General features: G+C 67.6%; 52 protein-coding genes (2 of these 52 cut by a window edge). 27 read left to right on the top strand and 25 right to left on the bottom strand.

All coding sequences use genetic code 11. The features are described from left to right. From CLV77_RS02610 to coxB, 3 genes are all read right to left on the bottom strand, one after another. Positions 1-115: the 5' portion of a hypothetical protein gene (locus CLV77_RS02610; RefSeq protein ID WP_076979387.1), read on the bottom strand. 71 nt of this gene lie to the left of the window's left edge; only the first 115 of its 186 coding nucleotides appear in the window; it begins with the start codon at positions 113-115; its stop codon lies off the left edge, out of view. Position 116: 1 nt separating this feature from the next. Next, positions 117-1,052, bottom strand: coding sequence for a heme o synthase (gene cyoE, locus CLV77_RS02605; protein ID WP_076979388.1), 936 nt, complete (start codon positions 1,050-1,052; stop codon positions 117-119). A 61-nt stretch (positions 1,053-1,113) separates the two neighbouring features. After that, positions 1,114-1,986, bottom strand: coding sequence for a cytochrome c oxidase subunit II (coxB, locus tag CLV77_RS02600; RefSeq protein ID WP_416171596.1), 873 nt, complete (start codon positions 1,984-1,986; stop codon positions 1,114-1,116). 165 nt (positions 1,987-2,151) lie between these two features. On the opposite strand from coxB, the gene tldD reads away from it, so the two are divergent. From tldD to CLV77_RS02565, 7 genes are all read left to right on the top strand, one after another. After that, positions 2,152-3,576, top strand: a complete 1,425-nt coding sequence (gene tldD / locus CLV77_RS02595; RefSeq protein WP_076979389.1) for a metalloprotease TldD — start codon at positions 2,152-2,154, stop codon at positions 3,574-3,576. 365 nt (positions 3,577-3,941) lie between these two features. Beyond that, on the top strand, positions 3,942-5,123 hold the full coding sequence (dprA, locus tag CLV77_RS02590) for a DNA-processing protein DprA (protein ID WP_076981021.1): 1,182 nt from the start codon (positions 3,942-3,944) through the stop codon (positions 5,121-5,123). Between the two features lie 244 nt (positions 5,124-5,367). After that, a complete protein-coding gene (gene topA, locus CLV77_RS02585; RefSeq protein WP_076979390.1) occupies positions 5,368-7,977 on the top strand; it encodes a type I DNA topoisomerase in 2,610 nt (869 codons plus the stop codon). Between the two features lie 305 nt (positions 7,978-8,282). Beyond that, the gene (locus CLV77_RS02580) at positions 8,283-9,302 is read left to right on the top strand and encodes a PAS domain-containing protein (RefSeq protein ID WP_083707715.1); all 1,020 of its coding nucleotides are present in this window, start codon (positions 8,283-8,285) and stop codon (positions 9,300-9,302) included. A gap of 118 nt (positions 9,303-9,420) precedes the next feature. Next, positions 9,421-10,434: a lysylphosphatidylglycerol synthase transmembrane domain-containing protein gene (locus CLV77_RS02575; protein ID WP_083707905.1), complete on the top strand. Its 1,014-nt coding sequence runs from the start codon at positions 9,421-9,423 to the stop codon at positions 10,432-10,434. Continuing rightward, positions 10,424-11,737, top strand: a complete 1,314-nt coding sequence (locus CLV77_RS02570; RefSeq protein WP_076979391.1) for an FAD-binding protein — start codon at positions 10,424-10,426, stop codon at positions 11,735-11,737. Before CLV77_RS02575 ends, CLV77_RS02570 begins: the two co-directional genes overlap by 11 nt. Then, on the top strand, positions 11,734-12,474 hold the full coding sequence (locus CLV77_RS02565; RefSeq protein ID WP_076979392.1) for an SDR family oxidoreductase: 741 nt from the start codon (positions 11,734-11,736) through the stop codon (positions 12,472-12,474). Before CLV77_RS02570 ends, CLV77_RS02565 begins: the two co-directional genes overlap by 4 nt. Before the next feature lie 3 nt (positions 12,475-12,477). Here CLV77_RS02565 and CLV77_RS02560 read toward each other — a convergent pair whose 3' ends face one another. Both CLV77_RS02560 and CLV77_RS02555 read right to left on the bottom strand, forming a co-directional pair. Further along, entirely contained in the window at positions 12,478-13,755 is a 1,278-nt protein-coding gene (locus tag CLV77_RS02560; RefSeq protein WP_076979393.1) for a UbiA family prenyltransferase, read from the bottom strand. Beyond that, the gene (locus CLV77_RS02555) at positions 13,752-14,780 is read right to left on the bottom strand and encodes a lytic transglycosylase domain-containing protein (protein ID WP_083707716.1); all 1,029 of its coding nucleotides are present in this window, start codon (positions 14,778-14,780) and stop codon (positions 13,752-13,754) included. Before CLV77_RS02555 ends, CLV77_RS02560 begins: the two co-directional genes overlap by 4 nt. 434 nt (positions 14,781-15,214) lie before the next feature. On the opposite strand from CLV77_RS02555, the gene CLV77_RS16495 reads away from it, so the two are divergent. The 11 genes from CLV77_RS16495 (at position 15,215) to CLV77_RS02505 (ending at position 25,882) form a co-directional block, all read left to right on the top strand. Then, the gene (locus CLV77_RS16495) at positions 15,215-15,391 is read left to right on the top strand and encodes a Flp family type IVb pilin (protein ID WP_170043942.1); all 177 of its coding nucleotides are present in this window, start codon (positions 15,215-15,217) and stop codon (positions 15,389-15,391) included. Positions 15,392-15,691: 300 nt separating this feature from the next. Beyond that, complete coding sequence (gene cpaB / locus CLV77_RS02550) at positions 15,692-16,531, top strand: Flp pilus assembly protein CpaB (protein WP_076979394.1); 840 nt, start codon at positions 15,692-15,694, stop codon at positions 16,529-16,531. Between the two features lie 315 nt (positions 16,532-16,846). After that, positions 16,847-18,274 (top strand): type II and III secretion system protein family protein, encoded by a 1,428-nt coding sequence (locus CLV77_RS02545; protein WP_076979395.1) that lies wholly within the window; start codon positions 16,847-16,849, stop codon positions 18,272-18,274. A gap of 8 nt (positions 18,275-18,282) precedes the next feature. Next, positions 18,283-18,975: an OmpA family protein gene (locus tag CLV77_RS02540; RefSeq protein WP_076979396.1), complete on the top strand. Its 693-nt coding sequence runs from the start codon at positions 18,283-18,285 to the stop codon at positions 18,973-18,975. 286 nt (positions 18,976-19,261) lie between these two features. Next, positions 19,262-20,515 (top strand): CpaE/TadZ family protein, encoded by a 1,254-nt coding sequence (locus CLV77_RS02535; RefSeq protein ID WP_076979397.1) that lies wholly within the window; start codon positions 19,262-19,264, stop codon positions 20,513-20,515. 13 nt (positions 20,516-20,528) lie between these two features. Then, the gene (locus CLV77_RS02530; RefSeq protein WP_076979398.1) at positions 20,529-21,962 is read left to right on the top strand and encodes a TadA family conjugal transfer-associated ATPase; all 1,434 of its coding nucleotides are present in this window, start codon (positions 20,529-20,531) and stop codon (positions 21,960-21,962) included. A gap of 5 nt (positions 21,963-21,967) precedes the next feature. After that, positions 21,968-22,936 carry a type II secretion system F family protein gene (locus CLV77_RS02525; RefSeq protein ID WP_076979399.1) on the top strand — a complete coding sequence of 323 codons (969 nt, stop codon included), beginning with the start codon at positions 21,968-21,970 and terminating at the stop codon, positions 22,934-22,936. Between the two features lie 7 nt (positions 22,937-22,943). Then, positions 22,944-23,945: a type II secretion system F family protein gene (locus CLV77_RS02520; protein ID WP_076979400.1), complete on the top strand. Its 1,002-nt coding sequence runs from the start codon at positions 22,944-22,946 to the stop codon at positions 23,943-23,945. Between the two features lie 4 nt (positions 23,946-23,949). Continuing rightward, on the top strand, positions 23,950-24,513 hold the full coding sequence (locus CLV77_RS02515) for a tetratricopeptide repeat protein (RefSeq protein ID WP_076979401.1): 564 nt from the start codon (positions 23,950-23,952) through the stop codon (positions 24,511-24,513). A 26-nt stretch (positions 24,514-24,539) separates the two neighbouring features. Next, positions 24,540-25,388, top strand: a complete 849-nt coding sequence (locus CLV77_RS02510) for a tetratricopeptide repeat protein (RefSeq protein WP_076979402.1) — start codon at positions 24,540-24,542, stop codon at positions 25,386-25,388. Continuing rightward, positions 25,385-25,882 (top strand): prepilin peptidase, encoded by a 498-nt coding sequence (locus tag CLV77_RS02505; protein ID WP_083707717.1) that lies wholly within the window; start codon positions 25,385-25,387, stop codon positions 25,880-25,882. Before CLV77_RS02510 ends, CLV77_RS02505 begins: the two co-directional genes overlap by 4 nt. A 16-nt stretch (positions 25,883-25,898) precedes the next feature. Here CLV77_RS02505 and CLV77_RS02500 read toward each other — a convergent pair whose 3' ends face one another. Together CLV77_RS02500 and CLV77_RS16265 are read right to left on the bottom strand one after the other, a co-directional pair. Continuing rightward, positions 25,899-27,536 (bottom strand): hypothetical protein, encoded by a 1,638-nt coding sequence (locus CLV77_RS02500; RefSeq protein ID WP_076979403.1) that lies wholly within the window; start codon positions 27,534-27,536, stop codon positions 25,899-25,901. A 109-nt stretch (positions 27,537-27,645) separates the two neighbouring features. Beyond that, positions 27,646-29,343: a hypothetical protein gene (locus CLV77_RS16265; RefSeq protein ID WP_076979404.1), complete on the bottom strand. Its 1,698-nt coding sequence runs from the start codon at positions 29,341-29,343 to the stop codon at positions 27,646-27,648. 185 nt (positions 29,344-29,528) lie between these two features. Here CLV77_RS16265 and CLV77_RS02490 point away from each other — a divergent pair, with 185 nt between their 5' ends. From CLV77_RS02490 to CLV77_RS16260, 5 genes are all read left to right on the top strand, one after another. After that, positions 29,529-30,863 carry an ATPase gene (locus CLV77_RS02490; protein ID WP_076979405.1) on the top strand — a complete coding sequence of 445 codons (1,335 nt, stop codon included), beginning with the start codon at positions 29,529-29,531 and terminating at the stop codon, positions 30,861-30,863. 72 nt (positions 30,864-30,935) lie between these two features. Continuing rightward, positions 30,936-33,338: a ligase-associated DNA damage response DEXH box helicase gene (locus CLV77_RS02485; RefSeq protein ID WP_076979406.1), complete on the top strand. Its 2,403-nt coding sequence runs from the start codon at positions 30,936-30,938 to the stop codon at positions 33,336-33,338. Between the two features lie 49 nt (positions 33,339-33,387). Continuing rightward, positions 33,388-34,086 carry a ligase-associated DNA damage response endonuclease PdeM gene (pdeM, locus tag CLV77_RS02480; RefSeq protein ID WP_076979407.1) on the top strand — a complete coding sequence of 233 codons (699 nt, stop codon included), beginning with the start codon at positions 33,388-33,390 and terminating at the stop codon, positions 34,084-34,086. Between the two features lie 232 nt (positions 34,087-34,318). Then, complete coding sequence (locus CLV77_RS02475; RefSeq protein ID WP_076979408.1) at positions 34,319-34,759, top strand: PaaI family thioesterase; 441 nt, start codon at positions 34,319-34,321, stop codon at positions 34,757-34,759. 63 nt (positions 34,760-34,822) lie between these two features. Continuing rightward, positions 34,823-34,960, top strand: coding sequence for a hypothetical protein (locus CLV77_RS16260; protein ID WP_157801995.1), 138 nt, complete (start codon positions 34,823-34,825; stop codon positions 34,958-34,960). Positions 34,961-35,165: 205 nt separating this feature from the next. Here CLV77_RS16260 and ftsH read toward each other — a convergent pair whose 3' ends face one another. The 13 genes from ftsH to ruvC form a co-directional block, all read right to left on the bottom strand. Beyond that, complete coding sequence (gene ftsH, locus CLV77_RS02470) at positions 35,166-37,079, bottom strand: ATP-dependent zinc metalloprotease FtsH (RefSeq protein WP_076979409.1); 1,914 nt, start codon at positions 37,077-37,079, stop codon at positions 35,166-35,168. A 77-nt stretch (positions 37,080-37,156) separates the two neighbouring features. Then, complete coding sequence (tilS, locus tag CLV77_RS02465) at positions 37,157-38,446, bottom strand: tRNA lysidine(34) synthetase TilS (protein ID WP_143815115.1); 1,290 nt, start codon at positions 38,444-38,446, stop codon at positions 37,157-37,159. Continuing rightward, positions 38,443-39,405 (bottom strand): tol-pal system protein YbgF, encoded by a 963-nt coding sequence (ybgF, locus tag CLV77_RS02460; RefSeq protein WP_233128075.1) that lies wholly within the window; start codon positions 39,403-39,405, stop codon positions 38,443-38,445. The genes tilS and ybgF overlap by 4 nt, the downstream gene beginning before the upstream one ends. Positions 39,406-39,499: 94 nt before the next feature. Next, positions 39,500-40,018, bottom strand: a complete 519-nt coding sequence (pal, locus tag CLV77_RS02455) for a peptidoglycan-associated lipoprotein Pal (protein ID WP_076979410.1) — start codon at positions 40,016-40,018, stop codon at positions 39,500-39,502. 136 nt (positions 40,019-40,154) lie between these two features. Next, entirely contained in the window at positions 40,155-41,471 is a 1,317-nt protein-coding gene (gene tolB / locus CLV77_RS02450; protein WP_416171613.1) for a Tol-Pal system beta propeller repeat protein TolB, read from the bottom strand. Between the two features lie 29 nt (positions 41,472-41,500). Beyond that, positions 41,501-42,751 (bottom strand): hypothetical protein, encoded by a 1,251-nt coding sequence (locus CLV77_RS02445; protein WP_100053103.1) that lies wholly within the window; start codon positions 42,749-42,751, stop codon positions 41,501-41,503. A 9-nt stretch (positions 42,752-42,760) separates the two neighbouring features. Continuing rightward, positions 42,761-43,255: a protein TolR gene (gene tolR, locus CLV77_RS02440; RefSeq protein ID WP_076979413.1), complete on the bottom strand. Its 495-nt coding sequence runs from the start codon at positions 43,253-43,255 to the stop codon at positions 42,761-42,763. A 3-nt stretch (positions 43,256-43,258) separates the two neighbouring features. Continuing rightward, entirely contained in the window at positions 43,259-43,954 is a 696-nt protein-coding gene (tolQ, locus tag CLV77_RS02435; RefSeq protein WP_076979414.1) for a protein TolQ, read from the bottom strand. 115 nt (positions 43,955-44,069) lie between these two features. Further along, entirely contained in the window at positions 44,070-44,468 is a 399-nt protein-coding gene (ybgC, locus tag CLV77_RS02430; protein ID WP_076979415.1) for a tol-pal system-associated acyl-CoA thioesterase, read from the bottom strand. A gap of 2 nt (positions 44,469-44,470) precedes the next feature. Next, positions 44,471-45,109, bottom strand: coding sequence for a hypothetical protein (locus CLV77_RS02425; protein ID WP_076981028.1), 639 nt, complete (start codon positions 45,107-45,109; stop codon positions 44,471-44,473). A gap of 49 nt (positions 45,110-45,158) precedes the next feature. Further along, positions 45,159-46,199 carry a Holliday junction branch migration DNA helicase RuvB gene (gene ruvB, locus CLV77_RS02420; RefSeq protein WP_076979416.1) on the bottom strand — a complete coding sequence of 347 codons (1,041 nt, stop codon included), beginning with the start codon at positions 46,197-46,199 and terminating at the stop codon, positions 45,159-45,161. A gap of 78 nt (positions 46,200-46,277) precedes the next feature. Then, entirely contained in the window at positions 46,278-46,982 is a 705-nt protein-coding gene (ruvA, locus tag CLV77_RS02415; protein WP_076979417.1) for a Holliday junction branch migration protein RuvA, read from the bottom strand. Then, on the bottom strand, positions 46,979-47,530 hold the full coding sequence (ruvC, locus tag CLV77_RS02410) for a crossover junction endodeoxyribonuclease RuvC (RefSeq protein ID WP_076979418.1): 552 nt from the start codon (positions 47,528-47,530) through the stop codon (positions 46,979-46,981). Before ruvC ends, ruvA begins: the two co-directional genes overlap by 4 nt. A gap of 375 nt (positions 47,531-47,905) precedes the next feature. On the opposite strand from ruvC, the gene CLV77_RS02405 reads away from it, so the two are divergent. Beyond that, positions 47,906-48,103: a DUF1127 domain-containing protein gene (locus tag CLV77_RS02405; RefSeq protein ID WP_076979419.1), complete on the top strand. Its 198-nt coding sequence runs from the start codon at positions 47,906-47,908 to the stop codon at positions 48,101-48,103. A gap of 173 nt (positions 48,104-48,276) precedes the next feature. Here CLV77_RS02405 and CLV77_RS02400 read toward each other — a convergent pair whose 3' ends face one another. The 5 genes from CLV77_RS02400 to CLV77_RS02380 all read right to left on the bottom strand — a co-directional run bounded on the left by CLV77_RS02400 (position 48,277) and on the right by CLV77_RS02380 (position 54,801). After that, positions 48,277-49,152, bottom strand: coding sequence for a 50S ribosomal protein L11 methyltransferase (locus CLV77_RS02400; protein WP_076979420.1), 876 nt, complete (start codon positions 49,150-49,152; stop codon positions 48,277-48,279). A gap of 110 nt (positions 49,153-49,262) precedes the next feature. Then, positions 49,263-49,916, bottom strand: coding sequence for a peptide-methionine (S)-S-oxide reductase MsrA (gene msrA, locus CLV77_RS02395; RefSeq protein ID WP_076979421.1), 654 nt, complete (start codon positions 49,914-49,916; stop codon positions 49,263-49,265). A 106-nt stretch (positions 49,917-50,022) separates the two neighbouring features. Next, positions 50,023-51,258, bottom strand: a complete 1,236-nt coding sequence (locus CLV77_RS02390) for an MFS transporter (RefSeq protein ID WP_076979422.1) — start codon at positions 51,256-51,258, stop codon at positions 50,023-50,025. Between the two features lie 90 nt (positions 51,259-51,348). After that, a complete protein-coding gene (locus CLV77_RS02385; protein WP_076979423.1) occupies positions 51,349-52,224 on the bottom strand; it encodes a LysR family transcriptional regulator in 876 nt (291 codons plus the stop codon). A gap of 366 nt (positions 52,225-52,590) precedes the next feature. After that, positions 52,591-54,801: a primosomal protein N' gene (locus CLV77_RS02380; RefSeq protein ID WP_076979424.1), complete on the bottom strand. Its 2,211-nt coding sequence runs from the start codon at positions 54,799-54,801 to the stop codon at positions 52,591-52,593. An 81-nt stretch (positions 54,802-54,882) separates the two neighbouring features. Between CLV77_RS02380 and fsa the strand changes: the two genes are divergently transcribed. From fsa to CLV77_RS02365, 3 genes are all read left to right on the top strand, one after another. Further along, positions 54,883-55,536, top strand: coding sequence for a fructose-6-phosphate aldolase (gene fsa / locus CLV77_RS02375; RefSeq protein WP_076979425.1), 654 nt, complete (start codon positions 54,883-54,885; stop codon positions 55,534-55,536). Positions 55,537-55,597: 61 nt separating this feature from the next. Next, the gene (locus CLV77_RS02370) at positions 55,598-56,311 is read left to right on the top strand and encodes a DUF484 family protein (protein ID WP_076979426.1); all 714 of its coding nucleotides are present in this window, start codon (positions 55,598-55,600) and stop codon (positions 56,309-56,311) included. Then, on the top strand, positions 56,311-56,765 hold the 5' end (the start) of the coding sequence (locus tag CLV77_RS02365; protein ID WP_076979427.1) for a tyrosine recombinase XerC. The gene runs 511 nt beyond the window's last position; 455 of the gene's 966 nt are visible here — the first part of the coding sequence; it begins with the start codon at positions 56,311-56,313; its stop codon lies off the right edge, out of view. The genes CLV77_RS02370 and CLV77_RS02365 overlap by 1 nt, the downstream gene beginning before the upstream one ends.

Below are 56,765 nucleotides of genomic sequence, written 5' to 3'. Positions count from 1 at the left end.
CCTTGACCACGGTCAGGCCGAAGACGATGGCGACGAAGCCCAGCAGGCAGGCGCCGACCCAGAGGTTGCGCCCGAAGCGTCGCTGGTGAAGTTCGTGATCCTTGCCGAATGCCATCTTACCAGCCCCCGATGCCATAGACGCGCAGGACGGCCTGGGCCAGCAGCGCACCGAAATGCAGGAAAAGATAGTAGAGCGACAGGCGGAAGACCTTCTTCTCGACGGCATAGCCGTCGGCCTCGGCCTCCTCTTCCTTGCGGCGCCAGATGTCGACGGCGCCCTTCAGGAAGGCAAGGTTCAGCACCAGCGCCACCGCCATGTAGAGCGGCCCGCCGATCGAGGTCAGCCCCGTGCCCAGCGCCACGGGCACCAGGATGAGGGTGTAGATCAGGATCTGGCGGCGGGTTTCGCGCCGGCCGTGGGTCACGGTCAGCATTGGCACGCCGGCGTCGGCATAGTCGCTCTTCATGAACAGGGCCAGGGCCCAGAAATGCGGCGGGGTCCACATGAAGATCAGCGCGAACATCAGCACGCTTTCCACCGAGACGCCGCCGGTGGCGACGGCCCAGCCAATCATCGGGGGGAAGGCACCGGCGGCGCCGCCGATGACGATGTTCTGGGGCGTCCAGCGCTTGAGCCACATGGTGTAGACCACGGCATAGAAAAAGATGGTGAAGGCCAGCAGGCCCGCCGCCACCGGGTTGGCCGACAGCAGCAGCATGACCACGGCAAAGCATGACAGCCACATGCCGATCTGCAGCGCCTCGCCGGGGGTGACCCGGCCCGAGGGCACCGGGCGGCCCTTGGTACGCTTCATGATCTGGTCGATGTCGGCATCCCACCACATGTTCAGCGCGCCCGAGGCGCCCGCGCCGATGGCGATGAACAGCACCGAGGCAAAGGCCACCATGGGATGCACCGGAACCGGCGCGACCAGAAGGCCGACCAGCGCGGTGAAGACCACCAGCGACATGACCCGCGGCTTGAGCAGCGCGAAATAGTCGCCGAACCCGGCCTCGCCGCTCTGCGGGGGGAGGATCGATGTGTCTGTCATTGCCTTCTCCCTTTCAGGGTGGCGTCTGGCGGGGCCGGTTGCCCGGACCCGCCCGCAGCACTCAGTTCAGCGCGACCTGCACGCCCGACTTGGGCAGCGGCGTACCGGCAAACTCGGCGATCGCACCTTCCAGCCACTGGTCATAGGCCTCCTGGCTTACGACCTTGACGGTGATCGGCATGTAGGCGTGGTCCTTGCCGCACAGCTCGGAGCACTGGCCGAAGTAGATGCCTTCGCGCTCGGGCTTGAACCACAGCTGGGCCAGGCGGCCGGGGACGCCGTCCTGCTTCACGCCGAAGGCGGGGATGGTCCAGGAGTGGATCACGTCGGCACCAGTGACCTGCATCACGACGGTCTTGCCGACGGGCACGACGACGGCGGTGTCGGTGGCCAGCAGGTACTCGTCAGGCTCGTAGCCGTAGTCGGCCAGCTCGTCCTTGCCCAGCAGGAAGCTGTCGAAGGCGAAGTCGTGGTCGCTGTACTCATAGCCCCAGTACCACTGATAGCCGGTGACCTTGATGTTGATGTCGCCCTCGGGGATTTCCTGCTGGTCGAACAGGACCGGCAGGGAGAAGGCGCCGATGACAACCAGGATGACGATCGGAACGATGGTCCAGGCAACCTCGAGCGAGGAATTGTGGGTGAAGGTCGCGGCAACCGGGTTCTTGCGACGGTTGTAGCGCACGACCACGTAGCCCAGCAGGAAGGTCACGAAGATGCTGATCGCGGTGATGATGACCAGCAGGAAGCCGTCCAGCCACTGGACGTCCCGGGCAAGCGAGGTCGCCGCCGGCTGGAAACCGATGCCGTTGGCGTGCGGCTTGCCGATCACCTCGAGGCCCTCGATGGCGTCTTGAGCCCTCGCGGCAGTCGCCGTGATGAGGCCGGTCAGTGCCGCGGCGAAGAGGCCGCGCATATGGGTCAGAGCTTTCATATCGTATCCTGTTATCGGCGCGGCCCGGGCCGCCTCGCGTCGGGGAATCGCCGTTGCCGACGGAATCCCCGTTGTTCCCTGGCGGCGAAAAACCATATTAGAGCCAACGGAACAAGAGTCCGGCTTGCGGCATTGCGCCGCTTTTCCCGCCACAAGGAGCCGCCAATGCCCGATCAAACCCCATTTCGCCCTTTTGAAACAGTGCTCGACGAGGCCCGGGCGCTTGAAACGCTGCGTCAGGCGACCAATGGGGCGGATGATGGCGAACTGTTCCTCGAACGCCGCAGGTCCGAGGTTCTGAGCTTTGACGACGGTCGGCTGCGCACGGCAAGCTACGACGCCTCCGAGGGGTTCGGCCTGCGGGCGGTGCGCGGTGAGACGGCCGGATACTCCCATTCCACCGAGATCAGCGAGGCTGCCCTGACCCGCGCCGCCGAAACCGCGCGGCTTGCGGTGGGCGATGGCGGCGGCACCCTGGCCGAGGGGCCGCGCCCCACCAACGTTCGTCTTTATGGCGACTTCGACCCCCTGTCGGGCGCCCCCTTCCCCGTGAAGGTGGATCTGCTGCGCGAGATCGACGATTTCGCCCGCGGCCTCGACCGGCGTGTGGTGCAGGTATCGGCGACGCTGGCGGCCTCCCTCCAGGAGGTCGAGATCCTGCGCCCCGAGGGCACCCGTGTCCGCGACGTGCGCCCGATGGCGCGGCTGAACGTGTCGGTGATCGTCGAGCAGGACGGCCGGCGCGAGGGCGGCGGCACCGGCGGCGGCGGGCGCATCGAGCTCTCGGGCCTGATGGAACCCGACCACTGGAAGGGCGTCACCCGCGAGGCGCTGCGCATCGCGCTGGTCAACCTCGAGGCCGAGCCCGCCCCAGCCGGGGTGATGGACGTGGTGCTTGGGGCCGGCTGGCCCGGCATCCTGCTGCACGAGGCCGTGGGCCATGGGCTGGAGGGTGATTTCAACCGCAAGAAGACCTCGGCCTTCGCCGGGCTGATGGGCCAGCGGGTCGCGGCCCCCGGCGTGACGGTGCTGGACGACGGCACGATCCCGGACCGGCGCGGCTCGATCTCGGTCGATGACGAGGGCACGCCCTCGGGCAAGAACGTCCTGATCGAGGATGGCATCCTTGTCGGCTACATGCAGGACCGGCAGAACGCCCGCCTGATGGGGGTCGAGCCCACCGGCAACGGGCGGCGCGAAAGCCACGCCCACACGCCGATGCCGCGCATGACCAACACCTACATGCTGGGCGGCCAGGCCGACCCGGCCGAGATCGTGGCCGACCTGCGCGACGGCATCTATGCCGTCGGCTTCGGCGGCGGTCAGGTCGACATCACCAACGGCAAGTTCGTATTCTCCTGCACCGAGGCCTACCGCGTTCGCGACGGCAAGATCGGCGCGCCGGTGAAGGGCGCCACGCTGATCGGCGACGGCGCCACTGCCATGCAGAAGATCCGCGCCATCGGCAATGACATGGCCCTGGACCCGGGTATCGGCAATTGCGGCAAGGCGGGCCAGTGGGTGCCGGTGGGCGTGGGCCAGCCGACCCTGATGATCGGCGGGCTGACGGTGGGCGGAAGCGCCACCTGAGGGGGATTCATCCCCCCTTAACAATCCCCGTGCCAGCCTGTGGGCGGCCGCATCTGCCGGCGGCCGCCGCCCGGTGCCGCCGACCGCTGAAAACGCCTCTTTCGTGGTCACTCGTTGCGGCGCCGATCACCGCCTGCCGACCGGGGATCGTCATGCCACAGGATCCAGCCAGGGACATCGCGCCCGCTGCCGCCATGCCCGCGCCCTCGGTCGGGGGCCCGCCGTCCGCGTGCGGGGATCTGCGGGGCGCTGGTGCACGTGGCGGGCGGTGCACGGCCAGCGGCGCCGTAGACGGGCGCGCCCATCATCCCGACGACAGCGCCAGTGATTGCCACCGCGACCCACCCGGCCCGGCGACGAGTGATCTGTTCGGCGCGCTCCCCCCGGCCCCTCCCCGCTCGGAACAGGAGGGGCTGCGCTGGTTGCAGCTTATCCGTTCCCACAAGGTCGGCCCTGCGACCTTCCTGCGGCTGATGGCGGCCCACGGGGATGCGGGTCAGGCGCTGCTGGCGCTGCCCGATGTCGCGCGGGCGGCTGGCCTGCGCGATTACCGCCCGCTGGATCCGTTGATGGCCGAGCGTGAATATGCCGCCGGGCGCCGGATCGGTGCGCGGCTGCTTTTCCTGGGGGGGCCGGGCTATCCCCCGGAGCTGGCCGGTATCGCCGACCCTCCGCCCGTGCTTTGGGCGCGGGGCCGGGCCGCACTTGCCGGTCGCCCGGCGGTGGCGCTGGTGGGGGCGCGCAACGCCTCCTCGCTGGGACTGCGCATGGCCCGCGCCATGGCGGGCGACCTGGGCCGGGCGGGGCACGCGGTTGTCTCGGGCCTGGCGCGGGGCATCGACGCCGCCGCCCACGAGGCCGCGCTGGAACATGGCACCATCGCGGTGTTGGCTGGCGGGATCGACGTCTTCTACCCGTCCGAGAACGCGGCCCTTGCCGGGCGCATCGCCACTGACGGCCTTCTGCTGTCCGAACAACCCGTCGGCACCCAGCCCCGCGCGCGCCATTTCCCCCGGCGCAATCGCATCGTCTCGGGCCTCGCCCGCGCCGTCGTGGTGATCGAGGCCGCCGCCCGTTCGGGCAGCCTGATCACCGCGCGCAACGCCCTCGACCAGGGGCGCGAGGTGCTGGCGGTGCCCGGCCACCCGTTCGAGCCGCGCAGCGGCGGATGCAACATGCTGCTGCGCGACGGGGCCACATTGGTGCGCGACTCCCGCGACGTGCTGGAGGGGCTGCCCCCCCTTCAAGCCGCGACGCGCGGCGAAGGGACCTATACCGGCCAGTCGGTCCGTCCCCTGCCCCAAGCCGATCGCCCGGTTACCCCTCGACCGGACGACCCTCCCCGCACGGGCGCGCCGCCCCCTCCCGAGGCCGGGGAGCTTTCGCGCCGCATCCTCGACCGGCTGGGCGTCACCCCCATGGCCGAGGATGACCTGGTGCGCGAGCTGCGTCTGCCGACCGAAAGGGTGTTGGCCGGCGTGCTGGACCTGGAACTGTCGGGCATGGTGCAGCGCCACTCCGGCGGGCGATTGTCCAAGCCGGGCTGACGCGCCGCCCGGGACCCGACAACGGGTTCCAATGGCATCGATGGAGGAAACCGCGCGCCAGACGCCGGACGAAACCCCGACGCGGGACACGTGCCAGGCCCCGGTTGGACATCTACGCCGGCCCCTCTCACCGACCGGTCCCGGACCGCCCAAGCCGGCCCCCGGCCCGGCGGCCATTGACATTCCCGACCACCCCAACACATCTTGCGCCGCTATTGCCCCCCGCGAGTCACGAGGAATTTCCATGCCCGTCGTTGTCGTCGAGTCCCCCGCCAAAGCCAAGACAATCAACAAGTATCTGGGGGACAACTACACGGTTCTCGCGTCCTACGGCCACGTCCGCGACCTGCCGCCCAAGGACGGCTCGGTCGATCCCGAGCAGAACTTCGAGATGAAATGGGAGGTCGGGACCGACTCGCGCAAGCATGTGAAGGCGATCGCCGACGCGCTGGCCGACGACAACAACCTGATCCTCGCAACCGACCCCGACCGCGAGGGGGAGGCAATCAGCTGGCATCTGGAAGAGGCCCTGCGCAAGCGCAAGGCGATCAAGAAGGACACGCCCGTCAGCCGCGTCGTCTTCAACGCCATCACCAAATCCGCCGTGACCGAGGCGATGAAGAACCCGCGTCAGGTCGACATGGAACTGGTCGAGGCCTATCTGGCCCGCCGCGCGCTGGATTACCTTGTGGGCTTCAACCTCAGCCCGGTGCTGTGGCGCAAACTGCCCGGCGCCAAGTCCGCCGGCCGGGTGCAATCGGTCTGCCTGCGCCTGATCGTCGAGCGTGAGATGGAAATCGAGGCCTTCGATCCCCGCGAATACTGGAGCGTGAAGGCCCTGCTTGCGACGCCGCGCGGGCAGGAGTTCGAGGCCCGGCTGACCGTCATGGGCGGCAAGAAGCTGGACAAGTTCGATCTGGCCAACGAGACCGCCGCCGAGATGGCCGTGCAGGCGATCAACAGCCGCGACCTCAGCGTCGTCTCGGTCGAGGCCAAGCCCGCCAGCCGCAACCCCTCGGCGCCGTTCATGACCTCGACCCTGCAACAGGAAGCCAGCCGCAAGTTCGGCATGGGCGCCCGCCAGACCATGAGCGCGGCCCAGCGTCTTTATGAGGCCGGGCACATCACCTACATGCGGACCGACGGCATCGACATGGCCCCCGAGGCGGTGATGGCCGCGCGCGACGCGATCAAGGACCGCTACGGCGCGGATTACCTGCCCAAAAGCCCGCGGATGTACAAGAACAAGGCCAAGAACGCCCAGGAAGCGCACGAGTGTATCCGCCCCACCGACATGACCCGCGACGCGGCCTCGCTGCGCCTGTCCGAACCTGACCAGCGCAAGCTTTACGACCTGATCTGGAAGCGCACCCTCGCCAGCCAGATGGAGGCCGCCCGGATGGAGCGGACCACCGTCGACGTGGGTTCGCGCGATGAGCAGGTCGTGCTGCGCGCCACGGGTCAGGTCATGCTGTTTGATGGTTTCATCCGGGTCTACGAGGAGGGGCGCGACGACACCGGCGACGACGAGGACGGCAACCGCCTGCCCCAGATCGCCGAGGGCGAGCCCGCCGAGAAGCGCGGCGTCACCCCCGAGCAGCATTTCACCCAGCCGCCCCCCCGCTACACCGAGGCCACGCTGGTCAAGCGCATGGAAGAGCTGGGCATCGGCCGTCCCTCGACCTACGCGTCGGTCGTCACCACGATTCAGGACCGTGAGTATGTCCGCAAGGAGAAGAACCGCCTGATCCCCGAGGACAAGGGCCGGCTGGTGACAGTCTTCCTGTTGAATTACTTCCGCAAATACGTGGGCTACGAGTTCACCGCCAACCTCGAGGACGAGCTGGACGACATCACTGCCGGCAACCGCGACTGGCAGGATGTGCTGGCGCGCTTCTGGCGCGAGTTCTCGGCCGCCATCGCCGAGACCAGCGAGCTGCGCATCACCGAGGTGCTGGAAAAGATTAACGAGGTGCTGGAGCCGCATCTTTTCCCCGCCAAGGAGGACGGCAGCGACCCGCGCCTATGCCCCAATTGCGGTCAGGGGCGGCTGTCGATGCGCACGGCCCGGTCGGGCGGCGCCTTCATCGGCTGCTCCAACTATCCCGAATGCCGCTTCACCCGGCCCTTCGGCCCCCCGGGTGTCGAGGGTGACGAGATCGGCCCCGACGGCAAGCTGCTGGGCGAGGATCAGGGCGATGCGATCACCCTGCGCAAGGGCCGTTTCGGCCCCTATGTCCAGCGTGGCGAGGCGACCGAGGAACAGCCCAAGCCGCCGCGCGCCTCGTTGCCCAAGGGTTGGGCGCAGGACGATATCGACCTTGAAAAGGCGCTGCTGCTGCTGAACCTGCCGCGCGAGATCGGGCATCACCCCGAAGATGGCGAGCTGGTCGAGGCCGGGATCGGGCGTTACGGCCCCTACGTCAAGCACGGCCGCGTTTACGCCAACCTGCCCGAGGTCGACGAGGTCTTCACCATCGGCATGAACCGCGCGGTCGAGGTCCTGGCACAGAAGGCCACCCGCGGACGCGGCCGCGCCGCCCCCGCCAAGCCCCTGAAAGAGCTTGGCGAACATCCGGAGAGCGGCGGCGCGATCAACGTCCTCGACGGCCGCTACGGACCTTACGTGAAGTGGGAGAAGGTCAACGCGACCCTGCCCAAGGGCACCGAGCCGGGCGATGTGACCCTCGAGATGGCGGTACAGCTGATCGAGGAGAAGGCAGCCAAGGGCGGCAAGAAGAAAGCGGCGGCAAAGAAGCCGGCCGCAAAGAAGACCGCCGCCAAGAAGCCTGCCGCGAAGAAGGCAACCACCAAGAAAGCCGCGCCCAAGAAGGCGGCAAAGACCGAGGAATAGGCGCCCCGGCCCCGGCAGCACGCTGCCCGGGGCCGGCCCCTCCCCTGGTAAGGGCCAGCGCAGCCCGCCTGCACCCCGAAATGGTGCCGGAATGCGCGCTGGAACGGGCGCCGCGGCGTGCCCTGTGTGTCACAGAAATGACATCATCCCCCTCCCCGACCGGAACCAAAACCGCCTTACGTGATTTTTCATAAAACGTCCGGGCAAAACCCGGCCCCGCCCCCGGCGGCAGGCCGCAACGCCTTGACAAGGAATGGTATGGAAAAGGAGCTGCATCCCCACGGATGCCTGCAAACGTGTAGAAAATGGACCATCGGAGCAAGGATCAGACTGCCCTCAGCCAGACCGACGCGATGAACAGCCTTGCGGGATCGTCGATCGCGATCGTGCTGACCAATCCCAAGCTGGACGACAACCCCATCGTCTACGTCAACGACGCCTTCGAGCGGCTGACCGGTTATTCGCGTGGGGTCGCAATCGGGCAGAATTGCCGCTTCCTGCAAGGGCCGGAAACCGACCCGCAGGACACTAAGCGGATCCGCACCGCCCTTGAGCGGGGCGAGGAGGTCGCCATCGACATCCTCAACTACCGCTCCAACGGCGAGAAATTCACCAACCGCCTGCTGGTGACGCCCGTGCGCGACGACCACGGCAAGGTCAATTTCTTCGTCGGTGTCCAGAAGGCCCTGCCGGCCGAGGCGACCGAGCCCACCGGCGCCGATGCCGCCATGCGCGAGATCCAGCACCGGGTGAAGAACCACCTGGCGATGATCGTCAGCCTGATCCGCATCCAGTCGCGCGAAGCCGTGACGCCCGAGGCGCTGGCAAACATCGCCCGCCGGGTCCAGAGCCTTCAGCTGCTGTATGAGGAGCTTGCCGCGCCCTCCTACAACTCGAACCGCGAGGAGATCGAGATGGGCGCCTACCTGACGCGGGTCGCCAACACCATCGCCCATATCGACGGGCGCACCGGGGTGCGGGTCAACATCGCCTCGGAATCCGTCCAGGTCCCGGTCGAGGCCGCGACCCGCCTGGGTCTGATCCTGTCGGAGGTGATGACAAACGCCATGCAGCACGCCTTCATCGGTCGCGATACCGGTCTGCTGGAGGTGCGGCTGAGCCGCCTTTCGGGTGGCGGTCTGCGCCTGATGGTCAGCGACGATGGCGTCGGCCTGCCCAAGGATATGCAATGGCCGTCAAGCACCAGCCTTGGGGGGCGCATCGTCAACGGGTTGATCGAAGGATTGTCGGGGTCCCTGTCCATGACGCGCGGCTCCAGCGGCACCATCGTGACGGTCGACATGCCGGGGGCGGCCTCTCACTGAAGATAACCCCCTCGGGGCCGCGTGAATGCGGCAACAATCGGGCGGAATCCGGGGCTTGGTTTCCCTTGCGGAAACATGGATCATAATCTCGCCCCATTTCGTCGATATCCCCGCGCGGATGAATGAAAATGCCCCCCTGCGCCGGTTTCCGGCCATTGCGACCCTGCGCCGCCGGCTTGCCGCGCGGACCGGCATGCTCGTGCCGCTGGGTTTGCTCGCGCTTTTCGTGGTGGGGCTGGCCGGGCTGGCCCTGAGCACCGGGTGGGGCGAAACCTTCGCGCATATTGCTCGCATCGGGCCGGGACAGCTGGCGCTGCTTCTGGCCCTGTCGCTGGTCAATTACCTGGCCCGCGCAATTCGCTGGCACATGATGACCCGCCGCGCCGGCCTGCCGACCCGCCCGGGCCAAAGCCTGAGGCACTTCCTTGGCGGCTTTGCCATGAGCGTCACCCCCGCCCGCCTGGGCGAGCTGGTGCGCATGCGCTGGCTTTACCGCGAGACGGGGCGCCCGATCGAACAGACCGCGCCGCTGGCGCTGCTGGACCGGGCCGCGGATCTTGGCGCGATGGGGCTGCTGCTGGCGCTTGCCGTGGCCTTTACCGCCGGGGGCGGCCAAGTCGCCCTTTGGATTGCCGCGGGCGCGGTCGCGCTGGCCTATGCCGTCACCCGGCCCGCGCTGATGAACCTGCTGGTCACCCGCGCCTGGCGCGGCATCGGCCGCTTCCCCCGGCTTTTTGCCCGGCTGCGCCGGGGTGTGCGGGTGCTTGAACCCTTCGCCGGGGCGGGCATCGCCGCCCCCCTGCTGGCGTTGGGCGCGATTGGTTGGCTGGCCGAGGGTTACGCCTTTCACCTTTTGCTGGCCTGGCTTGGCGCCGACATCGGCGCGGCGGCGGCGGTGGCCATCTTCATGTCCGCGACCCTGGCCGGTGGCCTGACTGGCGCGCCCGGCGGGCTGGGCGGGGCCGAGGCGGCGATGATGGGCTTGCTGGTCCTGCAGGGGGTGCCGGCCGACATGGCCCTGGCCGCGACCGCGATCATCCGCGTCACGACATTCTGGTTCGCGATCCTGACCGGCATCGCGGTCTTTCCCCTGGCCGAGCGGCTGTCATTGAGGGTGGAGCATGCGCGCTAGACATCAGACCTCGCACGGCTGGGGCCGGGTTCTTCATGCCGAGGAGGAGGTCCTCCGCCCCGAACGCCAGGCCATGCTGGAACGGCTGGTCGCAAAGGACCCCGCGCCGGCGGTGGGCAACCGCCGCAGCTATGGTGACGCGGCGCTGAACTCGGGCGGGCGGGTGATCGACATGACCCGCCTGGACCGCTGCCTTTCATTCGATGCCGGGACCGGCGTGCTGGAGGTCGAGGCCGGCACCACCATGGGCGACCTGCTGGCCCTTTGTGCGCCGCTGGGCTGGATGCCCCCTGTCCTGCCGGGCACCGGCGAAGCCACGGTCGGCGGCTGCATCGCGAACGACGTCCACGGCAAGAATCACCACGGCGCAGGCAGCTTTGGCCAGCATGTGCTGAGCCTGACCCTTCTGGGCAAAGATGGCGCGCGCCAGGTCACCCCCGGCGAGACGCCCGATCTTTTCCGCGCGACGCTGGGCGGGCTGGGCCAGACCGGCGTGATCCTGTCTGCGCGCCTGCAACTAGTCCCCTGCAAAGGCGAGATGGTGCGCGTGCGCGAACGGCGGATGGACGGCATCGCCGAATTCCTCTCGGCCTTCGATGCCTCCCGCGCCAGCTACAGCGTCGGCTGGATCGACGCGACGGCCCAGGGTGACGCCCTCGGCCGGGGTATCCTGGAGGAAGGGGAGGTCATCGCGGGCGATGCCCCGCCCCCCGGCCGCACCCGGCGCGTGCCCGTCGCCCTGCCACCGCTGCTGGTCAGCGCCCCCGCCGTCCGGCTTTTCAACGCCCTCTACCTGCGCCGCGTCCCCGAGGCGGGCCGCGACCGTGAGCGTCCGCTGGCGGATTTCTTCTTTCCGCTGGATCGTCTGCACGACTGGAATCTTGTCTACGGCAAGAAGGGGTTCCATCAGTTCCAATGCGTCCTCCCCGAGGGGGAGGAGCAGGCGCTGACGCCGATGCTGGAGCGGATCGCGGAGTCGGGCCTGGCCTCGCCGCTGGCGGTGCTCAAGCGCCTGGGCCCGGGCCGGGCGGGGATGATGTCGTTCCCCATGGCCGGGATGACCCTCGCCGTCGATTTCCCCAATCGCCCGGAGGCCGAGGCGCTGGCGATGGAACTGGAATGGATGGCGGTCGAGGCGGGTGGGCGCATCTACTTGGCCAAGGACACACTGTCGGACCCGGATCTGATGGCCCGCATGTATCCCGAGGCCGGGGAATTCGCCCGCATCGTGACCGAGGCCGACCCCAAGGGCCATTTCCAGACCGACCTGGTGCGCCGCCTGAAGCTGAGGGATCCGCGATGAGCAACGAAAGCTGGCTGATCCTGGGGGCGACCTCGTCCATGGCGCGGGCCTTTGCGCGGGCCGTCGCGGAACGCGGCGCGATGGTGCTGCTGGCCGGGCGCGACATGGCCGATCTGGAACACGTTGCCGCCGACTGCCGCCTGCGCGGTGCGCGCGGCGCCGCGGCGCTGGCCTTCGACGCCCGCAAGCCCAAGGGTTTCGAGGCGCTGATCGACCGACTTTGCGCCGAGGCCGGCACGCTGAACGTCGCCGTCTTCGTCGGCAGCATGCCCGAGCAGTCCGAGATCGACGCCGACCCCGCGCTGCTGGCCCGCACGGTCGAGCAGAATTTCACCGGCCCCGCCACCCTGCTGCACCGTCTGGCGCCGCAGCTGGCCCAACGCGGCAGCGGCACCATCGTCGGCGTGGGATCCGTCGCCGGGGATCGCGGGCGGCTTGGCAACTATGTCTATGGCGCGGCCAAGGCCGGCTTTGCCACCTACCTGTCGGGCCTGCGCAACCGGCTTGGGCGCGAGGGCGTGCATGTGATGACCGTCAAGCCGGGCTTCGTCGACACGGCCATGACCTGGGGGATCGAGGGGATGTTCCTTGTCGCCTCCCCGGACCAGGTGGCGCGCGACATCCACCGGGGCGTGCGCAAGCGGCGCAACGTGCTTTACACGCCCTTCTTCTGGATGGGGATCATGGGCATCATCCGCACCATCCCCGAGGCGTTGTTCAAGCGGCTGAAGATCTAGGCGTCAGGCGATCAGCCCGGCGGCGTAGAACATGATCGTCAGGGTCACGCACAGCAGGCTAAGCCCGTAGCGGTCGCGCATGGCGAAGACGATGGGATCGTAATCCTGCTTGCCAGCATAGCCCAGCCAAACCATGCGGATAAGCCACCCCGCGATCGGTAGCAGTGTCAGCCACATCAGCCATTGCACCGGGTAGAGCGACAGCGCGTGCTCGGTAAAGCTGTAGAGGAAGAAGGACAGCAGCGCGATCACCGTGCCCAGCCCCGCCACGTTCAGCAGATCCCCCCGGTCGGGACGCCCATAACCGCGTCCCGGCAGGCGCACGTCGCTGGTGGCAAGCGTCAGCTCGGTCAGCCGCTTCACGGCACCCAAGGTCAGGAAGACCGGGTAGATGAAGACCAGCAGATAGCCCGTCACCATCACCTGTGCCGCCAGCGCCCCCGCCACGACCCGCAGGGTATAAAGCCCGGCCAGCGTGGCGATGTCGATCCAGCGCATGCGCTTGAGCTTGAAGGAATAGGCCAGCGACAGCGCTACATAGAGGCAGATCAGCCCGGCAAATCCCGGGTTGATCGACAGGGCCACGCCCAGCGCCAGCGCCGCCAGCGTCACGCTTGTCGCCACCCCCACGCCGATGGGCACCCGCCCCGCCGCGAAGGGTCGGCGACACTTGGTCGGGTGCTGGCGGTCGGCGTCCAGATCCAGCAGGTCATTGACGATGTAGATCGACGAGGCCGCCGCCGAGAAGGCCACGATCCCCCAAAGAACCGGGACCAGTGCTGCGGCGTCGAAGCGGTGGGCCGCGATCACCGGCAAGAACAGAAGCACGTTCTTCACCCATTGGTGCGGCCGCATGGCGCGCAGAACGTCGCGAAGGGCAAAGCCGCGTCGCGCCGCCGGGATCGGTGCGGGTGTCGCGGGCCCATCGGGACCCTTGAGCGGGTTGCGCACGACCGCCACCCCGTCGAGGCCCCGCGCCGCCACCAGTTCACCAAGGGCGGCGGGGTGGCTGCGGCTCGACAGGACGACGGGTCGCCCCTCCTCCGCGGCGGCGGCGATCTGGGTCAGCGCCTCCGCCCGCACCGGCAGCAGGTCGCCGCGCAGCCGGGTCAGCGGTAACAGCGCAGCCAGCATCCGCTCCCGCCGAAAGCCACTGGAAAAGACCGCGCGCAGCGTCTGCAACGGGTGGCGGCCGAACGCGTTGAGGAAGATCTCGGCCGGCAGGGAGGTTTTCAGCAGATCCCGCTCGGCATCCATCATCAGGCTGCGGTTGGCCGTCATCTCGCGGCCCTTTCCATGGCAAAGACGCAGCCGTCGCTAACCAGCTCGGGCGGGGTCAGGCACAGGCCCCGCGCCACCCGCCAGGCGGCCAGCACCTTGGGCACGTAGGCCCGTGTTTCGGGGAAGGGCGGCACGCCTTTGTGGCGCGTGACCGCGTTCTCGCCGGCGTTGTAGCCCGCCAGCGCCAACAGCGGATCGCCCTCGAACCGTTTCAGAAGCCAGTCCAGATAGGCGATGCCGCCACGGATATTCTCGGCGCTTATGTCAGGATCGACACCGAAGCGCGCGGCCGTGGCGGGCATAAGCTGCATCACCCCGCGCGCACCGACGGGGCTGACGGCCCCTTGGCGCCCGGCCGATTCGACCGCGATCACCGCCAGCGCGAAGGCGGGCGAAACGCCGGTGCCGATGCTCGACACAAGGATGTCGCGGCCATGGGCGCGGGCGATCGTCTGAAGCTCCTGCAACCTCGGGGCCGCGATGGACCGCCCCGCCGGTGCCTTGTCGAGAACGGCAAGCGCGGATTGGAACCGGTGGGCCGCCGCCTTGTCGAGACTGGGAGAGATCGCGGCCCAGAACCATTCGGCCGGCAGGCGGGGGGCGATGCCGTCACCGGAATCTGCCACTGTGGCCGCCTTGTCGTCAGCACCCTCTTTCGGTGCGGGCGCGGCGGGGCGCGGGGCGATCTGCACCGTGATCCGACGTCCCGTTCCGGTGGCGGGTGGCGCCACCCGCTTGAATGTGAACTCGGGGAAGGGTTGCGGCGCGGCGCGCGTCTTGGCGGGCTTGGGGGCCGCGGTCTTGGTCGCGCCTTCGCGCGTCGGGGCCTCGGCGGAACTGTCGGCGGGGGTTTTGGCGCCGCCCGCAGGCACGCGTACCTGGGTCAGGGGCACGGGCGTGACCGCAGCCCCGGCCAGCGAGGCCGCCGGATCCTCGTCAACAGCTTGCGCGTGGGCGGGTGCGGCCCAGATGCCGGTAAGCACCAGCACCGGCAAAAGGATCGCGGCTGGGGATCTGGTGGTCATCTGCGTGTCGCCCTCGTGCCCTGGCCAGCGCGTTCCGGCGCCCTTCGGGCATCCGGCCAATCTTTCCCGCGTATGCCTGCGCGGGCGCGTGCCGGGATGGCCCGGCCCCGGCTTTCATCCAGACTACCCCATGCGCCCGAGGGGCCGATATAGCCCCCTTGGCGCGTGCCCATTTTGGCCGTCATCCGTGTCAAAAAATCATCTTCGCATCACGGCGAAACCCCGGCGAGGCATTTATACCCTAATGAATTCATGCACATATACCAAATCCCAACCGCCGATCCCAATTCTCCAAATTGCACCGTTGCCGCCCAATTCTCGCCCCAATTGAGCGGCTTATTGAGAGCATACCGTACCGCTGGCGGCCGATTTGAGGCTTGTCCAAATCGTGTCGGTTAGTGGAAAAACGAAACAATCCTCTGGAGGGATATACTATGAAACTGTTCAAGCTTGCGAAGTTCGCAAAAGACGAATCCGGCGCTGTCACCGTTGACTGGGTCGTGCTCACCGCAGCCATCGTCGGCCTCGGCGCCGTCGTGATGAGCACCGTCTCGGGCGGCGTCACCTCGCTGGCCAGCGAGATCGTGACCGAGCTGACCAACACGCTCTAAGCGCGTTCGATCTGCGACGAAGACCGCGCTCCGTCACGGGCGCGGTCTTTTCATGTCCCGTCCCCGGACCGGTTCTCCCGGTCCCCGGAGACAGGCACAGGGGCATCGTCGCGTCATGCCCACGCCTTCCCCGCCGGGCGGGAGGCACAGGCCAGGTGTCGCGGATTCTCCGTCGCGGCACCACGTTTTCGACACAAACCCCCGGCATTTTTGCAAGACGTTTAGGGGCCGGGACGTGTGTTTGTCCCGATCGACATGCCGCGCCAGGGCGCGCGGCCATTATCAGTGAAAGGACAGAATATGCGCTTCGTATTTGGGCTGGTCCTGGTCCTGGGTGTCGGACTGGCGGGTTTCGCCGTCTTCATGGCACAGGACCGTATCGGCCAATATCAGGCAGCGCTGGAAAACCAGCGCAAGGAAATGAAGAACACTGTCCCGGTCGAGCAGATCTACGTCGCCACGCGCAAGCTGGTGCACGGCGAGATCCTGACCGAGAAGGACGTGAAACTGACCCTCTTCCCCAAGACCTCGATCCCCGAGGGCGCCTTCCGCGCCAAGGACGAGCTTTTCCCGGCGAACAACGAACGCCCCCGCTACGTCATCCGCACGATGGAGCCGGCCGAGGCGCTGATGGCCGTCAAGGTGACCGAGCCGGGCCAGGATGCGGGCGTCTCGTCGCGGCTGCGCAAGGGCATGCGTGCCTTCGCCATCCAGGTCGACGTGACCACCGGCGTTTCGGGCTTCCTGCGGCCGGGTGATCACGTGGACATCTACTGGAGCGGCATCGCCGGCGACGCGGGCAACGTGACCCGGCTGATCGAAGCCAACGTGGAGCTGATCGCCATCGACCAGACCGCCGACACCGACCGGTCCAATCCGACGATCGCGCGCACCGTGACCGTCGAGGTGACACCGCAGCAGGTGGCCTCGCTGGCGCAGGCCCGCTCATCCGGGCGCCTCTCGCTGTCGCTGGTCGGCGTCCAGGACGAGACCGTCGCCGAAGTGTCCGAGGTCGACCAGAAGTCGCTTCTGGGCATCGAGGAGGAGAAGATCGTCAAGATCGAGAAGCCCCGGGTCTGCACCATCCGCACCCGCCGCGGCGCCGAGGTGGTCGAGATCCCGATCCCCTGCGCAGACTGACGATCCGGGCCGCCAACGGCCCCGGCCGTCCGGCATCGACACCGAAGGCCGCCGCCCCCCGCCGGGTCGGCGGCCTTTGCATTTTTGCGGCTTTCGGGGCCGCCGGGGCGGCATCTGGTGACGTGCGCCTAGCCCTGGATCGGCGCAGTGCGGGGCCGCCGCCGCCCCTGTCCCGCCCCGGCCGGTGCGACTTATCCACATCGGCGCCGCGCTTAAATCGTTTGAATCTTGCAAAAATCCTGATTTTCACCCATGGTCCGAAAAATACGGGCGCCAAGACCCGCATTGAAGAGTGATCGGAGAGGCAGGATCACAATGTCATTGAGAACCCTTACCAGCGCCGCGATTTTGGGGGCGGCCCTGGCTTTCAGTACGATCCCGCACCCTGCGCAGGCGCAGAACCTGCGCGTGATGTCCGGCGACACCTCGAGCGTTCTCAGGGTTCCGATGAACCGCGCTGTCGTGGTGGAAAGCGATGCGCCCTTCGCCGAGCTTTCGGTCGCAAACCCCGGCATCGCAGATATCGCAACCCTGTCCGACCGCACGATCTATGTCCTGGGCAAGTCCCCGGGCCGCACCACCCTGACCCTGCTGGGCCAGGACGGCCGCCTGCTTGCCAACGTCGAGGTGCGCGTCGCCCCCGACATCGCCGAATTCAAGGAACGCCTGGGCCAGATCCTGCCCGGAGAGCCCATCGAGGTGCGCACCGCCAACGACGGCATCGTGCTGTCGGGCGTGGTCTCGTCGATCGCGCGGCTTGACCGGGCGCTGGAACTGGCCGAGCGCTACGCGCCCGAGCGGGTGTCCAACCTGATGAGCGTGGGCGGCACCCAGCAGGTCATGCTGAAGGTGCGCTTTGCCGAGATGCAGCGCTCGGTCTCGAAGAACCTGACCTCGTCGCTGGCAGCCACCGACTCCAATACCGGCGTCGGCTTCGGCGCCGCCACCCAGACCTACGCCCAGGGCAACAACTTCGCCAACCTCTTCGACAAGAACAACGCGACCAACGTCGCCTCGGCCACGCCGCGTGCGGGATCCTTCGCGGTGGGCTTCACCGCCGGCAGCCTGCAATTCTCGGTGCTGCTCGAGGCGCTTGAGACCAAGGGCATGGTCCGCACCCTGGCAGAGCCGAACTTGACCGCCCTGTCGGGCCAGGCGGCGCGGTTCCTGGCGGGTGGCGAGTATCCCATTCCGGTGGTGGACGACTCGGGGTCGGTCACGATCCTCTACAAGCCCTTCGGCGTCGAGCTGGACTTCGTGCCCCGCGTCGTCGACGGCGACATCATCAACCTTGAGCTCAAGGCGGCCGTCAGCGGCATCGACACCACGGTGACGGTTCAGAACGGCGGCTTTTCGGTCAATGCCTTCTCGCGGCGTGAAACCTCGACCACGGTCGAGATGCGCGACGGCCAGTCCTTCGCCATCGCCGGCCTGCTTCAGGATGATTTCCGCGACCTCAACGGCCAGGTGCCCTGGCTGGGTGACATCCCGATCCTCGGCACCCTGTTCCGCAGCGCCCAATACGCCCGCGAACAGTCCGAGCTGGTCATCATCGTGACCCCGCACTTGGTGACCCCCACCCGGGGCGAGGCGCTGGCCCTGCCCACCGACCGGGTTCAGATCCCCAACGAGAAAGACCTGTTCCTGCTGGGCAAGGTCTCCAAGGACCGCCCGGTGCGCGGTGCCGCCGGAGAAGTCGCACGCCAGGACTTCAACGGCTCCTACGGCTACGTGATGGAATGAGGACCGGCATGCTGCAGCTTCGCCCCGCCCCGCGCCTGTGGCGCGCCGCGCTGAGCCTTGTCGCGGTCGCGGCGCTGGCCTCCTGCGCCGTCTTTACCGACCGCGAGGCCGGCTCCCAGATCGACGACGGCTATTTCGGCAATGCCACGATGAACAACACCCAGGTCCAGTCCGGCCAGCAGTCTGTCATTCTGAACCTCTCGGGCCGTTTCTCGTCCGAGGTGGACCCCACCGTCACCTTCGCCTTCAACAGCGCCGCGCTTGACGCCGCCGCCCAAGCGACGCTGCGGCGGCAGGCCACCTGGATCCGGCAATTCCCCGAGGTGCGGTTCAAGGTCTTCGGCCATACCGATCTTGTGGGCTCGAACGCCTATAACAAGCGGCTTGGCCTGCGCCGGGCACAGACGGTCGTGAACTACCTGGTCAGCCAGGGCGTCAGCCGCTCGCGCCTGCAGGCGGTCGTGTCCTTCGGCGAGCAGCAGCCCCTCATCGTCACCCAAGGCCGGGAGCGCCGCAACCGGCGCACCGTGACCGAGGTGACGGGTTTCGTGAAAAACCACCCGATGCTTCTGAACGGCAAATACGCCGAGGTGATCTTCCGCGAGTATGTCGCCAGCGCCATCCCGCCGGCCAGCGCGGTTACCGCCGGCGGCTCCTCCGAGGGCGGTGCCGAGGGTGGCGCCGGGGGCGGCGGCGGCTGATCCCCATCACGAACGACGGACATTTCAGGACGGCGGCCCGGCGAAAACCCCGGCCGCCGTTTCCGTTTCCGGTGGGCGGGCCCGCTGCGGCACGCCCCTGCCGCCCGTGTGTCCAGATATGGTCATCCGAGGGCAGGTTTCAGCCCTAATCTCGCCCCCTTTGCCTTGCATACAGACGCAAGATTGGACCGATCCATGAGAGGGCATCGGTGAGCTAGGGGAACGACCCGGACAGGCGCAAGAATCCTGCGGCCGGACCCCTGCAGTTATGAGGGTTGGAGGCGTCATGGGCAGCGCGGAAAGTGAAAACAAGTCGAAACCGATCGTCGCGTGCACGCTGGCACGCGACGTTGAGGATTTCGCCCTACTGATCGAGGAAATGGAATCCGAGCTTGGAGAGAGCTGGGGTGATCTGGATTTCGACGACGCCGCCGAGTTCTTCACCCAGCCCGAGGCCGCCGAGCTTGAGTTCATCGCGCTGGCGCTGGACGACGCCGACCGCGCGCGCATGACCGATGTCTGCGACCTGATCCAGATCGCCAAGGACTCGGACATCCGGGTGATCCTGGTGACCAAGGCGCTCAGCCCGGCCGTGCTGCACCAGCTTCTGCGCGCCGGCGCCGACGACTTCCTGCCCTACCCCCTTCCCGAAGGCGCCCTGCGCGAAGCGATCGAGCGGATGCGCGCCCCGGAACCGGCCCCCGCCGCCCCGGCCGTGGCCGATCCCGCCGCGGGCGAAGGCCTGCTGGAACGCTCGGCCCCGCGCAACGGGTCGGTCTTCGTCTCCCACGGGCTGGCCGGCGGCACGGGGGCATCCACCTTCGCCGCCAACCTGGCCTGGGAGCTTTGCAATATCGCAAAGAATGAGGCGCCTCGCGTCTGCATCATAGACCTGGATCTGCAATTCGGGGCGATCTCGACCTATCTCGATCTGCCCCGCCGCGACGGGATCTTCGAGATGTGGGCCGACACCGAGGCCGTCGATTTCGAGGCCTTCCGCCAAGCTCTGCTGACCTTCGAGGACAAGCTGCACGTTCTGACCGCGCCTTCGGACATCCTGCCGCTGGACATGATCGGCCCCGAGGACGTGACCACCATCATCAACCGCGCCAAGGCGCAGTTCGACTATGTCGTGGTCGACATGCCCTCGACGGTGGTGCAGTGGACCGAGACGGTACTGGACCTCGCGGATGTCTATTTCGCGCTGATCGAACTCGACATGCGCTCGGCCCAGAATACCCTTCGCATGGTCCGGGCCCTGAAGTCCGAGGACCTTCCCTATGACAAGCTGCGCTACGTGCTGAACCGCGCACCGGGCTTCACCGACCTGTCGGGCCGCTCGCGGATCAAGCGGATGGCCGAAAGCCTGGACATCGACCTGGAGGTTCAGCTTCCCGATGGCGGCAAGGCCGTCACCCAGGCCTGCGACCACGGCCTGCCTCTGGCGATGACGGCCGGCAAGAACGCGCTGCGCAAGGAAATCCAGAAGCTGGCAAAATCGATCCACGAGGTTGCCGTCGCCGCCAATGTAGCGGCCTGAGGAGAGCTGAGCGATGTTTTCACGCTACAAGAAGGACGCGACCAAGCCGGGAGCAGCCAAGGTGAACTCGGCGCCGGTCGCCGCCGCACCTCGGCCGGCCGCCGCGGCCCCCCGTCCCCAGCCCAAGGCGGTGCCGACCCCGGCCCGCCCGCAGCCCGTCGACAAGGAACAGAAGCGCCGCGAGAAGCTGACCGAGGTCAAGGTCGAGCTGCACAAGCGCCTGCTTGAATCGCTGAACCTCTCGGCGCTGGAACACGCCTCGGAAACCGAGCTGCGCCAGGAGATCGTCTCGATCTCGACCGAGGCACTGACCGAGATGGCGGTGGTGCTGAACAAGGAAGAGCGGATCCTGCTCTACCAGGACCTCTATGACGAGGTGACGGGCCTTGGCCCGCTCGAGCCGCTTCTGAAGGACGACACCGTCAACGACATTCTGGTCAACGGCCCCAAGCGCGTTTTTGTCGAGCGTAACGGCAAGCTGACCCTGTCGGACACCACTTTCCGCGATGAAAAGCACCTGCTGCGGATCATCGACAAGATCGTCTCGGCCGTGGGTCGCCGGGTCGACGAGTCGAACCCCTATGTCGACGCCCGCCTGGCCGATGGCTCGCGTTTCAACGCGATGGTCCCGCCGATCGCGGTGGACGGCAGCCTGGTGTCCATCCGGAAATTCAAGAAGGAAAAGCTGGGCGTTCCCGATCTGGTGAACTTCGGTGCCTTCTCGCCCGAGATGGCGATGTATCTCGAAGCCGCCGTCGCCTGCCGGCTGAACATCATCGTGTCGGGCGGCACCGGCTCGGGTAAGACGACGACGCTGAACGCGCTGTCGTCCTTCATCGACAACTCGGAACGGATCCTGACCATCGAGGACACGGCGGAACTTCAGCTTCAGCAGGTTCACGTGGGCCGCATGGAAAGCCGCCCGGCCAACGTCGAAGGCAAGGGCGCCGTCAGCCAGCGTGACTGTCTGCGCAACGCCCTGCGGATGCGTCCCGACCGCATCATCGTCGGCGAGACCCGCGGCGAGGAAGTCATCGACATGCTTCAGGCCATGAACACCGGCCACGACGGTTCGATGACCACGATCCACGCCAACAGCGCCCGTGACGGCGTCAGCCGCCTTGAGAACATGATCGCCATGACCGGCATCGAGATGCCGACCAAGGCCGTCCGCAGCCAGATCTCGTCGGCTGTGAACCTGATCGTCCAGGCCAGCCGCCTTCAGGACGGCTCCCGCCGGATGGTGTCGATCACCGAGCTGACGGGCATGGAGGGCGAGGTGATCTCGATGCAGGAGGTCTTCCGCTACCAGCGCACGGGCTTGGCGCCCGACGGCAAGATCATCGGCCATTTCACCGCCACCGGCGTGCGCTCCTACTATGCCGACCGCTTCCGTCAGTGGGGCTTTGACCTGCCCTCGAACATCTACGAACCCGTGTCGGAGTAAGCATCATGCAGATCGGAACAGAGCCGCTTATCTACGGGGTGATCTTCATCGCCGTGCTGCTGCTGGTCGAGGGGATCTACCTGACCGTCTTCGGCAAGTCGATCAGCCTCAACAACCGTCTCAACCGCCGGCTGGAGCTGATGGACAAGGGCTCGGCCCGCGAGGAGGTTCTGGAACAGCTTCGCAAGGAGATGAGCCAGCACATCAGGGCCAAGCGCATTCCGCTCTACTCGATCATCGCGACCAAGGCCCAGAAGGCCAACATCGCCTTCACGCCCCAGCAAATCCTGATGATCATGGCGGGGCTGACGCTGTTCTGCTTCTTCGCGCTGACCTTCGGCACCGAGGCCAGCCCCACGGTGCGCTTTGCCGCTTCGCCCGTCATGGGCATCGGCGGCGTCTACATGTGGATCAACAACAAGGCCAAGAAGCGCCTGTCGATGATCGAAGAGCAGCTTCCCGACGCGATCGAACTGATGGTGCGGTCGCTGCGGGTGGGTCACCCGTTCTCCAACGCCATCGCCGCCGTCGCCAAGGAGGTGCCCGATCCGCTGGGATCCGAGTTCGGCGTCATCGCCGACGAGGCCGCCTATGGCCGCGACGTCACCGAAAGCCTGAAGTCGCTGGCCGAACGCATGGACATGCAGGATCTGCGTTTCCTGGCCGTCGCCGTGTCGATCCAGGCCCAGTCGGGCGGCAACCTGGCCGAGATCCTGGCCGGCCTGGCCAAGGTGATCCGGGCGCGCTTCCGCCTTTTCCGCCGGGTCAAGGCGATCACCGCCGAGGCCAAGTGGTCGGGTATGTTCCTGTCGGGCTTTCCCATTCTGGCGCTGCTGATGATCAACGTCATCATGCCGGACTATTACGATGATGTTAAGGAAACCGCCTATTTCATCCCGGCCTGTCTGGTGGTCGGCGTCTTCCTGACGGTCAACGTCATCTTCATGAAGATGATGGTCAACATCAAGGTTTGAGGCAGTCATGGAATTCCTGAACAACATCAACCTTCTCCTTGTCGACCGGTTCGGCGAGCTTGGCCCCCTGATCGCGGTGGGCGGGCTGGGTGCGGCGCTGGTCGCGCTTTCCATCCCGTTCTTCCTGAAGAAGACCGACGATCCGCTGTCGCGGCTGGGCGATCTGAACAAGGCTCAGAACGGCACCCGCGCGCCGCGCGCCAAGACCGACGTCACGGATCGCAAGGGCTTGCGAAACCGCGAGGGTGCGGCGGCCGAAAAGCTGGATCGCTTTGCGCATTTCCTTGAACCCCAGAACGAGGAAGAATATTCGGCCATGCGGCTGAAGCTGCTTCAGGCGGGGTATTCATCGAAATCCGCGGTGCAGACCTTCCACTTCATGCAATTCGCCCTGGGCATGACCTTCCTGGTGCTGGGCGTGCTTTACGCCATCACCTCGGGCGAGATGTCGACCAACAAGCTGATCCTGTCGGTGCTGGTACCCGGCGGCGTCGGCTACATGGCCCCCAAATACTGGGTCACCCGCCGCCAGCAGGAGCGGCAGGAAGAAATCACCGCGGGCTTTCCCGACTCGCTTGACCTGATGCTGGTCTGCGTCGAGGCCGGCCAGTCCATGGACCAGGCCATCATCCGCGTCTCGAAGGAGATCCGCGCGGGCTTCCCCGCCCTTGCCGAGGAATTCGAGATCGTCTCGTATGAAATCAAGGCCGGCAAGGACAAGGTGCAGGTCCTCAAGGACATGGGCGAACGCGCCGGCGTGGCCGACGTGTCGTCCTTCGTGACCGTTCTTATCCAATCCGCGGCCTTCGGCACCTCGATCGCCGAGGCGCTGCGGGTCTACGCCGGCGAGATGCGCGACAAGCGCGTCATGCGCGCCGAGGAAAAAGCTAACGTCCTGCCCACGAAACTGACGCTTGGGACTATGATGTTCACCGTCCCTCCGCTTATGATCATTCTCATCGGTCCCTCGGTCTACGGGATCGCACAGACCCTGGCAGGCGGCATGTGAGTATATGCGGGCAGCACCCCTTGCGATAGCGACACTGGCGGCCCTGGCCGCCTGTTCCACGAATGACGACAGGCTGACACCGCGGTTCCAGGGCCCGGCGGCGCCCGATGGCGTGGTCACCCCCACCAAGGCGGCGGACCCGCTGATCGTCGGCCACCGGCTGATGGACGCCGGCGAATACGAACTTGCCCTGAAATCCTATTACCGCGCCGCGGGCGAGCTGGGCGCGACCGCGCCGGTGCTGTCGGCACTGGGGTCGGCCAACCTGCGGCTGGGCCGCCTGGGCCAAGCCGAGCGGTTGCTGCGCCAGGCGATCGACCGCGCCCCCGAGGATCCCCGCGCCTGGAACAATCTGGGCGTGGTTCTGATGGAACGCCGCCAGCCCGCCGAGGCCAAGGAGGTCTTTCGCCGGGCCTACGCGCTGGACAGTGGCGAAACTGACGCCATCCGCGAAAATCTGCGGCTGGCTATCGCCCGTACGGAATTTGCCGCCTATGGTTCGGATATCGAGAAGGACAACGAATTGGTGCGCGACGGCTCGGGGAGTTACCGGCTGCTGACGCACTGAGTGTCGAGCAGCGAAAAGGACGCGAAATGCGCCACCCAGTCATTGTCGCGATGGCCCTGGCGGGCACCATCGCCCTTGCCGGATGCCAGAAGCCCGGCGACACGGAAGTCAAACGGGCGCTCGACAGCGTCAACGTGATCGACGAATCCAACCTCAACGACATCATGCTGACGGTTGCCGACCCGAACGAGGCCGTGACCTATTTCCGCCGCGCCTCGACCGCCAACCCCGAGCGGCTGGACCTACAGCGCGGGCTGGGCCGTTCGCTGGTGCGCGCACGCCGCACCGCCGAGGCCGCCAGCGTCTTCGCCACGATCGTCAAGCATCCCGACGCCGGCAACGAGGACCGGGTGGATTACGCCGACGCGCTGATCCGCTCGGGCGAGTGGAAGCGCGCGGCAGCACAGCTCGACAAGGTGCCGCCCACCCACGAGACATTCAAACGTTATCGCCTGGAGGCCATGATCGCCGACAGCGAGAAGGATTGGAAACGTGCCGACAGCTTCTATGAAACCGCCGTCGGCCTGACCACCAAGCCCGCCGGCGTGCTGAACAACTGGGGCTATTCCAAGCTGACGCGCGGACAGTACGATTCCGCCGAAAAGCTTTTCGTGCAGGCGATCACCTATGACGAAAGCCTCTTCACCGCCAAGAACAACCTTGTCCTGGCCCGAGGCGCACAGGGCAAGTACCAGCTGCCGGTGATCCCGATGACCCAGACCGAGCAGGCACAGCTTCTGCACACGCTGGCCCTGTCGGCGATCAAGAAGGGCGACGTCGCCACCGGCAAGACCCTGCTGGAAGAGGCGATCCACACCCATCCGCAACATTTCGAGGCGGCCGTTCGCAGCCTGCGGACACTGGAGAAGACGTGATCGACACCACGGCGGCCCAGGCCGCCTGGTTTCTCCTGCCCGCGGGTCTGATCGCGATCTGGGTGGCCTGGTCGGACATGAAGTTCATGCTGATCCGCAACCAGTCGGTGCTGGCGCTGATGGCGACCTATCTGGTGCTGGGTCCGCTGGCCTTTCCCTTGGACGAATACCTCTGGCGCTGGTCCCATTTCGCGGTGCTGCTGATGGCGGGATATATCGCCAGCTCGGCCGGGCTCGTTGGGGCGGGCGATGCCAAGTTCGCCGCCGCCATGGCGCCGCTGATCGCCGCCGATGACCTCGTGCTGATCCTGATGCTGTTTGCAACCGTGCTGCTGGGGGCCTTTGCCACCCACCGGCTGTTTCGTGCCATCCCCGCCGTGCGCCGTCGCACCCCCGATTGGCGCAGCTGGGACGCGGGAAGCGACTTTCCCATGGGCCTGGCCCTGAGCGGCACGCTGCTGTTCTATCTGGTCCTGGCGATGGTGCTGGGCTGAGGCGCCCGGCCGCCGCCTACCCCCGCGGCGGGGCGATGCGGTAGAGGATCAGCGCGGGCGTGCGCGCAATCTCGGTCAGTCGGGCGGCGTGGGCAGATTCGATCTGGTCCAGCAGGGCGCGGCGCAGGCGGGGCGCGGTCGCACAGCGCGGCACCAGCAGGAACTCTGCCGTGTCGAAGCCTTGGATCTGGCCATAGTTCCACGGCGCCAGCCCGTCCGGCGCGGCCCCCGCCCCCATCATCCACAGCGCCGAGAAGATGTCGGCCACGAAGACCTGGTCCCCCGCCGCCCCAAGATAGGGGGCAACCGTGCGGGCATAGTTGCGATGGGTGGCCAGCAGGCCCTGGTTGATCCGGCACTCAGGCAGGCGCTCTCCCAGGAAAACGACCGCATTCTCCGCTGGCGTTTCCTCGGCCGAGGGGTAGCCCATCATCGGGCCGGCGGCGACGCGCGCCTCGGCATCCTCCCCTCGTGCGGCGCGCACGTGGACATCGCGGGCGATGGCCAGATCCGGCAGCATCGGCACATGGTCCGAGGCGGCGCTGAGCAGGTGCCGGAAGGGGCTGTAGCTCATGTTGATCCAGGCCGGCGCGGCCAGCACCAGCGCCACCAGGCCCGCGACCCGGATCGCGGGCTTCATTTCCCAGCCCCAGGCGTTGGTCAGCTTTCGGACCGGCGGTACCGAGAACAGGATGATGGCCAGGATCATCAGCCACAGCGGCTCGTTCCCGTAGTTCTGGAAGGTGATGTAGATGAAACCGGGGGCCAGCAGGATCAGGGCCATCCCCTCGACCCGGCGGCCCGCGTGGCGCAGCATCACGATCCCGAAGATCAGGACCACGGTGCCGGCCAGGTGGTCGGGCGCCCAGATCAGCGCCTGCCACGGCTCTCCGGGGTAGGGGCGCGTGGTCGATTGGACCACGGTCAGCAGATCGCCGATATAATCCCAGAAAAAGCGCACGTCGTAGAGCTGATTGACCAGCGCGATACCCAGCGCCACGATCAGGATTGCCACACCGATGGTCAGCACCTGACGGCGCATCGACAGCGCCACCAGAAGCGCCGGGGCCAGCCCGATGAGGTAGGTCACCTTCAGCAGCATCAGCGCCAGCACCCCGGCCCCGACCAGCACCCCGTCGGCCAGCGCCGAGCGCCGGTACTGGGGCTTGAGCACCGCCGTCAGCACCAGCGGCAGCGAGATGGCCCAGGCCCAGCGGTTGTAATGCATCGAGACCGAGACATACCGCCCGGTCCCGCCATGAACCAGGGCCAGAACCAGCACCAGCCCCGCGAAGACGGTCAGCATCGCGGGCCAGAACCGCAGGCGCGAGGCTGCCACCCACATCAGCGCCGGCAGCAGCGCCAGCGCCACCATGGTCTGGGCCAGAAGGAAGGCCATGCCCGCGCCCCGGCCCGCCTCCCCGGCGCCGGTCAGCGCCGCGATCGGCCAGAAGGCCAGCATACCGATGGGGGTCATGAAATCCCGGTGCGGCTGTGCCCCTTCGGTCATCAGGGCGATGATCTGCATCAGGTGGAGGGCATCGCCCTCATGCTGACCGATGTAGAGCCCACCTTTCATAAGCGCCGCGCCCGTCGCCAGCGCGATCAGCCCCGCGCCGGTCAGCAACAGTTTGAAAAGCGCGGCCTGCCTCATGGCACCAATCCCTTGATAAAATTTATCTATAGGCGCGCGTCAGCCCGGCGGCAATCGTCATGGGCGGCGTCGAACGACCAAGGTTGCCCCTAAGGAAGCTAGGGCGCGCTCAGCCCGGGGCGATGGCGTAAAGCCACAGGCCCGGCCCCGCGGGCACCGGCGTCAGTTCCCAGCGCCCGGCCTCGGCCCCGGCCTCCAGCTCTTCCAGCAGCCGCTTGCGCACCGGCGGGTTCACCGGGCAGAGGGGCACCGCCACGAAACCGGCGCTGTCGATCCCCGTCAGCGCGCCGTAGTTCCAGGGCGCCAGCGGCGTTACCGGGGACGAGCCGCCGAAGACCCAGAGGGCCGAGAAGAGGTCGGTGACGAAGACCCGTCCGCCCCCGGGGCCGATCGCCTTGGCCGTGACCTCCGCCAGGCCCCGCTGGTGGGCGATCATGCCCTTGTCCAGCCCGCAGGTCGGCAAGGGCCTTCCCAGGAAAGTCGTGGTGTTGGGGCGCCCCTCGGCGTCATCGGCGAAGGGGGGCAGCAGCGGGACCATGGCGGCGGGCGCCTCTTCCCCGGCCAGGGCGATGTCCAGCCGCGCCAGACGCAACGGATCCGACAGCAGGTCCCGCCCCATGTGTTCGGCGGCGAAGATGGGCCGGGTCTCGGCCGGGCCGGCAAAACCGTTGGCCAGGACGGATCGGGCCATGTTGAAAAGCGACCCCGCCCCCAGCACCGCCGCTGCCAGCACCAGCCCGGCAACCAAGGGCCGCGCAGAGGGTTGGACCAGGTCGGGCGCGGGCGCGTCGCCCTGGCGGGAGAGCAGCGGCGCCAGCAACAGCGCCAGAAGGATCAGCCATTTCGGATCGTTGCCGAAATTCTGATAGGTGATGTAGACGAAGGAAGGCGCCAGCAGCAGCACCGGCCAGGCCAGCGCGGGCCGCGCCCGCAGACGCAGCACCACCACCGCCCCCAGCAGCAGGAAGGTCCCCGGGATGAAGGCCGGCCCGCCGATCACCGCCCCCAGCGGCTGATCGGGGAAAGGGCGCACGGGCATGCCGGCCACCCACAGCAGGTCGCCCACGTAGGCGGGCCAGAACGCCGCCCCCATGAACAGCGCGACCCCGGCGCAGAACAGCAGCCCCGCCACCAGCGCACCGGCCAGCACGCGCCCCCTCCCCCGCAGGACAAGCGCCACGATGACCGCCGGCGCCAGCGTTACCGCGAAGGTCGCCTTGGTCAGCCCGAGGATGGCAAAGCCGATGCCGATCACGGCGGCATCGATGATCCCCGCTGCTCGCATACCCGCACCACCCGCCGCGCGCGGCGGCAGCACCGCCGTCACCACCGCCAGCAGCGCCACCGCCCAGGCCCAGCGGTTGTAATGCATCGAGACCGAAACGCCCGCGTTCGTGCCGCCGTGGATCAACGCGGTCAGCCAGATCACCGGCACCAGCGCCGCCGCCACCGCCGCCCAGCCGACGAGGCGACTGCGCGCCACCCACCAGATCACCGGCGCCAGCAGCAGGCCCAGCCCAAGCTGTGCCACGATCAGCGCCTGCCCAAGGCCCCACTCGAAGCCCAGCGCCCGTCCCAGTGCCAACGTCCAGTGCAGCGGCAGAAAGGCGAAAAGGCCGACGGGGGTGCGGAAGTCCAGGTGCGGCCACTGCCCCTCCTGCATCAGCATCAGGATCTGAAGCAGATGCAGCAGGTCGCCCTCGTGCTGGGTGACGACCAGACCACCGCGAAGAAGGCCGGGCGCGCTGAGCGCCAGGGTGGCGCCGACAATCAGTGCAATCAGGGGGATCGGGGCGGCTCTGCCCATGCGCGGCTCCTTGGAAATGCCTTCGTTTTTTCCCGCGACCCTACCGATGCGTCACGCAATTGCCATCTTTTTGCAGTGTTCTCCCTTCGTTGTCGCGACCGGCCGTGGCATTCGGGACAACGCGCAAAGCGGCCCGCACGGCACCCAGGTCCGACCATCGGGCATGAAGATCAGAGGCACAGCAGATGAACGTTCAGAACCAGGAACTCGGCGCCGGCATCCCGGCTGGCACCCCGCCCCCTCCGTCCGTGCGCTCGCTTGAGGCCACCGGGCTAAACCCGGTGATGATGCGCGACATCCTCCTGAAAACGATCTTCCGCAAGAACCTGAGCTATGCCAACGACATCGCCGCGGCGATCGCCCTGCCCGTCTCGCTGACGCAGGAGCTGATCGACATGGCCCGCGAACAGCGCCTGATCGAGGCGACGGGCACCCTCCACGCCACTTCGGGCAGCGAAATGGGTTTCCAGTTGACCGACACCGGCAAGAGCCGGGCGCTGGATGCGCTGGGACAGTCCGAGTATTACGGCGCCATGCCTGTGCCGCTGGCCCACTACCGCGAACAGGTCAAGCGCCAGTCGATCCGCAACATCCGCCTGACCCGTCAGCAACTGACCAGCTCGATGGGTCACCTGATCCTGCCCGACAACCTACTGGACCAGCTTGGCCCGGCGGTGACCTCGGGCCGGTCGATCCTGATGTATGGCCCGCCGGGCAACGGCAAATCGTCGATCTCGAACGGCATCCGCGACGCGCTGGGTGACAAGATCTACATCCCCCGCGCCATCGAATATTCCGGCCAGGTGATCTCGGTCTACGACCCGATCGTGCATTCGGCCGCCGAAGAGGCCGTGGACGATCCCAACTCGCTGCGCCGCACCTCGAACCGCTACGACCGCCGCTATGTCTATTGCGAGCGTCCCACGGTTATCACCGGCGGCGAGCTGAAGCTCGACATGCTGGATCTGAACTTCAACCCGACCGCACGGACCTATCAGGCCTCGCTTCAGCTCAAGGCCACCGGCGGCGTCTTCATCGTCGACGACCTTGGCCGCCAGGAAGAGCCGCCGCAGGCGCTGGTCAACCGCTGGATCGTGCCGCTTGAGGAGTCCAAGGACATTCTTGCCCTGCAATCGGGCGAGAAGTTCGAGGTGCCCTTCGACACGCTGGTGATCTTCTCGACCAACTTCCACCCGAACGAGATCTTCGACGGCGCGGCCCTGCGCCGGATCTTTTTCAAGATCAAGATCGACGGGCCGAACCAGTCGGATTTCCTGAAGATCTTCGCGCTGATCGCCAAGAAGAAGAAGATGCCGCTGGACGAAAAATCGCTGGTCCACCTTCTGAAGGTCAAATATCCGACGATCGAGAACACCTACGCCAACTATCAGCCGGTGTTCCTGATCGACCAGATGATCTCGATCTGCGATTTCGAGGGGATCCCCTATCAGATGACGCCAGAGCTGATCGACCGGGCCTGGGCCAACATGTTCATCAAGTCCGAGGCGATCGCCCGCTAGGGCCGAACTCACGCCCCTGAAAATCGCGCCTCGGACTGGTTGCCTGCCCCCCGGCCCCCTACCTATGGGCGGATGAGCACGCTGCCCCCCTCTTTCGACGACTGGTTTTCCCGTCGCGGCTGGTCCTTGCACCCGCACCAGCAAGAGCTGCTGGACCGGGCGGCAGAGCCCGCGCTGCTGCTGATCGCGCCCACCGGCGGGGGCAAGACGCTGGCCGGCTTCCTGCCCACCCTGGCCGAGCTGGCCGACGGCGCCCACAAGGGGATCCACACGCTTTACGTCTCGCCGCTCAAGGCGCTGGCGGCGGATATCAAGCGCAATCTGCGCACCCCCGTCGACGAGATGGGCCTGCCGATCCGGATCGAGGATCGCACCGGCGACACTAGCGCCACCGCCCGCAAGCGCCAGCGTGCCGATCCGCCCCACATCCTGCTGACCACGCCCGAAAGTCTGGCGCTGCTGACCAGCTATGAGGATGCACCGCGCATCTTCGCGGGCCTCAGCCGCGTGATCGTCGACGAGATCCACGCCCTGGCTGAATCCAAGCGCGGCGATCAGCTGATGCTGGCGCTGTCGCGGCTTCAGGCGCTGGCACCGGAGATGCGCCGGGTGGGTCTGTCGGCCACGGTGGAAGACCCCGCCGCCATCGCCGCGTATCTCGCCCGCAACCCCGACCCATGCGCCATCGTCCACGCCGATCCGGGCCCCGATCCCGACATCGCCATGCTGACGACCGATGAACGCCCCCCCTGGTCCGGGGGTGGCGGCAAATACGCGATTCCGGCGGTTCTGGAACAGGTCCGCAAGCATCGCACGACGCTGATTTTCCACAACACCCGCGCCCAAGCCGAGATCTTCTTTCACAACCTGTGGCTGGCCAATGACGACGACCTGCCCATCGGCATCCACCACGGCAGTCTGGCCCGCGAACAGCGCGAAAGGGTCGAGGCCGCTATGGTGGCCGGCGATCTGCGCGCCATCGTCGCCACCGGCAGCCTGGATCTGGGCATCGACTGGGGCGACGTGGATCTGGTGATCCAGGTGGGGGCCCCCAAGAACGTCAAACGTCTGGTGCAGCGGATCGGGCGGGCCAACCACCGCTACAACGCCCCCTCCAAGGCGCTGTTGGTGCCCGCCAACCGCTTCGAGGTGGTCGAATGCGTGGCCGCGTTGCAGGCCGTGAAGGCCCGCGATCTGGATGGCGATCCGCGCGGCCCCGGCCCCCGCGACGTGCTGTGCCAGCACATCGCCATCCGTGCCTGCGCGGGCCCGTTCGACGCCGGTGAGCTTTACGCCGAGGTCACAAGCGCCGGCGCCTATGCCGGCCTGACCCGAGAGGCGTTCGACGATTGCCTGAACTTCGTGGCGACCGGAGGCTACGCCCTGCGGGCCTATGACCGTTACCAGCGGCTGCAACAGCGCCCCGACGGGCTGTGGCAGCTGCGCGATCCCCGCCGGGCGCGGCAGATCCGCATGAACATCGGCACGATCATTGACACGGACATGCTGAAGGTCCGGTTGCGCGGGCGCGGCGGCAAGCCCTTGGGCGAGGTCGAGGAAGGCTTTGCCGCCACCCTCACCGCCGGCGACACCTTTCTGATCGGCGGCCGCGTCGTGCGCTATGAAACCTTGCGCGAAATGGTGGTCGAGGTCAGCCCACGGGCCGACAAGGAACCGCGCATCGCTACCTACATGGGCACGAAATTCGCCACCTCGACCCAGCTGTCGCACCGGATACTTGAGATGTTCCGCAGCCGCGACTGGGCCGGCCTGCCCGCCCATACCCGCGACTGGCTGGAGTTGCAGGCCCGTGTCTCGCACCTGCCCGAGGCCGACCGCATTCTGGTGGAAAGCTTCACCCATGACGGGCGGCCCCACAGTTGCATCTACGGCTTTGCGGGGCGCAACGCGATGCAGACACTGGGCCTGCTGCTGACCCAGCGCATGGAGGAAATGGGCCTGCACCCGCTGGGCTTTGTCGCCACGGACTACGCCACCCTGATCTGGGGGCTGGAGCCGCTGACCGACCCCGCCCCCCTTTTCGCCCAAGGCGACCTGCGCGCCGCGTTCGAGGATTGGCTGGCCGGCAACGCGGTGATGAAGCGCACCTTCAAAAGCAGCGCCATCATCGCCGGCCTGATCGAACGCAACACCCCCGGCGCCCGCGCGACCGGGCGGCAGGCGACCTTTTCGTCGGACATCCTTTACGACACGCTGCGCCGCTACGACCCCGACCACCTTTTGCTGGACATCACCCGCGAGGAGGCGCTGCGCGGACTGGTCGACTTCGGCCGGATCGAGGAGCTGCTGGCCCGCACCCACGGACGCATCGACCATGTGCAGGCTGAACGGGTGACGCCGCTTGCGGCCCCGATGCTGCTTGAAATGGGGCGCGTGCCGGTGATGGGGGCGGCGCGCGAACGTCTGCTGGCGGAGGAGGCCGCGATCCTGCTGGCCACCGCCGGGCTGGAATAGCGGGGCCAGCCCCTTGTCCGGACCACGCGGGGCGGGTATCGAACGAAGCATGAACTTCTTTGCCTTCCAACTTGCCGGCGCCGCGTTGCGGGCGCTGCCCTCGGGCGGCCTCTGGTGGCCGGGGGCCGATCTGCTGTGTGTCTCGGACCTGCACCTGGGCAAGGCCGAGCGGATGGCCCGCCGGGGCGGCCCGATGCTGCCCCCCTACGAGGTGCGCGACACGCTGGGCCGCTTGGAACAGGACCTGGCGGCGACGGGCGCCGGCACGGTCATCTGCCTTGGTGACAGTTTCGACGACCTGGACGCCGCCCACGCCCTTCCCCCCGCCGAACGCGCGTGGCTGGAGCGCCTGGTCGCCCCACGCCGCTGGATCTGGGCGGAGGGCAACCACGATCCCGACCCCGTGCCCTTCGGCGGGTCGCATGCGGCCGAGGTTCTGCGCGCCCCTCTGGTTTTCCGCCACATCGCCCGGCCCCCCGGGGGCGACGGGGCCGGGACCCCGGACAGTGGCGGGGCCTTGGCCGAGGTCTCGGGCCACTACCATCCCAAGGCGCGGGTCAATCTGCGCAGCCAACGCATCACCCGACCCTGTTTCCTGCTGGACCGCAAGCGGCTGATCCTGCCGGCCTACGGCACCTACACGGGCGGGCTGTTCAGCCATGCCGCGCCGCTTTCGGCGCTTATGGACGACCCGGCGGTCGCGATCCTGTGTGGTCCGGCCCCCTGCGCGGTGCCGATGCCGCGCTGAGCCTCGCTCGCGGCCCTTAACGTCTCCTTCATATCCGAGGGGCATCCTGAGGCTCCGGGCACCCTTCGCTGTGCCCGGGACGGTGGTGATGGCACCGAGTCCCAGAACCTCTCAGCACGAGTATCCATCACCGCCGACCTCCCCCATTTCGCGTCAGGCAGATTGACGGGGCCGATCGCCCTTTGCGCGGCCGCACCCTTGTCCTACCCTCGCCCCAAACGGAGGGCATCCCATGCAGCCAGGGTTCGAGGGTTTTCGCCGCAAGGTGGAGGAGAGTTTCGCCAAGCAGGATTTCATGGCCAGCATCGGTGCCGAGATCGCGGCGATCGACGCAGGCCGGGTCTGCCTGACCGCGCCGGTGCGGACCGGCTTTCGACAACAGCACGGCTATGCCCATGCCGGCCTGACCTTCGCGCTGGGTGACTCGGCCGCCGGATATGCCGCGCTGACCCTGATGCCCCGCGACCGCGAGGTTGTTACCAGCGAGATGAAGATCCATCTGCTGGCCCCTGCCCGGGGCGGGCGGCTGCGGGCCGTCGGACAGGTGATCCGCGCGGGTCGCCGGCTGATCGTCGTGCGCGCCGATGTCGAGGAAGAGGGCCCCGACCCCGAGGCCCCCGCGATCCCCGTGGCGACGCTTCTGGGCACCATGGTCTCGACTCCCATCGCATAAGCGGCGCGCCTGGCGGAAATATTCTGCGGGTCAAGGAACGATTCTCCCCCGCTCCGTGTTGGTATGATGAAAGCGCAAGGGCATATCGCGGCGCGAGCAAACGCACGGAAGGAAATGAAAATGACCACTCCCGCACTGATCGTGAACGCAGGTTTCCTCTTCGGTCTTGGCGTCAGCTCGCTGATCCTGCTGGCCATCTGATCCCAGTCATTCAGCCTGCGCCCGGCGGTCCCCGCGACCACGGCGCCGCAGCCCCCCGAACCGGGACAGGTTCCGCAACCGCGCCCACTCAGGCGCGGTTTTCCTTTGTCCGGACAACGCTATCCCTGGCGCCACCCCACCCCCAAACGCAAGACGCCGCCCCCGGGGGGACGGCGTCTTGTTCATCTTTCGCGAAATGGCCGGATCAGGACGAGGGTTCCGGCTCCAGCCCGCTGTCGCCCTTGGGGCGCGGCTTGGTCTTGGGGATGGCGGTGATTGACGGGGTGTTGCCACCGGTCGCGTCGTCGTCATCCTCACCACGGTTGAGAGCCTGACCTGCGATCACCTTGGTGATCTCGGAGCCGGTCAGCGTCTCGTATTCCAGCAGGCCCTGTGCCAAGCGGTGCAGATCGTCGTTCTTGTCGGTCAGGATCTGCTTGGCCCGCTCATAGCCCTCGTCGACGATGCGGCGCACCTCGGCGTCGATCTTCTGCTGGGTCTCGGGGCTGATCGCAGTCTGGCCCTGATAGTTGCCCAGGTAGGACTGCTGCTCGTTGGCGTAGTCGATGTTGCCAAGCTCTTCAGAGAAGCCGAACTGTGTCACCATCGCGCGGGCGATCTTGGAGACCTGCTGAATGTCGGACGAAGCGCCAGAGGTCACGTTCTCCTTGCCGAAGATCAGCTCTTCGGCGACCTTGCCGCCCATCGCCATGGCGATCTTGGACTTGTACTTCGTGTAGGTCACCGACAGCTGGTCACGCTCCGGCAGGGACAGGACCAGACCCAGCGCGCGACCGCGCGGGATGATGGTCGCCTTGTGGATCGGATCGTGCTGCGGGACGTTCAGACCGACGATCGCGTGACCGGCCTCGTGATAGGCGGTCAGCTTCTTCTCGTCCTCGGTCATGACCATCGAGCGCCGTTCGGAGCCCATCATGACCTTGTCCTTGGCATTCTCGAAATCGTCCATCGTCACGAAGCGACGGCCGACGCGGGCTGCCATCAGAGCGGCCTCGTTCACAAGGTTGGCCAGATCGGCACCCGAGAAGCCGGGCGTCCCGCGGGCAATGATGCGCAGGTCCACGTCGGGGCCCAGGGGCACCTTGCGGGCATGCACGCCAAGGATCTTCTCGCGGCCCTTGATGTCGGGGTTGGGCACCTGCACCTGGCGGTCGAACCGGCCGGGACGCAGCAGCGCGGGGTCAAGAACGTCGGGGCGGTTGGTGGCCGCGACGATGATGATACCCTCGTTGGCCTCGAAACCGTCCATCTCGACCAGCAGCTGGTTGAGGGTCTGCTCGCGCTCGTCGTTGCCGCCGCCGTAGCCTACGCCACGGGACCGGCCCACGGCGTCGATCTCGTCGATGAAGACAATGCAGGGGGCGTTTTTCTTGGCCTGCTCGAACATGTCGCGGACACGGCTGGCGCCGACGCCGACGAACATCTCGACGAAATCCGAACCCGAGATGGTGAAGAAGGGAACACCCGCCTCGCCGGCGATGGCGCGGGCCAGAAGCGTCTTACCGGTGCCCGGAGGGCCCACCAGCAGCGCACCCTTGGGGATCTTGCCGCCGAGGCGCGAGAATTTCTGCGGGGTGCGCAGGAATTCGACGATCTCTTCCAGCTCGTCCTTGGCCTCATCGATGCCGGCGACATCGTCGAAGGTGACGCGGCCGTGCTTTTCGGTCAGCAGCTTGGCCTTGGACTTGCCGAAGCCCATGGCGCCGCCGCGACCGCCGCCCTGCATACGGTTCATGAAGAAGATCCAGATGCCGATCAGCACCAGGAACGGCAACCACAGCGACAGCACCGAGAAGAAGCCCGACTGTTCCTGGGCCTTGACCTCGATATCGACGTTGCGGGCCGCCAGCTTGGGGGTGACATCCACGCCCTCGGGCTTGACGGTGTTGTATTGCTGCCCTGCCGCGTCGCGGATCAGGATGCGTTCACCGTCCAGGACCACGGAGCGCACGGCACCGCTGTCGACCTTCTCGATGAACTCGGAATAGCTCATGGACCGCGAGGACATCGTCGAGCTGCCGCCGCTGAACAGGTTGAACAAGGCAAGGACCAGAAGAAACAGGACCACCCAGAAGGCGAGGTTGCGCGCGTTGCCCAAGAAAGATCTCCTCATATTGGTGATCGCGGGAGCAACCCTGCAATCACCCCTCTAAAATAGACATGCGGGGCCTGACTTCAATGAGATAACAACGTCCGGGTGAATTCCTGCTCCCCTGCGCGGGTTGCGCGAAATCCGCCGCCCATCCCGAGGTGCGGCACACAGATCACCCGCCCCGCCCGCCAGACGGCCGGAAGGCCCAGCAGGCTGTCGCGCGGAACGCCCGGCGCGGGGCGCGGATCAAGGGCGGTAAGCCCTTCTTCGCCAAGCATTTCGACCTGTGCCCCCTCGGTATCGGTGCCCGCCTCGCGCGCCAGGATCCAGCGGTTGTCCCATGTGTCGCCGGGCCGCGCCCGCACCCCGATCAGCGCCGAGGGCTCGCGGTAAAGGCGCAGCCACCCTGCGGCAGGATGTATCACGACCCCGTGAAGCGTGGCGCGCCGGCCAGCGGCCGCGGCGCGGACCGTGTCTTCCAGCGCGCGCAGGCGGGGGCGGTAGTCCTGACCGCCGACCCACATCAGCCCCGCCGCCAGAAGGCGCAGGCGCGTCTCGTCGTCCAACAGACGCCAGGGCGCGACCTCGATCAGCAGGTCGGCGCCCTCCTCGCGGGTCATGGCGGCGGCGGCCTCGGCGCCCCGCCGCTCCAGTGCCTCGCGGGCGCGGGCCATGGCATCGGCCGTGCGGTTCACCCCCTCGACATCGATGCCAAGCGGGGCCAGCAGCGCCAGCGCCCGACGCGCCTTGACCCGGTCATAGACGGAATCTTCATTGCCCGGATCCTCGGCCCAGGTCAGGCCCTTGGCACGCAGAAGGTCGCGCAGCTCCTCGCGGCGGTGCCCCAATAGCGGACGCAGAAAAAGGGATCGCCCCGGGCGGCCCGGCCGCATCGCCGCCAGGCCGTCCACGCCCGAGCCGCGCGCCAGGCGCAACAGCACCGTCTCGGCCTGGTCGTCGGCGGTGTGGCCGGTCAGCACCCCCGTCAGCCCGTGCCGCGCGGCCCAGTCGCCCAGCAGGCGGCGGCGGGCATCGCGGGCATTGGCTTGAAGGTTGCCGGCGCCGGGGCCGTCGGTCCATTCCAGGATCTCATGGGGAAGGTCCAGCGCGGCCGCGGCGTGGGCCACCTCCCGCGCTTCCGTCCCGGATTCGGGGCGCAGGCGGTGATCCACGGTTGCCACCCGCAGGCGGATAGCCCTGGGCGCCGCCCAAGCGGCGGCCAGGTGCATCAGAGCCAGCGAGTCGCTGCCGCCCGAGACGGCAAGCCCGAGGGCGGGCGTGCCCCCATCGGTGGGTGGGCGGGAGGGGTCAGGATCGTCGGCGGCCCCCAGGATGGCGGCCATGGCATTGTCGAAACGGTCTTGCGCCGTCACTGGCACCCCAGCGCCGAAAGCTGCTCGCGCGCCTGGCCCTCGGCGGGGTGGCCGGGAAAGCGGCTGCCGACCTCTGACAGCATCAGGCAGGCTTCGGAATTCTGCCCAAGGCGGGCCAGCGCCTCGCCCAGACGGAGCAGGGCGTTGGGGGCGTTGCGCCCCTCGGGCGCGCCCGAAAAACTGTCGAGGTAGGCGCGCGCCGCCTGTTTCCACTGGCCCTGCGCTGCGTTCGACTCGCCCAGCAGGAACTGCACCTCCCCGGTCAGGGGGCTGCCGGGATAGGCATCAAGGAACGATTGCAGGCGCGTCACGGCGGTCTGGTGATCGCCCGAGGCACGGGCCTCTGCGGCGCGCTCGAAATCGGCCTTCTCGTTGATGGCAAGCTCCACCCCGCCGGTGAGGTCCGAGGTGCCGCCGGTCTGGCCCATTCCCTGGCCCATGCCTTGGCCCATCCCCTGCCCCATGCCTTGGCCCGTATCCTGGCCCTGGGCGCCCGGGGGCGGGATCAGGGTGCCCGCGCTGCGCGGTTTGTCACCGCCGCCCAGGGTGGGGGTGGTGCCAAGGCTGCCGATATCGCACTTGGTCTCCAGCTCGCAAAGACGGAATTCCAGGTCGCCCAGGCGGTTGGTACCATCCTCGACCACGCTGTCGATGCGGAAGTTCAGCTCCTCGACCTTGGAGGTCAGGCGCTGAAGCTGGGCCTCGATCTGGTCGACACGTTCAAGCACGCTGCCGCCAACGGTGACGCCGGGGGCGCCGGTGGTGTTCATCTGGCCGCGAAGGCGCTGGATCTCGACGAACAGGACGGACATTTCCTGGCGGATGTCGGCTAGGGTCTTCTCCCGCTCCTGGGCAAGAAGGGGCCCGGTGCCGGCAAGCGACAGCGTCAGGGTCGCGGCCACGCCAAGGGCGGCAAGGCGCAGAAGTCCCGCGCGTCGGCAATTCTCAAACACAGTCACGAGGAAGATCCCTTTCCTTGAAAGCCCGGCGGCGTCCCGGCCTGAAGCCGGCGCGGGTCGGGCGCCGGCACGGGGCCGGCACCCGTCATCGGCCCTAGCTGGAGGCGCCAGCAGTCACCACGGTCACGGCGCGGCGGTTCTTGGAGTAACATGCCTCGGTCGAGCAGATCTCGATCGGGCGCTCCTTGCCGTAGCTGACGGTGCGGACGCGGTTGGCGTTGATCCCCTGGCTGACCAGGAAGTCACGGACCGAAGCGGCGCGGCGCGCGCCAAGGGCAAGGTTGTATTCGCGGGTGCCCTGCTCGTCGGCGTGGCCTTCGATGACGACCGCGTATTCGATGTTCTGCATCAGCCACTGGGACTGGCCGGCCAGGGTGGTGCGGGCCTCGGGCGACAGGGTGCTCTGGTCGACGGCGAAGAGGACGCGGTCGCCGACGTTCTGCTGGAAGAACTCTACCGAGTTGGGGCTGACGGTGCCGGCGGGATTGCCCGCGCCGTAACCGGCGCCGGCGTTGGCGCCCACCGGGCCGTTGCCGCGGTTGAACGGGTTGCCCGAGCATGCGGCCAGCGTCAGCGCGCCCAGAAGAAGAACGGTCTTGGTCAGATGTCTCATATCGGTTCCTGCCTGTGGTCTTGAAAACGGGCCTGCGGCCCTGAATTGCATGGTGCCGGGGGCTTGCGAAAGCTTACCAGCAACACACGGGATTTGAAATCGACGGCCGGGGACCGGCCGCCGCGCGTTCAGGCGATCACCTCAGAAGCGGCGACCATGCCGGGTCCGAGGCCGCGTCGGGTGTCGGCACCCGCTTTAGGTTTCGCCCCGAGATATCCACCGAGTAGAGGGCCGGCACGCCCTGCGCGCCCGAGGTCTCGCGGGTGAACATCAGTACCCGGCCATTGGGGGCCCAGGTCGGACCCTCATCGAGGAAGCTGGCGGTCAGCAGACGCTCTTCCGAGCCGTCGGTGCGCATCACGCCGATGTGGAAACGGCCCTGGTTCTGCTTGGTGAAGGCGATGTAGTCGCCGCGCGGCGACCAGACCGGCGTGCCATAGCGGCCGCGACCGAAGCTGATCCGCTGCGGCTCGCCCCCGCCCGAGGGCATGACATAGATCTGCTGCGTGCCCGAGCGGTCGCTTTCGAACACGATCTGGCGGCCGTCGGGCGAGAAGCTGGGTGCCGTGTCGATCGCGGGCGAGGAGGTCAGGCGCACCGCGCCACCACCCGCCACGTCCATTCGGTAGATGTCGGTGTTGCCCCCCTGCTCGAGCGAGAAGATCACCGTGCGCCCGTCCGGGCCGAAGCGCGGCGCGAAGGTCATCACGCCCGACTGCTCCTGCAAGGCGCGGCGGGTGACGCTGCCCACGTCCAGCACCTGGATGCGGGGAAAGCCGCTTTCATAGCTGGTATAGAGGATCTGGCTGCCGTCGGGCGAGAAACGGGGCGCCAGCACGATCGACCGGCTGTCGGTCAGGTACTGCACGTTGGCGCCGTCGTAATCCATCACCGCCAGGCGCTTGGCCCGGTCGTTCTTGGGCCCGCTTTCCGAGACGAAGACGATGCGGCTGTCGAAATAGCCTCCCTCGCCGGTGATGCGCGAGTAGACCGCGTCGGCCACCTTGTGGGCCATCCGCCGCCAGGACGAGGCCGGGCCCGCGAATTGCAGCCCCTCGCCCAGCGGCGCGTCGGAGAAGACGTCGAACAGGCGGAACTTGACGCTGATGTTGTCCGAGCCGGTCATCGTCACCGAACCCACGACCAGCGCCTGCGCGTTGATCGCCTTCCAGTCGGGGTAGCGCACCGGCGCGTCGAAGCTTGAGATCGCCGAGATATGGGCCGAGCGCGGGATCTCGCGGAAAAGGCCGGTGCCGGTCAGGTCGGCCATCAGCACGCCGGTGATCTGCTCGGCCAATTGGCCGGCGGCGGGCGAGTCGGCCAGGAACAGCGGCACCGCGATCGGCAGCGGCTCGATCACGCCTTCGGTGATCTCGATGCGGAGGGGGCCGGACTGGGCCCGGGCCGATGTATCGGCCGCGAAAAGGGCCGCAAGGCCCAAGGCGGCCCCCATCACGGCGTTGGACAGCAGTCGGTTCAGCTTCATCGGATCCTCATACTATCGGGATTGAACGTCATTTCGACCTCGCGCCACTGGGCGTATTTCTCGGGCGGCAGGTCGAAACCCTTTGCCCCACAGCGCAGGATTGCACGACGCGCCGCGTCGAATGCAACCCGGGCGCCATCCTCGGTTCCGCCCTGGAAGCCCAGCATGCGGATCGAATTGGCCACGGGCCGGCCGGTCTCGTCCATGGTGACGGCGACCGTGACCTCGGTGCGGCGCGCCTCTGTCGAGCTGGAGCCGAGGTTCCAGCACTGGCTGACGGCAAAGCGCAGCCCGTCCTTCTCGCCGGCGGTCAGGGGCGGGCCGACCGGGAGGGTCGGGTCGGGTGTCTTGGCCGAGTTGCGGCTGTCGCCAACCGCGCCCATCGCGGCGGCGATCGCGGCCTCGACGGCGGCATCGGCGGGCGCCTGCTCGGCCACCTGGGCGGCGGGCTTGGGCGGCTCGGGCTTGGGCTTCTCGGGTTTCGGCTTTTCGGCCGGGGCGGGCGGCGTCGGCGGCTCGACCTTCACCGTCTCCTGCGGGGCCGGGCGCGGGCGGTCGGGGCGCGCCTTGGGCCGGTCCGAGCGTTCGGGCGCGGCGGCGACGACGGTCTCCTCGCTGGTGGCGTCGGCCTCGGTCACGGTCTGGGCCGCGGCCTCCTTGGGCGCGGTCGCCTCCTGCTGCTCAAGCGGCTGTTCGACGGTCGGCTGGGTGTCGGGCTGTGTCGCGGCCTGGCGCAACGGATCCTCGCGCGCGCCGGGGGGCGGCGGCGCGGCCGGGGTCGGCGCGATGCGCTGTGCCGGGCGCGGGGCGGCACCGGCCTTGGGCGGGGCCACCAGGGTCGCACCAACCGGGTCGCGCTCGGGCGCGTCGGGGGCATCGGGGGGGGCGTCGGCAACCTCGGCCGGGCGGGCCGGGGGCGCGGGCGGTTCGGGCGGAGCAGCCTCGGGCGCGGCCTCGGCCACGGCCTCGGGTCGGGGCGCGGGGGCCACGGGGGCCGCGTCGGCGGGCCGGCTGGCGGGCGGCGCGCTTTCCTGCGGGGCGCCGGGCGCCTCGGGCGGGGACTGGGTGTCGATCGGCGCTTTGGGCGCCGAGGAGACCATGGCGTCAAACTCCGCCGCCGAGATCAGCGAGACCTCGGTCGTGGTGGGCGGCTCTGGCGGCTTGGCGCGGAAGATCGTGCCGCCGACAAGCAGCCACAGGATCAGCCCGCCGTGGGCCGCGCCAGAAATGTAGAGCCCGGTGCGCATCTGCCCGCCCTACCTGCCGCCCGCTTCGCCCGACGGGGCGGCGCCGTCAAAGGTGGGTCCACCGGTTTCGGTCACCAGGCCGATGTTGCGGAACCCGGCCGCGTTCAGGGCGCCCATCACCTGGGCCACCTGGCCATAGGGGATGCCGCCGTCGGCGCGCAGGAAGACCTTGTCGTCCTTGCGCTCGGCCATGATCGCGCGCAGCTTGGCGATCAGCTCCTCGCGCGGGGTCTCGGTTTCCTGGATCACGGTGCGCCCGTCCGAGGACAGGGTGATCGTCAGCGGCTCTTCCTGCTCGGTCGGAAGCGGGGTCGCGGCCGTTTCGGGCAGTTCGATCGGAACACCCACGGTCAGCAGCGGCGCCGCCACCATGAAGATGATCAGCAGAACCAGCATCACGTCGACGAAGGGCGTGACGTTGATTTCCGACATCGCCGCCGAATGGCTGCGCCGCCGGCGCCGCCTGACCCCACCTTCGCCGCGTTTCTGGATGACCGCGCCCATGGCTCAGGCGTCCAGCTGGCGAGACAGGATGGTCGCGAACTCGTCGGCGAAGGATTCGTAATTGCCCGAGATGCGGTCGGCATCAGCGCTGAGCTTGTTGTAGAAGATCACCGCCGGGATGGCGGCCAGCAGACCCAGACCGGTCGCGACCAGCGCCTCGGCGATGCCGGGGGCGACGACCGCCAGGTTGGTGGACTGGCTGATGGCGATCTGCTCGAACGAGTTCTTGATGCCCCAGACGGTGCCGAAAAGACCGATGAAGGGCGCCGTTGACCCCACCGTCGCCAGGAAGGTCAGCCCCGAGGTCAGTCGCTCGTTGGCCTTGGCGATCGCCACGTCCATCGACCGGTCGATCCGCGCCTGGGCGCCGGCGATCAGCTTGCCGTCGTCGCGATGGCTGCGGCGCCACTCGGTCATGCCGGCAGAGAAGATACGCTCGGACGCGCCGCCGGGGCGGTTGCCGATCTGGTCGTAAAGCTCGTCCAGCGGCTCGCCCGACCAGAAGGCCCGGTCAAAGCTGGAGGATTCCCGCCGCGCCACCCGGAACAACAGATGTTTCTGGATGATGATCGCCCAGGACCAGAAGGACGCGAAAATCAGGATCAGCATCACGATCTTCACCGTGAAGGTCGCCCGCCAGAACAGGGCGAGCAAAGAAAAGTCGACCTCCTGCGCGAGGGCCAGTGTTTCGGTTTCCATAGGGCCTGCTTCCGTCTGCCAAATCTTGTTTTGCGGCATTCTTATCGCAGTTTTTCGTCCCATTCACGGGGAAAGCGATAAGGATGCCGTGATTGCAGCCTCAATTCGCTGTGCTTCAGCCGAATTCTCGGCGAATATCCGCTGGCACCCGGGCTGCGCGGCCCTGGTTGTCCAGCGCGACCAGCGTGACCTCGGCCGTGAAAAGGGCTTTCTCGCCCGTCCGCGCCACGCTCTGACGCAGAACGATGCGGGCGCCGCTGACGCGCAGCACCTCTGTCGTCACCTTCAGCATGTCGTCGAAACGGGCCGGCGCCAGGTAATCGGCATCGACCTTGCGCACGGCGAAGACCAGCCCGGGGTCGGCGCGCATGGCGTCCTGGTCGAACCCCGCCGCGCGCAGCATCTCGGTCCGCGCGCGTTCTATGAAGCGCAGGTAGTTGGCGTAATAGACGATGCCCGCCAGGTCCGTGTCCTCGTAATAGACGCGGACCGGCCAGCGATGGGCGGCACTCATCCCTAGGCCTGCCCCGCCGCCAGCCGCGCATAAAGGCGCAGCGCGTGCGACGGATCCGTGGCCGAAGGTGGCAGAACCGGGTCATAGGCGGCCCGGATCAGCCCCGCGATCTCGGGCTTGAGGATGGTCGAGACGCGCCCCTCCTCGCCCAGTTGGCCCAGCGGCGAGCTTTCGGCAAAGGCCCGGTCCGACCACAGCAACATGGCCTGGGTCGCCTCGGCCAGGGCCAGCGTGTCGGCCGGCAGCTCGGCCACCGCCCCGGTGACGCGCAGGAAGATGAATGCCGCGCGGATGCCCCCGGCCTCGTCGAAGCGGAAAGCGCGGTAATGGGTGGCGTCGGCCGCCTCCAGCCGGTCGGTCAGGGGCGCGAGGTCCGGGATCAGCCGGTCCAGGTTGGGCGTGTCCCGAAGCTCCTGCCATTCGCGAAGAAAGAAGAACATCATGTTCGCGCCAAGCTCGGGGTCGGTGTCGGCCATCTCGTGTCCCGCAAGGGTGACGATCGCCTCGATGGCCCCCTTGAAGGTCGAGACTGTCTGATCCTCGACCCCGAAGAGGACCGGCACCACCGGGCGGTTCCAGCGGGCGAAAGTATAGGCCCCGTCCGAGCGGGTGAACATCGCCTCGATGCGGGCGGGGTCCATCGGCGGGGCGATGGCGGAGGTGCCTTCGGTCACGGTGTCCGGCGTGTCGTCAGTCATTGAACAGGCCCTGCTGTCTGGGTGGCTCGGGCGCGGCCAGACCCAGGTGGCGCCACGCGCCCTGGGTCAGCATCCGACCACGCGGCGTGCGCTGTATCAGGCCCTGTTGCAGCAGGAAAGGCTCGATCACCTCTTCCAAGGCGTCGCGGGTCTCGGACAGGGCGGCGGCGATGGTCTCGATCCCGACGGGTCCGCCGGCATAGTTTTCTGCGATCAGGGACAGGTAGCGGCGGTCGGCCCCATCGAGCCCCAGGTGATCCACCCCCAGCCGGGTGAGCGAGCTGTCGGCGATCTCCCGCGTCAGGCGGCCGTCGCCCTCGACCAGGGCGAAATCCACGACCCGACGCAGAAGTCGGCCCGCGATGCGCGGCGTGCCGCGGGCGCGCTTGGCAATCTCGCGCGCGCCTTCATCCTCGCAAGGGATGCCCAGCAGCCGCGCGCCACGGGTAACGATCAGATGCAGCTCGTCGACCGTGTAGAACTGCAACCGGGTCGGGATGCCGAAACGGTCGCGCAGGGGTGTCGTCAGCAGGCCCAGCCGGGTGGTGGCCCCCACCAGCGTGAAGGGCTGCAACTCGATCCGCACGGTGCGGGCGGCGGGCCCCTCGCCGATCACCAGATCCAGCTCGAAATCCTCAAGCGCGGGATACAGCACCTCTTCGACGGCGGGGTTCAGACGGTGAATCTCGTCGATGAACAGCACGTCGCGGGCTTCGAGGTTGGTCAGGATGGCGGCCAGATCGCCCGCCTTGGCCAGCACCGGCCCCGAGGTCATGCGGAAGTTGACGCCAAGCTCGCGCGCCATGATCTGCGCCAGCGTGGTCTTGCCCAGGCCCGGGGGGCCGTGGAACAGCGTGTGGTCCATCGCCTCGCCCCGTTGCCGGGCGGACTGGATGAAGACGCGCAGATTGGCGCGAGCCTCGGCCTGGCCGACGAATTCGTCCAGCGCCTGCGGGCGCAGGGCGCGATCGGCCTCGGCGCGGGCATCCTCGGCGCCCGCCTGGGGGCGCAACAGGGCATCAGGTTCGCTCATGGGCGCCTTTCTGAAGGGCCGGAGCCCGGCTGTCCAGCGTCAGCCCGGGGCGCGGCGGGGAGGGCCGGGGCATGTGCATCACCCTTTCGGCGCCAGCAGCTTCAGCGCGGCGCGGATCAGGGCGGCCTCGTCCGGGGTCTCGCCCTCGGGGGTTTCGGCGGCGGCGCGGGCGACGGCGCTTGCCGCGTCCCCCTGCCCATAGCCAAGATTCAAAAGCGCCGAGAGCGCATCGGCCTGTGCGGCGGCGCGGCTTGCGCCAGCCGAGCTTCCGGCCGCCTTTACCTTGGCGGCGGGTGCATCGGATCGGGCCGGGGCATCCGGGCCATCGTCGGCCGGCACCCCTTCCAGCACGGACCCCAGGTCAGCGCCCATGGCCATCACCGTCGGCGCCTTGTCCTTCAGCTCGTTGACCACGCGTTGCGCGATCTTGGGGCCGACCCCGGGCGCGGCCTTGACTGCCGCCCAGTCCTGAAGGGCGATGGCGCGCCCCACCCCTTCGGGCCCCAAGGTGCCCAGGATCGCCATCGCCGCCTTGGCGCCGATCCCCTGAACCGACAGCAACAACCGGTGCCATTCCTTTTCCAGAAGCGTGGTGAAGCCGAACAGTTGCAGCAGGTCCTCGCGCACCAGAAGCTCGGTATAAAGCGACACGCGCTCGCCCCGGCCTGGCATGGCCATCAGCGTCCGGTCCGAGCAGTGGACGATATAGCCGACCCCGCCCACATCGATCAGCACATGGTCCGTGCCGCGGAAATCAAGCGTTCCGGTGATCTTGCCGATCATGCCCGCACCCCCGAGGCGGCCCGGCCGTCGGCGCGCGCGATGGCCCGGGCCAGCGTGTCGTTGCCGGGGGCCTGCGCCCCACCGTGATGGGCATGACAGATGGCGATGGCCAGGGCGTCGGCAGCATCGGGGCCGTCGATCTCGATCCCCGGAAGCTGAAGGCGAACCATGTGCAACACCTGGCGCTTGTCGGCATGGCCGACGCCGACCACCGTCTTCTTGACCGCGTTCGGGGCATATTCGCTGACCGGCAGGCCCGCCCGCGCCGGGACCAGCATGGCCACGCCCCGCGCCTGGCCCAGTTTCAGCGTGCCGGCACCATCCTTGTTCACGAAGGTCTGTTCCACCGCCGCCACGTCGGGGGAATGGGCGGTGACGACCGCGCTCAGCTGGTCAAAAAGGCTCAGCAGCCGCACGGCCAGATCCTTGCCCGAGGATTTGCAGGTGCCGTTGGCGACATGGGTGATGCGCGGGCCATCCACGTCGATCAGGCCCCAACCAAGATTGCCCAGCCCGGGGTCGATCCCCAGCACGCGCCTGCTGCCCATGATGCCTGTCCCGTCATCTTCTGTTCTGCGGCGCGGGCCGGGCCAGCGAGGGTCGGAAACCCCCGGCGGAGACGGTCGCGCCATGATTTCGCAAAAGCTAGCACGAAACGCGAACATTGACCAGATCGCTTTGCCCGGGCGGGCGGCGCGAAACATCAACCCCGCCCGTCCCCACCGCTGACCCGAAGCCTGCCCCTGGCGCCCGGGGCACCGCCCGGATCGGCGCCCTCCCGCCCCCATGCGCAGGCTGCATAGGGGGATTGCGATAAACCCGTGTTGTGGAGTCCGGGGCCTGGGCCTAGATGGCGGTCATGCGACGGGGACTCGCCCCGCCCTCCCTAACATGCCCGCCGACCGATCCGAAGGACCGCACCGATGTCTGTCTACCAAACCAATGGAATTGCCCGCCCCGAATTCTCCGTCACCGCGCGCGCCCTGCGCCTTGTTTCGGATGCCTGTGAAAACCTGATCGCCTGGAACGAAAGCCGCGCCACCCGCGCTGCCCTGTCCAAGCTGACCGATCGCGCCCTGTCCGACATCGGCCTGAGCCGCGAAGACATCGCCCGCATGTAAGCGGGCCGCGGCGCCCCGGGCGCCGATCCACGGCGGGGGCCCTGCCCCTGTCGCCGCCGGGCCACTGGCCCGCATTCGCAAACGGCCGCGCGCTTTCGCCCGCGGCCGTTGCCATTTCTGCCACTGCAATGCGCCCGTCCCGCCCGCGCGGGGCCCGCGCGTCAGGTCGCGCGTCAGGCCGGGCGGTGCAGGGTCAGGCTGGACCACTCTCCGATCTCTTCATGGTGTTCCAGATCCAGCCCCTCGGCGGAATAAGCCGCGATGATCTCGGGCGCCTGTTCGTTCAGCAGGCCCGACAGGATGACCCGGCAGCCGGGAGCCGTGCGCCCGGCCACCTCGGGCGCCAGCTCCAGCAGCGGACCCTTGAGGATGTTGGCGAAGATCAGGTCATAGGGCGCCACGGCGTCGAGGTCCGGATGCTCGAACCCCGGGGCCACCAGGCAGTCGACCCGCCCTTCCATGCCATTGGCGGCCAGGTTGGTCTCGGACACTTCAATCGCTACGGGGTCGATGTCCGACGCCAGGATGCGTGCCCCGGGCCAGGCCCGTGCCGCGCCCATGGCCAGAACCGCCGTGCCACAGCCGATGTCGGCGACCTTGTTGGCCGCGAACCCCTGCTCCAACAACCGGTCCAGCGCCCGAAGGCAGCCCTGGGTAGTGCCGTGATGGCCGGTGCCAAAGGCCAAAGCGGCCTCGATCAGCAGGGCGACGCGGCCCTCGGGCACCTTCTCGGCATCGTGGCTGCCGTAGACGAAGAAGCGACCGGCCTCGACCGGCGGCAGGTCCCGGCGGACCTTGGCGACCCAGTCGGTGTCGGGGATCTCGACCACCGCGAAATCGGGCGCCGCGTGCATCGTGGCAATCAGGGCCAGGCCGGCAGGGTCGGGGCTGTCCAGGAAATAGCCCGTCACCTCCCACTGGTCGCTGCCGTCCTCGACCTCGAAGATGCCGATACCCGTGGGCTCGGGCTGCATGGTCTCCAGCGCCTCGCCAAGGGCCTGGGCGGCGGCGGCGCCGGGAAGGGTCGTGACGGCGTTGTAGGTGGGCATCGGCTTCTCCTGCGGGGCGGGCTGTAGGGCGCCCCCTTCTGAAGGGCGGCTATAGCCCCCGGCCCCCCCGGGGCGCAAGGCAAGCCGCGCCCCAAGGGGGCACGAAGGGGTCAGGCCACGCCCGTTCCGATCGGGCAGGTGACGCCGGTGCCGCCGATGCCGCAATATCCGCCGGGGTTCTTGGCGAGATACTGCTGGTGGTAATCCTCGGCATAGTAGAACTCGGGCGCGGGCAGGATTTCGGTCGTGATGGCGCCAAAACCCTTTTCGGCCAGACGCGGCGCGAAGGCATCGCGGCTGGCCACGGCGGCGGCCTTCTGGCTGTCGGTCGTGTAATAGATGCCCGAGCGATACTGCGTGCCCATGTCGTTGCCCTGGCGCATGCCCTGGGTCGGGTCGTGCCCTTCCCAGAAGACGCGCAGCAGATCGTCATAGGTCACCACCTCGGGGTCGAAGACCACGCGCACCACTTCGTTGTGCCCCGTGGCGCCCGAGCAGACCTCGTCATAGGTCGCATTGGGGGTGTAGCCCGCGGCGTAGCCGGCGGCGGTCATGTAGACGCCGTCCAGCTTCCAGAACATCCGCTCCACACCCCAGAAACAGCCCATACCGAAGATCGCCTCCTCGAACCCGTCGGGCACGGGGGCCTTGAGGGGACGACCGAAGACGAAATGCGTCTCGGCCGTGGGGATCGGCGCGGCGCGGCCCGGCAGGGCGCTGTCGGCCGTGACGTGCTCGGTCTTTTTCTTCATGAAGGAAAACATGCTGACACCTTTCGCAAAGAGGGGGGCGGCACCCGGGGCGGCCGTGGCCCAGGACCCCGTCTGTCACGTTCTGACATAGGCCGGCGCGGGGCGCCGAACAAGGCGTCTACTGCGCGGGGACGGGCCCCGGGCGGGAGAAGACGGTCTCGTTCCCCGGAGCGGGGTGGCGCGGGATCAGCAGCGCCAGCATCAGCGACACCAGCGCCATGGCCGCCGCCAGCCCGAACACCGCCACCGGCGAGGTGATCCACAGATACCCCAGCGAGGCGGGAAGGAAGACGGCCGCGATATGGTTGATGGTGAAGGCAACGGCGGCGGTCGGAGCGATGTCGCCGGGCGAGGCGATCTTCTGGAAATAGGTTTTCAGCGCGATCGCCAGCGAGAAGAACAGGTGGTCGATGACGTAAAGCGCCGCCGCCAGCGCCACGCCCCATCCGAACATGTAGATCCCGCCATAGGCCAGGAAGACGCCGGTCAGCCCGATGTATTCCAGGGCCAGGGCCTGGCGTTCGCCGAACCGGCCGATCAGCCGTCCGATCAGCGGTGCAAACACCATGTTGGCGACGAAGTTGATCATGAAGAGCGCCGTCACCTCATGCACCTCGAAGCCGAAATGCTCGACCATCATGAAGGCGGCGAAGACGATGAAGATCTGCCGCCGCGCGCCCGACATGAATTGCAGCGCATAGTAAAGCCAGTAGCGGCGGCGCAGCACCATGCGCTTTACCTGCGGGTCGGGGGCCTCGAACCGGGGGAAGACCACGAAGGCCACGGCCACCAGCACGATGGTTAGCGCACCGGCGGTCATCAGCACCGCGTCATAGGTCCAGCCGAAGGTCTTCCACCCCACGACCAGGACGCCGTAGGCCAGCAGCGAGGCGCCGGATCCCGCCGCCACGATCCATCCCAGCATCTGCGGCGCCCGGTCCCGGGGAAGCCATTGCAGCTGGAGGGACTGGTTGACGGTTTCGAAATAGTGAAAGCCGACCGAGCTGATGACCGTGGTCATCAGCAGTCCCTGGAAGGTGGGAAACTGTGCGGTGACGGCCACCGCCGCGCCCAGCAGCAGCAGCGAGATCAGCGCCAGCAACTGCTCGTGCACGAAGATGATGAGCAGGATCACCCCGATAGCCAGGAAACCCGGGATCTCGCGCACGGTTTGCAGCCAGCCCCAGTCCTTGCCGTCGAATGCCGCGACCTCGATCACGAAATTCTGCAGCACGGCGACCCATACCGCGAAGGACAGTGGCATCGCCACCGCCATCAGCAGCAGCAGGGCGAAGGGGCGGCGCCAGGGCGGCAGCTGCCGGGCCTGGGCAAGGGGAACGAGGGCGCGTTTCATGCCCCCCGATACGCCGTTCCGTGGGCTTTGGCGAGAACCATGGCCCGCCCGGGGCCGCGCGAATGTGCAGATCCGGGGTTTGCGGCGTCCCTATTCGCCGGTCATCAGCTCGAACGGAACACGCTCGGCATAGCGGGTGGACTTGTGCTGTCGGAAACAGGCGTCCAGCCACTCGATGATATTGGCGACGGCCTGATCGTTCTTGCGGGTCTCGTGGTAGACGACCCAGACCTCGCGGTGCACGACCTCGCTGTCGACGCGGCCCATCATGGGCACGCCCAGCATGCGGTAGGTGGGCGCGATGGTCGCCATTCCGGTCGCCGCCGCCGCGCGCAGCGCACTTTCATAGCTGGACATGCGCAGGGCCGGCGGCTTGCCGAAATAGCGAAACGCCAGGTCCATCTCGGGCAGCCAGTCGAGATCACTGGAAAGACCCACCCATTCATCCGCATTGGCGTCACGGTTCTGATAGATCGCGATCCCCAAGGTGGCGATGCGCCGGCCGATCAGCCGCCCTTCCTTGGGGCGCGACAGCCGCAGCGAGACGTCGGCCTCTCCATAGGCCAGGCTGACGGAGGCGTCGGTGCCGCAAAGCTCCAGCGAGTAGGAGGGATGGGAGGTGACGAACTGGTCGATCCGGGGCGACAGGAAGTCGGTCAGCAGGAATTCAAGCGACGACAGCTTGAGGACACGCCGCTCGGCCTGGGCGGCATCCGCCGACAGCTCTCCGATGCTGCCAAGCCCCTCGTTGAAGGAGTTGGCCAGGTCGACAAGCTTGCGCCCTTCCTCGGTGATCTTCCACCCCCCGCGCGAGCGCTTGAAGATCAACATGCCCGTCATGTCCGAGACGCGCTGAACCCTGCGCGAGACCGTCGACGTGTTCGTCTGGAGAAACCGCGCAGCCTCCGTCATTGACCCGAAACGGGCCAGGGCCAGAACATATTTGAAGTCGTCCCAATTAAGCACTTGATACCTTCTAGGCCTGCACAGCCACTCAACCAATAATTGTATCAGGACAACATGCTGTACACGATTACGTTCCCTATCCTTCCGTATAGTCAGGGTCACGGAAGCCGCCGCCGCCGTCCCCCCTGCGGAGGCCAGTGCGGCAATGGTCCCCCCGTGTCCGAGGCGAAGGAAAAGGTAAAAACGCTGGCAGCGAGTTGAACTATTTCATGGCGCAGAATGCAGTTTATCTGGGCATTCCTGTGGCATGGCGGAATAATTTACGCGCACGTAAGCAAAAAATTTGCCCTCGCTCGCCTGGCCTTGAGCAAGGGTTTGAAAACCAAGACAGAATGACAATTAGCCAAAGTAGCGGGCGCAAAAATTCTAATAGAAGGACTGCGGATCGATGTCCACTTGGACACGGATTGTGGCGGGAATGCGGAATTGCGCCAGCCACCGCTCAAGCGCAGGTTGCAGGGGCACTCCCTTGTCGGCCTTCACCAACAAGCGCATGCGATGGCGGGCCTTGATGCGGGCGATGGGTGCCGGGGCGGGCCCGAAGACCTGCGCCCCGATCTGGCGCAGGGGCTCGGAATTGCGGGCCATCTGGAGCCCGAGGTCATTAAGCGCCCGCGCGTCGGTCGCCGACAGCACGATCCCGGCCATTCTCCCGTAAGGGGGCACGCCCGCGGCGCGGCGCTGTTCGGCTTCGGCGGCCCAGAAGCCTTCGTCGTCGCCCGCAAGAATGGCGCGGATCACCGCATGCTCGGGCTGATAGGTCTGAAGATAGGCGACGCCGCGCTTCTGCGCCCGCCCCGCCCGGCCCGCGACCTGCCGCACCAATTGGAACGTCCGCTCGGCCGCCCGCAGGTCCGAGCCTTGCAACCCCAGATCCGCGTCGATCACACCCACCAGCGTCAGCAGGGGAAAGTTGTGCCCCTTGGCGACCATCTGGGTGCCGATGACGATGTCGGCGTCCCCAGCGGCGATCGCTTCGATCCGCGCCTTCAGGGCACGGGCCGAGCCGTATAGATCGCTGGACAGGGTGGCGACCCGCGCGTCGGGGAAAAGCGCCGCGGCCTCTTCGGCCAGACGCTCGACGCCGGGGCCGACGGCGGCCAGACGCCCCTCGACCTCGCAGGCGGGGCAGACCTCGGGGACGGGGCGGGTGTCGCCGCATTGGTGGCAGACCAGCCGTTTCAGGAAACGATGTTCGACCATGCGGGCATCGCAATTGTCGCAACCGACCTGATGGCCGCAGGCGCGGCAGATGGTGACGGGGGCATAGCCGCGGCGGTTGATGAACAACAGCGACTGCTCGCCCGCCTCGATCCGCGCCGACATCTCGGATTGAAGGGTGTCCGAGATCCAGCGTTGCGCAGGAAGCGACTGGTCGCGCATGTCGATGGCACGCATGTCCGGCAGCTCGGCCGTGCCGAAACGCGCCTTCAGCTCCAGCCGCCGGTATTTGCCCGCCTGCGCGTTGGCCCAGCTTTCCAGCGAGGGCGTGGCCGAGGCCAGCACCACCTGTGCATCGTTCAACGAGGCCCGCAGTACCGCCATGTCCCGCGCGTTGTAAAGCACCCCGTCCTCTTGCTTGTACGAGGTGTCGTGTTCCTCATCCACCACCACTAGGCCCAGATCGCGGTAAGGCAGGAACAGGGCCGAGCGTGCCCCCACCACAAGTTGCGCGCCCCCTTCGGCCACCATCTTCCAGCACCGCCGACGCTCGGTCGAGGTGACGCCCGAATGCCATTCGGCGGGGGGTGCGCCGAAACGGGCCTGAACGCGGGTCAGAAACTCGGCCGTCAGGGCGATCTCGGGCAGCAGCACCAGCGCCTGCCGCCCCTGACGCAGGCACTCGGCGACGGCCTCTAGGTAGACTTCGGTCTTGCCGGACCCGGTAACCCCTTTCAGCAGCGTCGTGCCATAGCGTCCTTGGGCGATGCCCGCCACTATGGCCGCCGACGCCGCCGCCTGATCCTCGGTCAGCGGCTTTCCCGGCAGGGCCGGGTCCAGCCGCGGATAGGGCAGATCGCGGGGCGTGTCCTGTTCCAGCACCGCGCCCGACGGCAGCAGCCCCTTCACGACCGAGGGGCCGACGCCCGCCATCTCGGCCAGCTCGCTCAAGGTGAAGCTGAGACCACCGAATTCTTCCAGCACCGCCAGCACCTTCTGGCGGGCCGGGGTCATGCGGTCGGGGGTGCCCGGCCCCGGACGGTAGATCTTGCGCATCGAGGGTGTCTCGCCAAACCCCGGCGCCCGCGTCGCCAGCCGCAACATGGCGCTGAGAGGGGTCATCGTGTATTGGGCGGCACGGGTCAGAAACTCGCGCATCTCGTCGCGCATGGGGGCCACGTCCAGCACCCGGCCGACGGCGCGCAGCTTGGCCGGATCCCAGTCCCCCTGCCCCGGCCCCCAGACCACCCCCGCCACCTTGCGCGGCCCCAAAGGCACCTCGACAAAGGCCCCCTGAAGGCAGCCGCCCTCGGGGGCGCGATAATCCAGTATCCGGTCCAGCGGCTGGGTGGTCAGGACGCCGACGGTGGCACCTTGCGGAAAATGGCCGGGCAGGTTTTGGCTATGCTCAATCATCGCGATCTTCTTAGGGGGTTCCGGGCAGCACGGCCATAGGATAAGAACCCGCCCAACTGCCTCAAGCCTGGGATCTGATCCATGAAATTCTTCGTAGACACTGCCGAAATCGACGCCATCCGCGAACTCAACGATCTTGGCATGGTGGATGGTGTGACGACCAACCCCTCGCTGATCATGAAGTCCGGTCGCGACATCAAGGAAGTCACCAAAGAGATCTGCGAACTGGTCGCCGGCCCCGTCAGCGCCGAAACCGTGGCGCTGGACGCCGAAGGCATGATCGCCGAGGGCCGCGAGCTGGCCAAGATCGCGGACAACATCGCCATCAAGGTGCCCCTGACCTGGGCCGGGCTTCAGGCCTGCAAGACGCTGACCGACGAGGGCCGGATGGTCAACGTGACCCTCTGCTTCTCGGCCAATCAGGCGCTGCTGGCGGCCAAGGCCGGTGCCACGTTCATCAGCCCCTTCATCGGCCGTCTGGACGACCTGAACCTCGACGGGATGGAGCTGATCGCCGACATCCGCGAGATCTACGACAACTACGGTTTCGAGACCCAGATCCTTGCGGCTTCGATCCGCAACGCCAACCACATGAGCGACGCCGCCAAGATCGGTGCCGATGTGGCCACCGCGCCCCCCGCCGTGATCAAGGCGATGGCCAACCACGTGCTGACCGACAAGGGTCTGGAAACCTTCCTGAAAGACTGGGAAAAAACTGGTCAGAAAATCCTCTGACTGGTGTATAGTCGCCGCAAAACGAAAGATCGTTGAACGGCAACCCGACGACAGAGGCAGCATGAGCGACACCGCCCTTAACATCGAAGACCTGCGTGAGCGGATCCTGTCGGATCCCGAGATGATCCTTGATGACCGCGACCTGATGAAGGCGCTGATCGCCGCCAATGAAAAGCAGCTTGGCAACAACATTGTCGACCTGCGCGGCATCGCGATGGAGCGGCTGGAGGCCCGGCTGGACCGGCTGGAGGACACCCACCGCTCGGTCATCGCGGCGGCCTACGAGAACCTGGCGGGCACCAACCAGGTGCACCGCGCGATCCTGCGCCTGCTGGACGCCGCCGAATTCGAGGATTTCCTGCTGTCGCTGCGCACGGACATCGCCGAGCATCTGCGCGTCGATGCGGTCAAGCTGATCCTGGAAAGCCCGCAGGCCGACACCGGCTCTGACGGGCTGACCCGGCTGTCGGACGTGCTGCTGGTCAAGCCCCAGGGCTTCGTCGCAGAATATTCCGCCGTCGGGCGCAACGGCGCGCCCCAGCGCCAGGTCACCCTGCGGCAGGTGGCCGACGCCTCGGACGAGGTCTTTGGCGAGGCCGCGGGATGGGTTCATTCCGAGGCGCTGCTGCGCCTCGACCTCGGGCCCGGGCGGCTGCCCGGCATGCTGGTCATGGGGGCCGAGGATCCGCACCAGTTCAAGCCCAACCAGGGCACCGACCTGTTGACCTTCTTCACCGGTGTCTTCGAAAGGGCGATGCGCCGCTGGCTGTCCTGATGGCCGGCGCCGCCAGGCAGGCCGCGCGGGCGGGGGCCGATGGCGCCGCGCTGCTGTCGCCCGGGGCGCGCGACCTTCTTCAGCGATGGCTGGAATCCCTTTCGGCGCTTGACGATGCTTCGGCCAACACGATCGAGGCCTATCGCGGCGACCTGGTTTCTTTCCTTTCCTTCCTGACCTTGCACCGGGCCGAGGGCCAGGGCGCCGACCGCCTGGGCGCGATCGAACCCTCGGACATGCGCAGCTGGCTTGCCCACGAGCGCGCGAGCGGTCTGGGCGCGCGATCGCTCGCCCGCAGGCTCTCGGCGGTCAAGGGATTCTACCGCTGGCTGGCCGAGCGTGACGGGACCGAGGCCACGGCCGTCCTGTCGGCCCGTGCGCCGCGCTTCCAGAAGAAGCTGCCGCGACCCCTGGCACCCGATGCCGCGCGCGAGATGATCACGACCGTAAGCCT

It is taken from the genome of Brevirhabdus pacifica, from assembly GCF_002797755.1.
Taxonomy (GTDB): Bacteria; Pseudomonadota; Alphaproteobacteria; order Rhodobacterales; family Rhodobacteraceae; genus Brevirhabdus; species Brevirhabdus pacifica.
The sequence above is the reverse complement of the archived record's forward strand: the minus strand, read 5'-3'. Positions and strand labels throughout refer to the sequence as shown.

Excerpts from the sequence above, each read along its gene's own strand:
- cyoE (WP_076979388.1), bottom strand. The coding sequence starts at position 1,052 with ATGACAGACACATCGATCCTCCCCCCGCAGAGCGGCGAGGCCGGGTTC.
- coxB (WP_416171596.1), bottom strand. The coding sequence starts at position 1,986 with ATGAAAGCTCTGACCCATATGCGCGGCCTCTTCGCCGCGGCACTGACC.
- tldD (WP_076979389.1), top strand. The coding sequence starts at position 2,152 with ATGCCCGATCAAACCCCATTTCGCCCTTTTGAAACAGTGCTCGACGAG.
- topA (WP_076979390.1), top strand. The coding sequence starts at position 5,368 with ATGCCCGTCGTTGTCGTCGAGTCCCCCGCCAAAGCCAAGACAATCAAC.
- CLV77_RS02580 (WP_083707715.1), top strand. The coding sequence starts at position 8,283 with ATGGACCATCGGAGCAAGGATCAGACTGCCCTCAGCCAGACCGACGCG.
- CLV77_RS02575 (WP_083707905.1), top strand. The coding sequence starts at position 9,421 with ATGAATGAAAATGCCCCCCTGCGCCGGTTTCCGGCCATTGCGACCCTG.
- CLV77_RS02570 (WP_076979391.1), top strand. The coding sequence starts at position 10,424 with ATGCGCGCTAGACATCAGACCTCGCACGGCTGGGGCCGGGTTCTTCAT.
- CLV77_RS02565 (WP_076979392.1), top strand. The coding sequence starts at position 11,734 with ATGAGCAACGAAAGCTGGCTGATCCTGGGGGCGACCTCGTCCATGGCG.
- CLV77_RS02560 (WP_076979393.1), bottom strand. The coding sequence starts at position 13,755 with ATGACGGCCAACCGCAGCCTGATGATGGATGCCGAGCGGGATCTGCTG.
- CLV77_RS02555 (WP_083707716.1), bottom strand. The coding sequence starts at position 14,780 with ATGACCACCAGATCCCCAGCCGCGATCCTTTTGCCGGTGCTGGTGCTT.
- CLV77_RS16495 (WP_170043942.1), top strand. The coding sequence starts at position 15,215 with ATGAAACTGTTCAAGCTTGCGAAGTTCGCAAAAGACGAATCCGGCGCT.
- cpaB (WP_076979394.1), top strand. The coding sequence starts at position 15,692 with ATGCGCTTCGTATTTGGGCTGGTCCTGGTCCTGGGTGTCGGACTGGCG.
- CLV77_RS02545 (WP_076979395.1), top strand. The coding sequence starts at position 16,847 with ATGTCATTGAGAACCCTTACCAGCGCCGCGATTTTGGGGGCGGCCCTG.
- CLV77_RS02540 (WP_076979396.1), top strand. The coding sequence starts at position 18,283 with ATGCTGCAGCTTCGCCCCGCCCCGCGCCTGTGGCGCGCCGCGCTGAGC.
- CLV77_RS02535 (WP_076979397.1), top strand. The coding sequence starts at position 19,262 with ATGGGCAGCGCGGAAAGTGAAAACAAGTCGAAACCGATCGTCGCGTGC.
- CLV77_RS02530 (WP_076979398.1), top strand. The coding sequence starts at position 20,529 with ATGTTTTCACGCTACAAGAAGGACGCGACCAAGCCGGGAGCAGCCAAG.
- CLV77_RS02525 (WP_076979399.1), top strand. The coding sequence starts at position 21,968 with ATGCAGATCGGAACAGAGCCGCTTATCTACGGGGTGATCTTCATCGCC.
- CLV77_RS02520 (WP_076979400.1), top strand. The coding sequence starts at position 22,944 with ATGGAATTCCTGAACAACATCAACCTTCTCCTTGTCGACCGGTTCGGC.
- CLV77_RS02515 (WP_076979401.1), top strand. The coding sequence starts at position 23,950 with ATGCGGGCAGCACCCCTTGCGATAGCGACACTGGCGGCCCTGGCCGCC.
- CLV77_RS02510 (WP_076979402.1), top strand. The coding sequence starts at position 24,540 with ATGCGCCACCCAGTCATTGTCGCGATGGCCCTGGCGGGCACCATCGCC.
- CLV77_RS02500 (WP_076979403.1), bottom strand. The coding sequence starts at position 27,536 with ATGAGGCAGGCCGCGCTTTTCAAACTGTTGCTGACCGGCGCGGGGCTG.
- CLV77_RS16265 (WP_076979404.1), bottom strand. The coding sequence starts at position 29,343 with ATGGGCAGAGCCGCCCCGATCCCCCTGATTGCACTGATTGTCGGCGCC.
- CLV77_RS02490 (WP_076979405.1), top strand. The coding sequence starts at position 29,529 with ATGAACGTTCAGAACCAGGAACTCGGCGCCGGCATCCCGGCTGGCACC.
- CLV77_RS02485 (WP_076979406.1), top strand. The coding sequence starts at position 30,936 with ATGAGCACGCTGCCCCCCTCTTTCGACGACTGGTTTTCCCGTCGCGGC.
- pdeM (WP_076979407.1), top strand. The coding sequence starts at position 33,388 with ATGAACTTCTTTGCCTTCCAACTTGCCGGCGCCGCGTTGCGGGCGCTG.
- CLV77_RS02475 (WP_076979408.1), top strand. The coding sequence starts at position 34,319 with ATGCAGCCAGGGTTCGAGGGTTTTCGCCGCAAGGTGGAGGAGAGTTTC.
- CLV77_RS16260 (WP_157801995.1), top strand. The coding sequence starts at position 34,823 with ATGATGAAAGCGCAAGGGCATATCGCGGCGCGAGCAAACGCACGGAAG.
- pal (WP_076979410.1), bottom strand. The coding sequence starts at position 40,018 with ATGAGACATCTGACCAAGACCGTTCTTCTTCTGGGCGCGCTGACGCTG.
- tolB (WP_416171613.1), bottom strand. The coding sequence starts at position 41,471 with ATGGGGGCCGCCTTGGGCCTTGCGGCCCTTTTCGCGGCCGATACATCG.
- CLV77_RS02445 (WP_100053103.1), bottom strand. The coding sequence starts at position 42,751 with ATGCGCACCGGGCTCTACATTTCTGGCGCGGCCCACGGCGGGCTGATC.
- tolR (WP_076979413.1), bottom strand. The coding sequence starts at position 43,255 with ATGGGCGCGGTCATCCAGAAACGCGGCGAAGGTGGGGTCAGGCGGCGC.
- tolQ (WP_076979414.1), bottom strand. The coding sequence starts at position 43,954 with ATGGAAACCGAAACACTGGCCCTCGCGCAGGAGGTCGACTTTTCTTTG.
- ybgC (WP_076979415.1), bottom strand. The coding sequence starts at position 44,468 with ATGAGTGCCGCCCATCGCTGGCCGGTCCGCGTCTATTACGAGGACACG.
- CLV77_RS02425 (WP_076981028.1), bottom strand. The coding sequence starts at position 45,109 with ATGGACCCCGCCCGCATCGAGGCGATGTTCACCCGCTCGGACGGGGCC.
- ruvB (WP_076979416.1), bottom strand. The coding sequence starts at position 46,199 with ATGAGCGAACCTGATGCCCTGTTGCGCCCCCAGGCGGGCGCCGAGGAT.
- ruvA (WP_076979417.1), bottom strand. The coding sequence starts at position 46,982 with ATGATCGGCAAGATCACCGGAACGCTTGATTTCCGCGGCACGGACCAT.
- ruvC (WP_076979418.1), bottom strand. The coding sequence starts at position 47,530 with ATGGGCAGCAGGCGCGTGCTGGGGATCGACCCCGGGCTGGGCAATCTT.
- CLV77_RS02405 (WP_076979419.1), top strand. The coding sequence starts at position 47,906 with ATGTCTGTCTACCAAACCAATGGAATTGCCCGCCCCGAATTCTCCGTC.
- CLV77_RS02400 (WP_076979420.1), bottom strand. The coding sequence starts at position 49,152 with ATGCCCACCTACAACGCCGTCACGACCCTTCCCGGCGCCGCCGCCGCC.
- msrA (WP_076979421.1), bottom strand. The coding sequence starts at position 49,916 with ATGTTTTCCTTCATGAAGAAAAAGACCGAGCACGTCACGGCCGACAGC.
- CLV77_RS02390 (WP_076979422.1), bottom strand. The coding sequence starts at position 51,258 with ATGAAACGCGCCCTCGTTCCCCTTGCCCAGGCCCGGCAGCTGCCGCCC.
- CLV77_RS02380 (WP_076979424.1), bottom strand. The coding sequence starts at position 54,801 with ATGATTGAGCATAGCCAAAACCTGCCCGGCCATTTTCCGCAAGGTGCC.
- fsa (WP_076979425.1), top strand. The coding sequence starts at position 54,883 with ATGAAATTCTTCGTAGACACTGCCGAAATCGACGCCATCCGCGAACTC.
- CLV77_RS02370 (WP_076979426.1), top strand. The coding sequence starts at position 55,598 with ATGAGCGACACCGCCCTTAACATCGAAGACCTGCGTGAGCGGATCCTG.